This window comes from Variovorax sp. GW821-FHT09B05 (assembly GCF_059418265.1).
The window spans coordinates 1-55,891 of sequence record NZ_JBWKPN010000014.1 but is presented as its reverse complement, the minus strand read 5'-3'; the positions used below and the strand labels follow the sequence as shown (position 1 = coordinate 55,891).

The window sequence follows — 55,891 nt, the reverse complement described above, 5'->3', positions numbered from 1 at the left end:
CTTGGCCATCGGCTTGCTGATCAGCAGCGAGATGATCGCGCCGCCGAAGCCCATGATCAGCGCGAAGCCGAGCAGGGCCGTGAGGTTCAGCCCGTTGGCCGTGAGGAAGCGATTGACGCCGAGCAGGCTGGCGACCACGCCGAGCACCGCGACGACCATCACATTGGTCAGGACGAACAGAAGGATACGTTTCAAGTTGAATTCTCCGTGGGGGAACGCTGCCGACCAGATGAGGGCCTTGCGGCCCGCTTCAAGCCGTTCCTGCCGCGTTCGCCTCCCTGCCTGGGTTGTTGTTGGTTCTGGAAGAAGGCGTCGCGCGCGGCCGTGCGGCGGCAGGCGGGTAGACAGATGATAGGAGCAAAAGTTCTAGCCACCCGCTATCCGGGCCCCGCCGCGGGGGATTCGGCGGCGCTCCGCGCGGGGCGGAAGACCTGGGCGTCGGCATAGAAATCGGGCGCCTCGTTGCCGGCCCACCAGCCCGGCACGCCGAGCACCGGCAGCGGCACGAAGGGCTTGGTGGCGAGCCAGGCGGGGTCGAGGCGACGCGCGAGCGCCTCGTCGTCCAGCCCGTCGATGCCTTCGGTCAGCAGCACATGCGCCGTGGCGGCCTTGCGCGGCGCCACCAGCTTCTCGAGCAGCGCATGGCCGAACACGCGCAGCCGCGCCTGCGCCCACAGCCCGCGCCGCGCGCCGAACAGCGCCGGCCAGTCGCGCGCGATCAGCGCGCGCCACAGTTCGGGCGGCGCCTCGAGCAGCGCGCCGTTCTCGTCGAACAGCGTGAGCGCGTCGCGCAGCGGCCCGCGCGTGGCGCCGACGCCGGCGCGCTCGATCTCCGTGGCCTGCAGTTCGTTGAGACGGCGCTTGGCCCGCGGAAAGGCACGCCACACGAGGCCGTTGAAGAAGTCGTGCAGGTTGTCGCGCGTGGGCACGGTGCCGGTCTCGAAGACGTGGGCCTCGTAGGCCCGGCCCGCGGGCAGCGCGTGCTGCGGCACGAAGGCCGGCGGCCCCGCGCCCCGAAGCGCCTGCGCCACCGGCAGGCCCTGCGCGATGGCGCCGGCCGCCGCCTCGCCCTGCGCGCGGTAGGGCGCGAGCCAGGGGCGGGTCCAGTCGATCGCGGCCGTGCCCGCCATCACCGGCAGGATCAGGCGGCGTCCGCGCCCGTCCAGCGGATGCGGTCGGGATGCTGCGTGAGCTTGAACTCGGCCGTGAGCTTGTCGAACAGCTTGAGCGAGCTGCCGTTCTTGCCGAGCAGGCCCGCGGCGCGCAGCGCCTTCGCCACCTCGTTGAGCGGCACGTCGGTGCCGGCGCGCAGCGCGGGCGCGGCACGCAGCACGAATTCGGCGGCCTCGGAGGTCTCGGGCGCGCGCGCCGGTGCGGGCGCGGGCGCGGGCGGCACCGGCACGGCGGCCGCGACCGCGGGCGCCGCGGCCTTCGCCACCTTCTTGGCGGCGGTCTTCCTCGCGGTCTTGGCAGCGGCCTTCTTCGCCGGCGCCTTCTTGGCCGGCGCGGTCTTCGCGGCAGCCTTCTTCGCCGCCGTCTTCTTCGCGGGCACCGTGCGCGCGGCCGGCGCCACGCCGTGGTGCGCGAGGTCCATGAAGCTGTCGTAGATGCCGACCGTCTCCTCGCCCGTCTTGCCCTGCTGGCCGATGCCGCAGACGCGGCAGCCCTTCTCGCGCAACCGGATCACCAGCGGCGCGAAGTCGGAATCGGAGGACACCAGCACCACCACGTCGGGCCGCTCGGCGATCGCGAGGTCGATCGCGTCGACCGACAGCGCGATGTCGGTGCTGTTCTTCCCGGCCGAGAGATTGACCATCGGCCGCACCGACAGCCGCTTGAACAGCGCCTGCCGGTTCACGGCCATCTCGGCATTGCAGTAGGCGCGGCGCACGTGGATGGCGCCGTATTCGTCCATCGTGCGCTGCACGGCCTGCTCGATCACATCGGCCGAGACATTGTCGGCGTCGATCAGCAGCATCACGCGAGGCATTGGTTCTCCCCCAGGCTACGCGCACTTCGTGTCGCTTCGCCAACCCCCTCACCGGGGGCAACACCAACGGCCCGGCAAAGCCGGTTCCGTGGTGTTTCTGGACTGGATCGCGCCAACTGATCGAGTGATGGAGCCATCATGAAAGTTTCCAGTTCAGGGTTTCGCCGCCGCGCAGCGGCTTGAGCGTGGCATCGCCATAAGGCACGGTCTCGGGCACGGTCCAGCTCTCGCGCTTGAGCGTGACGGTGTCGGCATGGCGCGGCAGGCCGTAGAAGTCGGGGCCGTGGAAGCTCGCGAAGCCCTCGAGCTTGTCGAGCGCGTTGGCGTTGTCGAAGGCCTCGGCATAGAGCTCGATGGCGGTCAGCGCGGTGTAGCAGCCGGCGCAGCCCAGCGCGTGTTCCTTCAGGTGCGCGGGATGCGGCGCGCTGTCGGTGCCGAGGAAGAAGCGGTCGCTGCCGCTGGTGGCGGCCTCGACCAGCGCCACGCGATGGGTCTCGCGCTTGAGCACCGGCAGGCAGTAGTAATGCGGGCGGATGCCGCCGGTGAAGATGGCGTTGCGGTTGTACAGCAGGTGGTGCGCGGTGATGGTGGCGGCCGTGAAGCGGTCGGCGTCGCGCACGTAGTGGGCGCCCTCCTTCGTGGTCAGGTGCTCGAACACCACCTTGAGCTCGGGGAAGTCGCGGCGCAGCGGGATCATCACGCGGTCGACGAACACGGCCTCGCGGTCGAACAGGTCGATCGCGGGATCGGTGACCTCGCCGTGCACCAGCAGCAAGAGGCCGTGCTTCTGCATCGCCTCGAGCGTCTTGTAGGTCTTGCGGATGTCGGTCACGCCGGCATCGCTGTTGGTGGTGGCGCCGGCCGGGTAGAGCTTGAGCGCGCGCACGCCGGCCTCGGCCGCCAGCGCGATTTCCTCGGGCGGCAGCTTGTCGGTCAGGTAGAGCGACATCACGGGCTCGAAGGCGCTGCCCGCGGGCACGGCGGCGCGGATGCGGTCGCGGTAGGCCACGGCCTGGGCGGCGGTGGTCACGGGGGGACGCAGGTTCGGCATGATCAGCGCGCGGCCGAACTGGCGCGCGCTGTGGGGCACGACGGCTTCGAGGGCGGCGCCATCGCGCACGTGCAGGTGCCAGTCGTCGGGGCGGGTGATCGTGAGGGTGTCAGTCATGGCGCGGCGATTGTCGCACCCGCCCTCGCGGCCACCGCGCGACCGCCGCCGGGCATGACTTTGGGCACTTACGGCGACGCGGGGCTGCCGCCTAGGATGCGGCGATGAGCCGCTCGGTCCGCGAAACCGGGACGGAGGAACCACCTCGCGGGGAGAGACAGGCCGATGAACGACACGACGCCGGGACCGCTGGCGCAGGACGGCACGCTCGCGCTGCGCGTGCTGCGCGAGCACCTGGCCTCGGTCTACGCCGGCCACACCACGGCGATCGCGGCGCACGGCGTCTTCGCGCTCGCGATCGGCGTGTTCGGCTACTTCAACGTGCTGCCCGGGCACCGCGCGCTGGTGCTGGGCATCGTCACGACCATCGTGCTGATGGACCTGTACGTGCTGCTGTCCAAGCGCTGGACGCCCGCGGTGCCGCTGGCCGACAGCCCGCGCTGGGCGCGCCGCTACACCATCCACGTCACGCTGGTCAGCGCGATGACCGCGCCGTGCAGCCTGTTCCTGGTGGCGCTGCAGAGCCCCGCGATGACCACCTTCGTGACGGTCGTGATCATGGGCAGCTGGACCCGCGCGGTGCAGGCGCGCTGGCCGCTCAAGGGCGCGATGTTCGGCTACGGCATCCCGATGATGAGCGGGCTGATCGTCGCGCTGGCCTGGTACGGCAGCATGCTGAACTGGTTCCTCGCCGGCTTCGCGCTGCTCAACCTGGTGCTCACGCTGCGCGAGGGCGTGAAGCAGAACGAGCGCCTGACGGCCTCGCTGATGCTGCAGTTCGAGAACGAGGCGCTGGCCGCCCAGCTGCGCGAGCAGGTCGCGGCCACCGAGCGCGCGAGCGCCGAGAAGACCCGCTTCCTGGCCGCCGCCAGCCACGACCTGCGCCAGCCCATGCATGCGATCGCGCTGTTCGGCGCGGCGCTGGGCAGCACGCTGCGCCGGCGGCCCGAGATCCAGAACGTGGAGCGGCTGATGCGCGCGGTCGATGCGCTGGGCGCCTCGCTCGACACCATGCTCGACATCTCGCGCCTCGACGCGGGCGTGGTCCAGGCGGCGCCGCGCGCGCTGTCGCTCGATGCCCTGCTGATCCCGCTGCACCACACCTTCTCGGCGCAGGCCGAGCGCAAGCGGCTGCAGCTGCGCGTGCGCGCCAGCGGCCTGTGGATCCACAGCGATCCGCAGCTGCTCTACCGCATGCTGTCGAACCTGGTCGACAACGCGCTCAAGTACACGACGCAGGGCGGCGTCACGGTGATCGCGCGCCCGCGCGGCGACCAGGCATGGATCGAGGTGCGCGACACCGGCATCGGCATCGCGCCCGAGCAGCGCGACCGCATCTTCGAGGAGTTCTACCAGGTCGACAACCTCGGGCGCGACCGCTCGCGCGGCCTGGGCATCGGCCTGTCGATCGTGCAGCGGCTCTCGCGCCTGCTCGGCCACCGCATCGAGCTGCGCTCGCACATCGGGCGCGGCACGCGCTTTCGGGTCGTGCTGCCGCTGGCCGAAGCCTCGGAAGCCTCGGCGGGCGCCTTCAGTCCGCTGGACCTCGAGCTGCCGGTGCGCCAGCGCTTCGAGGTGCCGGCGCTGCGCGGCCGCGTGCTGCTGATCGACGACGAGGAGGAGATCCGCAAGGCCATGACCGAGCTCATGAGCGCCTACGGCATCGAGGTCGCGGCGGTGGCCGACGAGGCCGAGGCGGTGGCGCTGCTGACCGGGCCCGAGGCGCAGGACCCGCCGGTCGCGCTGCTGCTGTGCGACTACCGGCTGTCGAGCGGCGTCGACGGGCTCGAGCTCGGCCTGCGCCTGCGCGAACGCTTCCGGCTCGACGCGCCGATGCTGCTGATCACCGGCGAGACCGCGCCCGAGCGGCTGCAGCGCGTGCGCGCCTCGGGCGTGCCGGTGCTGTTCAAGCCCGTGACCGCGGCCATGCTGATGCAGGCCATGGCCGAGCTGGTGCCGGCCGAGCGCCGCGCGGAAGCTTCCGGCGCCTGATCCCCTTCAGGCCACGGGTGCCGTGTCGCGCGCGCGAGCCAACTCATCGCGCCAGCGCGCATGGGCCGACTCGCGCTCCTCGTCGGGCAGCCGCAGCAGCGCCGACGGATGCAGCGTCACGAACACCGGCCGCCCGTCCGCGCGCTCGTGCAGCCAGGCGCCGCGCTCGGCCTGCACCGCCACCGGCCGGCCCAGCAGCGCGCGCGCCGCCGTGGCGCCGAGCGCGACCAGCGACTGCGGCCGCACCAGCGCGATCTCGGCATCGAGCCAATGCGCGCAGGCCTCGGCCTCGCGCTGACCCGGCGTCTTGTGGATGCGCCGCTTGCCGCGCAGCTCGTACTTGAAGTGCTTCACCGCATTGGCGAGGTAGACGCCCTTGCGCGCCCAGCCGAGCTGCGCCATCGCGCGCTCGAGCAGCTGACCGGCTGGGCCGACGAAGGGCCGGCCCGCGAGGTCCTCCTGGTCGCCCGGCTGCTCGCCGACCAGCATGTGGCGCGGCGCGAGCGGCCCCTCGCCGCACACGGCCTGGGTGGCCTGCGCGCCGATCGGGCAGGCGCGGCAGGCATGGGCGGCCGCGCGCAGTTCGCCGAGGTCGGCCGGCGCCACGCCCTCGGCAGGCCGCGCGTGCAGTGCCACCGGCGCGCGGATGCGCCGCGCGGGCGTGGCCGGCGCCTCGATCATCGACTGGCTGCGCACGTCGGCCGCGTCGGCCAGCGGCTGGATCAGCGCGGCCTCGGGCAGGTTGTGCCAGTAGCGGCGCGGCATCTCGCGCTGCATGGTCGCGAACTTGAGCCGCGCGGGATTGAAGATGTGGGCGTAGTAGGTGAGCCAGAGCTGCTCGCCCGCATCGGGCGGCGGCTTCTCGCGGCGGTCGGCGCCCGCGCGGAACGACAGCGCATGGCCGTCCCATTCGACGCAGCGCTCGGGCGTGAGGATGGCCCAGCGCATCTGCGCGAAGCGGCGCGCGAAGAAGTCGGCATTGGCCTCGACGATGCGGTGCTCGGGCTCGAACCACGCGACATGGCGCTCGAGCCCGTCGTCGTCCGTGACCTGCGTGAAGCGCACGAAGGCGCGCATCTTGTGGATGTCGCGGTGCACGGCCTTGGCCATGCGCTGCGCCCGCATCATGTCGGCGTCGAGCGGATCGTGGCGCAGCGCGGGTTCGTGCGCGAGGCGCCAGAGCAGGCGGTAGAGCAGCGCGAAGCGCTGGGGATCGCGGTGCAGGATCACGTCGGCGCACAGCGCGACGAAGGCCGCGGGCACGGGCTGCAGCGCCGCGGTCGACGGCGCGATCGCCTGCTCGGGCGCATCGCCGAACAGGCCTTCCCCGCCATCGGGCCGCGCCACGCCCCACTCGACCCGCTCGGGCGGCACGCCATCGGCCAGCAGTTGCCGCGCGCGGCGACGGAAACCGTCGAGGTCGACCGCGTCGTCGAGCCGCACCTGCATCGCGATGGCTCAGAACAGCGAGGCCTGCTGCGCCGGCTCGGCGCGCGCGGAAGCCGCCATCGCACCGGCCGCGGGCCGGTGCCCGTCGGCCACCACGAAGGGCAGCACCTTGCGCGCGGGCACGTGCAGCCGCCGCAGGTCGTCGGCGCGCACGCGGCGCACGCGCCGCGCCTGCAGCAGCCGCTCGACCGCCTTCACGCCCAGGCCCGGCACGCGCAGCAGCAGCTCGCGCGGCGCATGGTTGAGGTCGACCGGGAAGCGCTCCGCATGCGCGAGCGCCCAGGCCATCTTGGGATCGACGTCGAGCCGCAGCAGGCCGTCGCGCTCGGCCACGATCTCGCCGTGCTCGAAGCCGTAGAAGCGCATCAGCCAGTCGGCCTGGTAGAGCCGGTGCTCGCGCAGCAGCGGCGGCGCGGCCAGCGGCAGCGCGCGCGCCGCGTCGGGGATCGGGCTGAAGGCCGAGTAGTAGACGCGGCGCAGCCGGTAGGCGCCGTAGAGCGTGGCGCTGGTCGCGAGGATGGCGCGGTCGTCGGTGGCGTCGGCGCCCACGATCATCTGCGTGCTCTGGCCCGCGGGCGCGAACGGCGGCGGCTTGGCGGCCACGGGCGTCGCGCCCGGCAGCGCGCGGATCGGCACCACGCGGCGCGCCTCCTCGCGCGTGTCGTCGATCTGCAAACGCAGCCGCGCCATCGAGCGGCGGATCGCGCTCTCGTCCTTCTCGGGCGCCAGCGCCTGCAAGCCCTCGGTGGTCGGCATCTCGACGTTGATGCTGAGCCGGTCGGCATAGCGGCCGGCGCGCGCGATCAGCTCGTCGCTGGCATCGGGAATGGTCTTGAGATGGATGTAGCCGCGGAAGTCGTGGTCCTCGCGCAGCGAGCGCGCGACCTCGACCACCTGCTCCATCGTGTGGTCGGGCGACTTGACGATGCCGCTCGAGAGGAACAGCCCCTCGATGCAGTTGCGGCGGTAGAAGTCGAGCGTGAGCTGCACCACCTCCTCGGCGCGGAAACGCGCGCGCGGCACGTTGCTCGAGGCGCGGTTCACGCAGTAGAGGCAGTCGTACTGGCAGTGGTTGGTCAGCAGCACCTTGAGCAGCGAGATGCAGCGGCCGTCGGGCGCATAGCTGTGGCAGATGCCCATGCCCTCGGTCGAGCCGATGCCGCGCCCGCCCACCGAGTCGCGCGGCTGCGAGCCGCTCGACGCGCAGGAGGCGTCGTACTTGGCGGCATCGGCCAGGATGGCGAGCTTGTGCTGGAGGTCCATGGGGTGGGCGGAGAACACTGTACGTTTATACAGATGTTAACCGTCCCGTCGCCCCGATGGCCCTGCGGCCATGCGCGCGGGTCGGGCATTGCCCGCCGCGCCCTTTCAGTCGATGTAGCGCAGCCCCGCCGCCGCCAGCGCCGGCCGCATGTCGTACATGTCGAGCCCGAGCACGCCGCTCGCGAGCTTCTCGCGCTTGGCGCTTTCCAGCGACTCGCGCTGGCGCGCCTTCTCGAGCGTGGCCGCGGCCATCGCGCGCGGCACGCAGACCACGCCGTCGTCGTCGGCCACGATCGCGTCGCCGGGCTGCACCGACATGCCGGCGCAGACCACGGGGATGTTGACCGAGCCCAGCGTGGCCTTCACGCAGCCCTTGCTGCTGATGGCCTTGCTCCAGACCGCAAAGCCCATCTGCTGCAGGGTGCGCACGTCGCGCACGCCGCCGTCGATCACCAGCGCGCGCGCGCCGCGGGCCTGGAAGCTGGTGGCCAGCAGGTCGCCGAAGAAGCCGTCGCTGCTCGGCGCGGTGACGGCCGCCACCACGATGTCGCCGGGGCGGATCTGCTCGGCCGCGACGTGCAGCATCCAGTTGTCGCCCGGATGCAGCAGCACGGTGACGGCGCTGCCGCTGACCTGCGCGCCCGGGTAGATCGGCCGCATGTACGGCGCGAGCAGGCCGACCCGGCCCATGGCCTCGTGCACCGTGGCCGAGCCCAGGGCCGCGAGGGCGTCGACGACCTGCGCGTCGGCGCGTTCGATGTGGCGATGGACGACGCCGAGTTCATGCATGGCGGGCTCCTTGCGTGGCATGTGATTGGGGATCGAACCGCTGGCCGCGCGCGTTCAGCTGTGCATCGAGCCGCGGAAAGACGCGGCGCGCATTGCCTTCGTAGACCTGCGCGCGCTGCTCGGCGCTCAGCGCGGCGGCTTCGATGTAGCGCCGCGTGTCGTCGTAGAAGTGGCCGGTCTCGGGATCGATGCCGCGCACGGCGCCGATCATCTCGGAGGCGAACAGGATGTTCTCGGCCGGGATCACGCGCGCGAGCAGGTCGATGCCCGGCTGGTGGTAGACGCAGGTGTCGAAGAACAGGTTCTTCAGCAGGTGCTGCGCGAGCGGCGGCTTCTTCATCTCCTGCGCCAGCCCGCGAAAGCGCCCCCAGTGGTAGGGCGCGGCGCCGCCGCCGTGCGGAATCACGAAGCGCAAGGTGGGGAAGTCGGCGAACAGATCGCCCTGGATGCACTGCATCACGGCCGTGGTGTCGGCATTGAGGTAGTGCGCGCCCGTGGTGTGGAAGCAGGCGTTGCAGCTGGTGCTCACGTGGATCATGGCCGGCACGTCGAGCTCGACCATCTTCTCGTAGAGCGGATACCAGTGGCGGTCGGTCAGCGGCGGGCTGTTCCAGAAGCCGCCCGAGGGATCGGGGTTGAGGTTGACGCCGACGAAGCCGTAGTCGCGCACGCAGCGCTCGAGCTCGGCGATGCACGAGGCGACCGGCACGCCCGGCGATTGCGGCAGCATGGCCGCGCCCGCGAAGCGCTCGGGAAACATCGCGCTCACGCGGTGGCACAGCTCGTTGCAGATCGCGGCCCAGGTCGAGGACACGGCGAAGTCGCCGACGTGGTGGGCCATGAAGCTCGCGCGCGGGCTGAAGATGGTGAGGTCGATGCCGCGCTCGTCCATCAGCCGCAGCTGGTTGCCTTCGATGGATTCGCGCAGTTCGTCGTCGCCGATGCGCAGCTCGGACGCGGCCGGCGCGGGCCGCCCCGCGCCGAAGGCCTCGACCTGGCGCCGGCGCCAGGCCTCGAGCGCGGCCGGCGCGGTGGTGTAGTGGCCGTGGCAGTCGATGATCATGAAGTCGACGCCGTGCTCAGTCGGCCTTGATGTCGGCCGCGCGGATCACCTGTTCCCACTTGGCCGATTCGCTCTTGAGGAAGGCCGCGGCCTCCTGCGGGCTCGAGGGCGTGATGACCGCGCCGAGCGCACCCAGCTTCTCGCGCGTGCCGGCATCGGCCAGCGCCTTGCGCGTTTCGGCATTGAGCTTGGCGACCACCTCGGGCGCGGTGCCGGCCGGCGCGAGCAGCGTCCACCAGACGCTGGCGTCGAAGTTCGGCAGGCCGGCCTCGGCCATGGTGGGCACGTTCGGCAGCATCGGCGCGCGCTGGGCGCCGCTGACCGCCAGCGCGCGCAGCCGGCCCGACTGGATATGCGGCAGCACCTCGAGTGGGTTCAGCAGCATGAACGAGGTGCGCCCGGCGATCAGGTCGACCAGCGCGGGCGAGCCGCCCTTGTAGGCCACGTGCAGCGCATCGAACTTGCCGACCGAGGCCAGCAGCGCGCCGGCCAGGTGGCCCGAGCTGCCGTTGCCGGCCGAGCCGTAGCTCATGTCGCCGGGCTTGGCGCGCGCGGCCGCGAGCAGCTCGGGCACGCTCTTGTAGGGCGCGCTGGCCGGCACCACCAGCACCAGCGGCGCATAGCCCAGGCGCGCCACCGCGACGAAGTCGCGCAGGCCGTTGAACGACAGCTTGGGATAGAGCGTGTTGTTGGTCACCACGCCGTTGGCCGCCACCAGCAGCGAGTAGCCATCGGGCGCCGAGCGCGCGACGTTCTCGGTGCCGATGTTGGCGTTGGCGCCGGGCCGGTTGTCGACGATCACCGGCTGGCCCATCTGCGTCGACAGCCGCTCGCCGACCACGCGGCCCACGGTGTCGACCGCGCCGCCGGCCGCGAAGGGCACGACCAGGCGGATCGGCTTGCTCGGATACGGCGCCTGCGCGAGCGCCAGCGAGGGCGCGGCGAGGCAGGCCAGGAAGAGCGCGCCAAGGCGGCGGCGCAGCGGGGCGGTGGATGTCATGAGCGGGTCTCCTGCGGATGTTCGAAGCGATGGGGCCCAGCGCCCCGGGAAAGCCGCGAGCCTAGGATTCGCATCGCGGCCGCACAATGCCGTTCCACTCCGCGAAACGATGGCCTCCTCCGCACGCGCTCCCACCCGCACCGCCAAGCCCGTGCCGCGCGCCGAGGGCGTGACCGCGGTGGCGCGTTCGCTCGCCATCCTCGATGCCTTCGGCACCGCCGACGCGCAGCTCGCGCTGGCCGAGATCGCGCGCCGCACCGCGCTCGCCAAGCCCACCGCGCTGCGGCTCGCGCGCACGCTGGCCGCGGCCGGCTACCTGGTGGCGCTCGAGGGCGGCGCCTGGCGCCTGGGCCCGGCGGCCGCGCGGCTGGGCGCGCGCTACCAGCGCGCCTTCGACCTGCGCAACGTGATCGAACCGGCCCTGCAGCAACTGGCCGAGCAAACCGGCCACAGCGCTTCCTTCTTCGCGCTCGAGGAAGGCCAGCGCGTGCGCCTGCTGCGCGTGCGCGGCGCCGACGGCTTCGTGAGCCCGAGCCGCGTCGGCGAGCCGCTGCCGCTCGAGCGCGGCGCGGCCGGCCAGGTGATCCTCGCGTTCTCGGGCGCGCCGGGCGCCGCGCTCGACGCGATCCGCCAGCGCGGTCATCACCTGACCGTGGGCGAGGCCGACGCGGCCGCCGCGAGCGTGGCCGCGCCGGTGTTCGCCGCGCGCGGCACGGTGCTGGGCGCGCTCAGCGTGGCGGTGCCGGCCGATGCGGCCGCGGCCGACGAGCTCGCGCGCCATGCGGCCACGCTGATGGAAGCGGCGCGCAGGTTGTCGGATGCGCTCGCGGCCACGCGCTACGAGCCGCTGGAAGGCCGGGCGCGCAGCCAGTGGCACCCTTAACTAGTCAGCCTTCACGCCCGCGGCCTTCACCACCGGCGCCCACTTCACGATCTCGCTGCGGATCGTCGCCTCGAACTCGGACGCGCTCGAGCCCACGGGCTCGACGCTGAGTTCGGCCAGGCGCTGGCGCACCTCGGGCAGCTGGATCACCTTGACGATGTCGCCCGAGAGCTTGGCCGCGATCGGCGCGGGCAGGCCGCGCGGCGCGACGAAGCCGAACAGGCTCTCGAGCGAATAGCCGGGGATGGTCTCGCCGACGGTCGGATAGTCGGGATAGATGCGGCTGCGCTTCGCATTGGTCACGGCCAGCACCTTGAGCTTGCCGGCCTTCACGTGCGGCAGCGCCGAGTCGAGCAGCACGAAGCCCACCTGCACGCGGCCGCTCAGCAGGTCGTTGTACGCGGGCGCGCTGCCGTTGTAGGGGATGTGGACCATGCCGGTCTCGGCGCGCACGTTCATCATCTCGCCCGCCAGGTGGGTGGCGGTGCCGATGCCCAGCGAGGCGTAGCTGACCGACCCCGGCTTGGCGCGCGCCTTCGCGATCAGCCCGGCCACGTCGTTGGCGGGGAACGAGGGAATGGCGACCAGCGCGATCACCGGGAAGCCCAGCAGGCTCAGCGGCGTGAAGTCCCTGGTGGCGTCGTAGGGCAGGTCGTTGCGCAGCGAGGGATTGATGGTGAAGGCGCTGATGACGATGCCGAAGGTGTAGCCGTCGGCCGGCGCCCGCGCGATGGCCTGGGTGCCGACGATGGTGCCGGCGCCGGGCTTGTTGTCGACGATCACGCTCTGGCGCCAGAGCTCGCCGAGCTTCTGCCCGAGCAGGCGGCCGATGACGTCGGTGGCGCCGCCCGGCGGCAGCGGGATCACCATCTTCACGGGATGCGAGGGGAAGGCGGAAGCGGGCTCCTGCGCCAGCGCGCGCAGCGGCAGCGCGCCGCTGGCGGCGAGGGCGGCGCCGGCGCGCAGCAGGCCGCGGCGGGTGGCCCGAGCGGCCACGGGCGGCAGGCGCGGGGGTTGTTCGGACGTCACGGTGTCTCCTTATGGGTATGGGGGGCGGGGTCGTTGGTGAGGCTCGGGCGCCGGGCGCCGTCGAGGTGCAGCCAGGGATGCAGCGCCCTGTCGCGGCGCTGGAAGGCGTCGATCTCGGCGCTGCGCGCGAGCGTGAGCTCGAGGTCGTCGAGGCCGCGCAGCAGCCCCTCGCGGCGCCGCGGCGGCAGGGCGAAGGGCAGCGTCGGCAGGCCCTCGCGCCGCACGGTGCAGGCCTGCAGGTCGACCGTGAGCACGGCATCGGCGCCCTCGGCCACGGCGCGCGCGAGCACCTCCACCTGCGCGCGCGGCAGGCGCACCGGCAGCAGGCCGTTCTGGAAGCAGTTGCCCTGGAAGATGTCGCCGAAGCTCGGCGCGACGATGCAGCGGATGCCCAGCGCCATCAGCGCCCACACCGCGCCTTCGCGCGAGCTGCCGCAGCCGAAGTTGTCGCCCGCCAGCAGGATGCCCGCGCCGCGGTAGCGCGGCTGGTTTAGCACGCAGGCCGGGTCCTCGCTGCCGTCGGCGCGAAAGCGCAGCGCGGCCAGCGCATGGGGGCCGAGCTCCTCGCGCGGCACGCCGCCGAACAGCGGCTCGACGCGCACGATCAGGTCGGTGTCGATGTTGTCGCGCCAGAGCGGCGCGGCGGTGGCGGTGAGCACGCCGAACGGGGTCATGGCCGGGCCTTCATTTCGCGCGGATCGACCAGGCAGCCCGCGATGGCCGAAGCGGCCGCGAGCTGCGGGCTCGCGAGATGGGTGCGCGCGCCCGGGCCCTGGCGGCCGACGAAGTTGCGGTTCGAGGTCGACACCACGCGCAGGCCCGGCGGCACGGCCTCGCCGTTGGCCGCCACGCACAGCGAGCAGCCCGACTCGCGCCATTCGAAGCCGGCGTCGAGGAACACCTGCGCCAGCCCTTCGGCCTCGGCCTCGCGCTTGACCAGCTCCGAGCCCGGCACGATCCAGGCGCGCACGCCGCTCGCCACGCGCCGGCCGCGCACGGTCTCGGCCGCGAGCCGCAGGTCGGAGATGCGCGCGTTGGTGCACGAGCCGATGAACACCCAGTCCACCGGCGTGCCCGCGATCGCATCGCCGGCGCGCAGGCCCATGTAGTCGAGCGCGGCCTGCCGCGCGGCGCGCTGCGCCGGATCGCTGGCCGCGGCCGGATCGGGAATGCGCGCGTCGATGCCGATGGTGTCCTGCGGGCTCGTGCCCCAGGTGACCTGCGGCACGACCTCCGACACGTCGATGCAGACCTCGCGGTCGAACACGGCGTCGTCGTCGCTGCGCAAGGTGGCCCATTGCGCCGCCGCCTGATCCCACTGCGCGCCGCTGGGCGCGAACGGGCGGCCGCGCACGTAGGCCAGCGTGCGCGCGTCGGGCGCGACGATGCCGAAGCGCCCGCCCATCTCCACCGACAGGTTGCACACCGTCATGCGCGCCTCGATGTCGAGCGCGTCGATGGCCGCTCCCGCGTACTCGACCGCGCAACCCGAGGCCCCGGTGGCACCGAGCCGGCCGATGGCATGCAGGATCAGGTCCTTCGCGCTGGTGCCCGCGGGCAGCGTGCCCTCGAAGCGGATGCGCATCTGGCGCGGGCGCTGCAGCACGATGGTCTGGGTCGCGGCCACGTGCTGGAACTCGGTGGCGCCGATGCCGAAGGCCAGCGCGCCGAGCGCGCCGTGGGTGCAGGTGTGGCTGTCGCTGCAGACCACCGAGGCGCCCGGCAGCGTGAGCCCGAGCTCGGGCCCGACCACGTGCACGATGCCCTGCCCCGGCTGGCCGACGTCGAACAGGCGGATGCCCTGCAGCCGCGTCTCGTGGCGCAGGTCGGCCAGGTAGCGGATGGCGTTGGGCGTGTGGCCCTCGCGGCCCGGCGCGGTCGACACCGTGTGGTCGGGCATCGCGAAGGTCAGCTCGGGATGGCGCACCGGCAGCCCGCGCCGACGCAGCGCGGCCAGCGCCTTGCTGCCGGGATCGCTGACCAGGTGGCGGTCGACATGCAGCAGCGAGAAGCCGCCGCCCAGGTCGGACACCACGTGGGCGTCCCATATCTTCTCGAAGAGCGTGCGGCCGGGCATGCGGGGGTCTCTGGACGTTGGCTGTCGTGGGTGTCGTTCGGTCCTATTGTATTGACATCAATACTTTTAGCCAACGCCCCGGTCCACCCCGTCATCGACCGCTAAGATTTGCCCATGGACCTCAACAGGCAGCCCGGCGTGGCACTGCATCACCAGATCTCGACGCTGATCGAGGACATGGTCGCCAGCGGGCGGCTGCGCGACGGCGACCAGCTCCCCACCGAGGAGGAGCTGCGCGCGCAGTACGGCGTCTCGCGCGTCACGGTGCGGCGCGCGCTGCAGTCGCTGGAGGAACGCGGCCTGCTCAAGCGCCAGCGCGGCCGCGGCACCTACGTGTCGGCGCCGTTGCGCTCGGCGCCGCTGCCGATGCCGATGGAGTCCTTCCTCGCCACCATGGCCGAACGCCGCTCGCGCAGCAAGCCGTCGGTCAAGGAGTTCGGCTTCGTGCCCGCGCCCGCCGACGTGGCCACCGCGCTGCGGCTGGAGGAAGGCACGCCGGTGCTCCAGGTGGTGCGGCTGCGCAGCACCGGGCGGCTGCCGATCCTGCACAGCATCGTCCACCTCATCGAGGACGTGGGCCGGCGCTTCGTGCGGGCCGATTTCTCGCGGCTGTCGTTGACCGAGCTGCTGCAGGGCCAGGGCATCCGCTACGGCCGCATCGAGATGCTCACGCGCGCCACGCTGGCCGACGCACCGCTGGCCGCGCTGCTCGGCGTGCCGATGGCCTCGGCGCTGGTCGACGTGCTGCGCATCGGCCACGACGAGGCCGACCGGCCCTTCGAGTTCCAGCGCCTGCGCGGCCCCTCGGACCGCTTCCACTCGCACGTCACGATCCGGGGCTGACCTCGCGCACGCGCTCCAGCGTGTAGTCGATGAAGGTGCGGATCGCGCGCGTGTGCTGGCGGTTCGGCATGTAGAGCATGAACATCTGGGTGCCGAAGATCGACAGCCGCCAGTCGTCGAGCGTGGTCAGCACCTCGCCGCGGCGCACGTCCTCGGCCACCACGTAGTCGGGCACCAGCCCGATGCCCAGGCCCGCGAGGATGGCCTGGCGCAGGAACAGGAAGTTCTCCGAGATCAGGGTCGGCTCGAGCACCACCTCGCGCCGGATCTCGCCCTGGTAGGCCGACACGCGCAGTTGCCGCCCGATGACCGCGGCCGTGACCACCGGCGCGCCGTGCAGCCCGTCAAGCTGCACCGGCAGCGGATGCTGCGCCGCGTAGTCGCGCGAGGCGCAGGCCACGTAGCGCACCGGGCCCATCGCGCGCGCCACCAGGTTCTGCGGCGGCTCGGGGATCACGCGGATCGCGATGTCGACCTCGTCGCGCAGCAGGTCCTCGATGCGGTTCTCGAACACCACGTCGAGCACGATGCCCGGGTAGCGGCGCTTGAAGTCGATCAGCCAGTCGGCCATGACCAGTTGCCCGTAGCCGCTGGGCACGCTCAGCCGCACCTGGCCCTGCAGCCCCTCGCCCAGCGTCGTGACCGATTCGCGCGCCGCGCGGAGCTCGCCCTGGATCGCGACGCCGTGCTGGTACAGGCGCAGGCCGATCTCGGTCGGCTCGGCGCGCCGGGTGGTGCGCCGCACCAGCTGCGCGCCGACCGAGCGCTCGAGCTGGTTCAGGTGGTAGCTGACGTTGGCCCGGGTCATCTTGAGCCGCCGCGCGGCCGCGCTCAGGTTGCCGGCATCGATGATTTCGACCAGCAGGGTCAGCGATTGGAGGTCCATGACCGGATTTTGTCAAAAATCCTTTGACAGTCTGTCAACCGACTATGCAATTGTCAAAACCGGGATGGGTGCAAAGAATGCGGGGTTCACCCCAGGACCCTCGCCGCCCGCGGAAGGGGGTTCGACCTCCCCAGAGCCTCGCGCCGCTCCGGCGCGTCACCGAGACAAGCGACACGCACATGGCCACCCCGACCTCCAGCCCCTCCACGTCCTCCGGTCCCGTCGCCTTCGAGCGCCAGGGCGACGTCTTCGTCGTGACCATCGACAACCCGCCCGTCAACGCCCTGGGCGTGGACGTGCGCCGCGGCCTCGTGGCCGCCATCGACGCGGCCGAGGCCGACGCCGCGGCCAAGGCCGTGCTGATCGTCGGCGCGGGCCGCAACTTCATCGCCGGCGCCGACATCCGCGAGTTCGGCAAGGCGCCGCAGCCGCCCTCGCTGCCCGAGGCCTGCCTGAAGATCGAGAACTGCAGCAAGCCCGTGATCGCCGCCATCCATGGCGCCGCGCTCGGCGGCGGCCTCGAGGTGGCGCTGTCGGCCCACTACCGCCTGGCCTCGCCCACCGCCAAGCTGGGCCTGCCCGAAGTCGCGCTGGGCCTGTTGCCCGGCTCGGGCGGCACGCAGCGCGCGCCGCGCCTGATCGGCGTGAAGCCCGCCATCGAGTTGATGCTCAGCGGCCGCCACGCGCTCGCGAAGGAAGCACTGTCGCTGGGCCTGGTCGACCGCCTCGGCAGCGACGCCGACGCGCGCGCCGATGGCCTGGCCTATGCCAACGAACTGATCGCCGCCAACGCCCCGGTGCGCCGCACGCGCGAGGCCGGCGCGCTGGCCGACCAGGAAGCCAGCCGCGCCGCCCTCGAGGCCGCGCGCGCCGATACCGCCAAGAAGAGCCGCGGCCTGTTCTCGCCGATGAAGATCGTCGAGGCGGTCGAGGGCGCGCTCACGCTGCCCTTCGACGAAGGCATGGCGCTCGAGCGCAAGCTGTTCCTGCAATGCATCGACAGCCCGCAGCGCGCGGGCCTGATCCACGCCTTCTTCGCCGAGCGCGAAGTGCTCAAGGCGCCCGAGACCCGCTCCGCCAGCCCGCGGCCGCTGGCGTCGGCCGGCATCGTCGGCGGCGGCACCATGGGCGCGGGCATCGCGGTGGCGATGCTCGACGCCGGCCTGCCCGTGACCATGATCGAGCGCGACGACACCCAGCTCGCGCGCGGCCGCGCCAACGTCGAGAAGGTCTACGACGGCCTGATCGCCAAGGGCCGCATCACGCCCGAGGCCAAGGCCGCCGTGATGGCGCGCTTCTCGGGCTCCACCTCGTACGACGCGCTCGCCGACGTCGACATCGTGGTCGAGGCCGTGTTCGAGGACATGGGCGTGAAGAAGGCCGTGTTCGCCGAGCTCGACCGCGTCTGCAAGCAGGGCGCGGTGCTGGCCACCAACACCTCCTACCTCGACATCGACGAGATCGCCGCCAGCATCTCGCGGCCGCAGGACGTGGTGGGCCTGCACTTCTTCTCGCCGGCCAACATCATGAAGCTGCTCGAGATCGTGGTGCCCGCCAAGGTGCGCGCCGACGTGGTCGCCACCGGCTTCGAGCTCGCGAAGAAGCTCAAGAAGGTGCCGGTGCGCGCGGGCGTGTGCGACGGCTTCATCGGCAACCGCATCCTGGCCGTGTACCGCCAGGCCGCCGATCACATGATGGAGGACGGCGCCTCGCCCTACGAGATCGACGCCGCCGTGCGCAACTTCGGCTACCCGATGGGCCCGTTCCAGGTCTCGGACCTCGCGGGCGGCGACATCGGCTGGGCCACACGCAAGCGCAAGGCCGCCACGCGCGACCCGCAGGCGCGCTACGTGCAGGTGGCCGATCGCATCTGCGAGCGCGGCTGGTTCGGCCAGAAGACGCAGCGCGGCTACTACCTCTATCCCGAAGGCGCGCGCACCGGCCAGCCCGACCCCGAGGTGCTCGCGATCATCGACGCCGAACGCGAACGCGCGGGCGTCACGCCACGCGCCTTCACCGAGGAGGAAATCATGCGCCGCTACATGGCCGCGATGATCAACGAGGGCGCCAACGTCGTGCTGCAGCGCATCGCGCTGCGCCCGCTCGACGTCGACGTGACCTTCCTCTACGGCTACGGCTTCCCGCGCCACCGCGGCGGCCCGATGAAGTACGCCGACATGGTGGGCCTGCCCAAGGTGCTGGCCGACATCCAGGAGTTCGCGAAGGAAGACCCGATCTTCTGGAAGCCGTCGCCGCTGCTGGTGCAGCTGGTCGAGCGCGGCGCCGACTTCGCGAGCCTCAACCAATCCGAGTAATCACAGAGCCAGCCTCCAGGAGACATCCCCATGCGTGAAGCCGTCATCGTTTCCACCGCCCGCACCCCGCTCACCAAGGCGCACCGCGGCGAATTCAACATCACCCCCGGCCCCACGCTGGCGGCCTTCGCGGTCAAGGCCGCGGTCGAGCGCTCGGGCCTCGACCCGGCGCTGATCGAGGACGCCATCCTCGGCTGCGGCTATCCCGAGGGCACCACGGGCCGCAACATCGCGCGCCAGGCCATCGTGCGCGCGGGCCTGCCGATCTCGATCGCCGGCACCACCGTCAACCGCTTCTGCGCCTCGGGCCTGCAGGCGATCGCGATGGCCGCGGGCCGCATCGTGGTGGACGGCGCGCCGGCCATGATCGCGGGCGGCGTGGAAAGCATCTCGCAGATCCGCAGCCGCAGCGCCACCGACAGCGGCGACAACGGCATGGACCCGTGGATCGTCGAGCACAAGCCCGCGCTCTACATGGCGATGATCGAGACCGCCGACATCGTGGCCCAGCGCTACAACATCAGCCGCGAGGCGCAGGACCGCTTCTCGGCCGAGAGCCAGCGCCGCACCGAGGAAGCGCAGCTCGCCGGCCGCTACAAGGACGAGATCGTCGCCTGCACCACTACCATGGCGGTGACCGACAAGGAGACCAAGGAGGTCACGCACCGCGAGGTCACGGCCACCGAGGACAACTGCAACCGCCGCGGCACCACCTACGAGGCGCTGGCCAAGCTCAAGCCCGTGATGGGCGACGACAAGTTCATCACCGCGGGCAATGCCTCGCAGCTCTCCGATGGCGCCTCGGCCTGCGTGCTGATGGAAGCCAAGGACGCCGAACGCGCCAACATCAAGCCGCTGGGCGCCTTCCGCGGCCTCGTGGTCGCGGGCTGCGAGCCCGACGAGATGGGCATCGGCCCGGTGTTCGCCGTGCCCAAGCTGCTCGCGCGCCACGGCCTCAAGGTCGAGGACATCGACCTGTGGGAACTCAACGAAGCCTTCGCCTCGCAGTCGATCTACTGCCAGGACCGGCTGGGCATTCCCTCGGAACGCCTCAACGTCAACGGCGGCGCGATCTCCATCGGCCACCCCTTCGGCATGACCGGCGCGCGCCTCGCGGGCCACGTGCTGATCGAAGGCAAGCGCCGCGGCGCCAAGTACGCCGTGGTCACGATGTGCATCGCCGGCGGCATGGGCGCGGCCGGCTTGTTCGAAATCTATTGAGGAGCGCGCGATGGACCTGAACTTCACCCCCGAAGAAGAAGCCTTCCGCGGCGAGGTGCGTGCCTTCCTGGCCGACAAGCTGCCCGCGCGGCTGTCGGACAAGGTGCGCGGCGGCAAGATCCTCGAGAAGGCCGACATGGAGGAATGGCATGCCATCCTCGACGCGCGCGGCTGGCTCGCCAACCACTGGCCCGAGCAGTACGGCGGGCCGGGCTGGACGGCGGTGGAGAAGTTCATCTTCGAGAACGAGTGCGCGCTGGCCTTCGCGCCGCGCATCGTGCCCTTCGGCGTGAACATGCTCGGGCCGGTGCTGATCAAGTACGGCAACGAGGCGCAGAAGCGCCACTGGCTGCCGCGCATCCTCAACGGCGCCGACTGGTGGTGCCAGGGCTACTCGGAACCCGGCGCGGGCTCCGACCTCGCGGCCGTGAAGACCTCGGCCGTACGCGGCATCGATGCCCAGGGCGACCACTACATCGTGAACGGCCAGAAGACCTGGACCACGCTGGGCCAGCACGCCAACATGATCTTCTGCCTGGTGCGCACCAACCGCGAGGCGAAGAAGCAGGAAGGCATCAGCTTCCTGCTGATCGACATGAGCTCGCCGGGCGTCGAAGTGCGCCCGATCATCACGCTCGACGGCGAGCATGAAGTCAACGAGGTGTTCTTCTCCGACGTGCGCGTGCCGGCCGAGAACCTCGTGGGCGAGGAGAACAAGGGCTGGACCTGCGCCAAGTACCTGCTGACCTACGAGCGCACCAACATCGCGGGCGTGGGCTTCTCGGTGGCCGCGCTCGAGCAGCTCAAGGGCATTGCCGCCACGCAGACCAAGAACGGCAAGCCGCTGTCGGAAGACCCGGCCTTCGCGGTGCGCATGGCGCGCGTGGAGATCGACCTCGAGAACATGAAGACCACCAACCTGCGCGTGGTCGCGGCGGTGGCCGGCGGCGGCGTGCCGGGCGCCGAGAGCTCGATGCTCAAGATCCGCGGCACCGAGATCCGCCAGGAGATCTCGTCGCTCGCGCGCCGCGCGATGGGCGTGCATGGCCGCCCCTTCATCGCCGAGGCGCTGAAGGACGGCTTCACCGGCGAGACCTTCGGCCCGGCCTACGCCTCGGCCGCCGCCTCGCGCTACTTCAACAACCGCAAGCTGTCGATCTTCGGCGGCTCGAACGAGATCCAGAAGAACATCATCAGCAAGATGATCCTGGGCCTGTAAAGGAGAGATGCAATGAACTTCGAACACAGCGAAGACCGGCGCATGCTCGCCGACAGCCTGAACCGCTTCATCAGCGAGCAGTACGCCTTCGATGCGCGCGACCGCATCGCGAAGTCGGAACACGGCTTCAGCAAGGAGATCTTCCAGCAGTTCGCCGAACTCGGCGTGATCGGCGCGCTGTTCAGCGAGGCCGATGGCGGCTTCGGCGGCGGCGGCTTCGACATCGCCGTGGTATTCGAGGCCCTGGGCCGCGGCCTCGTGGTCGAGCCGCTGCTGGGCGCGGTGATGGTCGGCGAGGCGCTCGGCGCGGCCGGCACGGGTGCGCAAAAAGAGAAGCTGGTCGACATCATCAACGGCGTGACCGTCGCGGCCTTCGCGCACGACGAGGCCGACACGCATTACGAACGCACGCGTGTCGCCACCCGCGCAGAACGCAGCGGCGACGGCTGGGTGCTGAACGGCGCCAAGGCCGTGGTGCCGCAAGGCGAGCAGGCCGACCTGTTCCTGGCCTCGGCCCGCACCTCGGGCAACGTGGACGACGAAGCCGGCATCTCGCTGTTCCTCGTGCCCGCGAAGACCGCAGGCCTCACGGTGCGCGGCTGCCCTTCGATCGACGGCGGCCGTGTCGCCGAACTCTCGTTCGACGGCATGAAGCTGAGCGCCGACGCACTGCTGGGCGCCGAGGGCCAGGGCGCCGCGACGCTCGAGCGCGCCATCGGCCGCGGCGTGCTCGCGCTGTGCGCCGAGGCCGTGGGCGCGATGGAAGCGGCCAAGACCGCGACGCTCGACTACCTGCGCACGCGCAAGCAGTTCGGCACGCTGATCGGCAGCTTCCAGGCGCTGCAGCACCGCATGGCCGACCTGCTGCTCGAGATCGAGCAGGCGCGCTCGGCGGTCATCAATGCCGCGGCCGCCATCGACGGCAGCGACCGCCTCGCGCGCGAGCGCGCGCTGTCGGCCGCCAAGTTCAGCATCGGCCGCATCGGCGCGCTGGTGGCGGAAGAAAGCATCCAGATGCACGGCGGCATCGGCATGACCTGGGAGCTGCCGCTGCCCCACTACGCCAAGCGCCTCGTGATGATCGACCACCAGCTCGGCGACGAGGACCATCATCTGCAGCGCTATATCGCACTGGGCAAGGAGGTGACGGCATGAGCGAGAACAAGACCGTGCTGATCGCGCAGGAGGGTGCCGTGCGCATCCTCACGAACAGCAACCCGGGCGCGCGCAACGCGATCACGCCCACGCTGTATGCCGAGCTCGCGGCCGCGCTGGCCGATGCGCAGGACGACCCCGAGGTCGGTGCCATCGTCTTCACCGGCGCCGGCGATTTCTTCTGCTCGGGCGGCGACCTCAACCTGCTGGCCAAGCGCCGCGAGCTGCCCGCCTCGGAACGCCGCGAGAAGCTCGAGGGCCTGCACAACCTGATCCGCGCGCTGCGCGACAGCGGCAAGCCCGTGATCGCCGCCGTCGAGGGCGGCGCCGCGGGCGCGGGCCTGTCGATGGCGCTGGCCTGCGACATGCTCGTGTCGGCACGCGATGCCTTCTACACCGTGGCCTACGTCAAGGTCGGCCTCACGCCCGATGGCGGCGCCACCGCCTTCCTGGCCGAGTTCGTCTCGCGCCAGCTGCTGACCGAGCTGTGCCTGACCGGCGACCGCCTGCCGGCCGAGCGCCTGCATGCGCTGGGCGCGGTCAACCGCCTGACCGACAAGGGCGCGGCACTCGCCGAGGCGATCGCGCTCGCGGCCAAGGTCGCGAACGGCCCGCAGCGCGCGAGCGCGCGCATCAAGTCGCTGTGCCGCCAGGCGCACCGCGCCACGCTCGAGGAACAACTCGAGGCCGAGGCCGTCTACATGGTCGAGTCGCAGGCCGATGCCGAAGCCGCCGAAGGCATCGGTGCCTTCCTCGGCAAGCGCAAGGCCGACTTCGCCGCGCTGCGGCAGCGCCGGCAGGACGCGTCCTGACGCCGGCCGCCACCGCTTCTTCCCCGGCCTCGCGCGCACCCGCGCCGAGGTCTCACGTCTTTCCGGAGCCACCATGCCCTCGCTGAATTCCTCGCTGCCGCTCGCCGGCGTGCGCGTCCTCGACCTGTCCCGCATCCTCGCGGGCCCCTGGTGCGGCATGGTGCTGGCCGACATGGGCGCCGAGGTCATCAAGGTCGAGCACCCGGGCCGCGGCGACGACACGCGCGACTGGGGCCTGCGCGTCGGCAAGACCGAGACCGCCTACTTCAACAGCGTCAACCGCAACAAGCGTTCGGTCACGCTCGACCTGCAGACGCCCGAGGGCCAGCAGCTCGCGCGCGATCTCGCGAAGCAGTGCGACGTGCTGATCCAGAACTTCAAGTTCGGCGGCATCGACAAGCTGGGCCTGGGCTACGAGCAGCTGAGCAAGGAGAACCCGCGCCTCATCTACTGCTCGATCTCGGGCTACGACCGCACCGGCCCCGAGGCCGCGCGCCCCGGCTACGACCTCGTGGTGCAGGGCGAGGCCGGCCTGATGGCGCTCAACGGCGAGGCCAACCAGCCGCCGCTGAAGTTCGGCGTGGCGGCCGTCGACCTGTTCACCGGCATGTACTCGGCGCAGGCCATCCTCGCCGCGCTCTACCAGCGCGAGAAGACCGGCCGCGGCCGGCATGTGGAGATGGCCCTGTTCGACTGCGGCCTGATGATCACCGCCTACTACGGCCTCGAGGCGCTGCTGCTGGGCGAGGACCCGCCGCGCTACGGCAACTCGCATCCCTCGATCGTGCCCTACGGCGTGTTCGACGCGGCCGACGGCCCGCTGGTCATCACCGTGGGCAACAACGCGCAGTTCGCGCGCTTCTGCACCGAGGTGATCGAGCGGCCCGACCTCGCGGCCGACGAGCGCTTCAAGACCAACATCCTGCGTTCGGCCAACCGCGCGGTGCTGCTGCCGCAACTGCATGCCGAACTCGCGAAGCGCCCGCGCGCCGCGCTGCTCGAAAAACTGAGCGCCGCCGGCATCCCCTGCGGCGAGGTGCTGGGCCTGCTCGAGGCGCTGCAATCGAAGCGCGCCACCGACGCCGGCCTGGTCACGCGCCAGCCGCATCCGGTCGCGGGCACGGTCGACGTGCTCGCGCCTCCTTACCGTTTCGATGGCGAGCGCCTGCCGGTGCGCAGCGCGCCGCCCACCCTGGGCGAAGGCACGCACGACGTGCTCCAGTCCTTGCTCGGCCTGTCGGATGAAAAGCTGGCAGCGCTGAAAAGCAGCGGCGTCGTCTGACGGCGCCACCTTGTTCCCCTGAAGCAGAAGTCATGGCCTCCCTCTCTCTCCGTCCCCTCCGCAGTCCTCTTCGCCGTGCACTCCTCGCGCTCGCCCTTCCCCTCGCCGCCGGCGCCGCCTTCGCGCAGGCCTGGCCGGCCAAGCCGATCACGCTGATCGTGCCCTTCCCGCCCGGCGGTCCCACCGACGTGGCCTCGCGCATCGTGGCGCAGAAGATGTCGGCCGCGCTGGGCCAGAACATCGTGATCGACAACCGCAGCGGCGCCTCGGGCACCGTGGGCGCGGCCGCCGCCGCGCGCGCGCCGGCCGACGGCTACACCTTCGTGATGCTGGCCACGCCCACGCTGCTGGCCTCGCACCTCTACGGCCCGACCGGCTACGACATCTTCAAGAACTTCACGCCCGTGGGCAGCGTCTACGACCTGCCGATCGTGCTGGTGGTCAATCCCAAGGCGCTGCCCGAGGTGACCGGCCTGCAGGGCCTGATCGCCAAGGCCAAGGCCGAGAACGGCAAGCTCAACTACACGACCGCGGGCGCCGGCAGCTTCGGCCACCTGACGACCGAGCAGCTCAAGAACATCGGCAAGTTCGAGATGCAGCACGTGCCCTACCGCGGCAGCGCGCCGGCCGTGACCGACCTGATCGGCGGCCAGGTGCCCGCGATGTTCTCGGACCTGGTGGCCGTGATCCCGCACATCCGCGCGGGCAAGCTGCGCGCCATCGCGGTCGGCTCGGGCCAGCGCGTGAGCCTCTTGCCCGACGTGAAGACGGTGGCCGAGCAGGGCTTCCCGGGCTTCGACGCCACCTCGTGGGGCGGCCTGCTGGCACCGGCCGGCACGCCCAAGGACGTGGTCGAGCGCATGAGCGCCGAACTCAAAAAGGCGCTGGCCGACAAGGAAGTACAGGAGAAGCTGCAGGGCGTGGGCTCGTTCGCGGCCTATCGAACCGCCGACCAGACCGCCGAGCGCATGCGCCAGGACTTCGAGCGCTGGGGCAAGGTCATCCGCGACAACCACATCACGAACCAGTAAAACAGCCGGGCCGACACGGCGACGATTTCAAGGGAACAAGGAGACAGGCCATGACCGACAGGAACGACCGGCACGACAACGACTACGCGACGCCCGTGGGCGCGCCGTTCCGGCCCGCGCGCCCCGTGCGCAGCCTCGCCGACATCCAGGCGCTCGAGCAGACCCCGCTCGCGCAGGCGCTCACGGTGCGCAGCACCTACGAAATCTTCCGCAACGCGGGCCATGCCTTCGGCGACAAGACGGCGCTGACCTTCCTGCGCACCGGCAACCCCGACGATGCGCCGATCCGCTGGTCGTATGCCGAGCTGCTTGCGCGCATCCACCAGACCGCGAACCTGCTGCATGGCCTGGGCGTGGGACCGAACGACGCGGTGGCGGTGCTGCTGCCGGGCTGCCTCGAATACCACCTCGCGCTCTGGGGCGGCGAGGCGGCCGGCATCGTGCAGCCGCTCAATCCGCTGCTCACCGACGAGAAGCTGGTCGCGCTGATGACCGCGGCCCGCGCCAAGGTGCTGATCGCCTATGGCTCGGACGCCGAGTCGGGCATGTGGTCGAAGGCGCGGCGGCTGCGCGGCCAGGTGCCGGGCCTGACCACCCTGCTGCGCGTGGCGCCGCACGACGAGGCACCGGGCGCGGCGGGCGCGCTGCCCGAGGGCGTGGTCGACTTCGAGGCGCTGCGCACCGCGCAACCCGATGACCGCCTCGTGAGCGGCCGCGACATCGCCTCGAGCGACATCGCCGCCTACTTCCACACCGGCGGCACCACCGGCGCGCCCAAGCTCGCGCGCCACAGCCATGGCGCGCAGGTGTTCACCGCCTGGGCCAGCGTGCAGGTCGCGGGCATGAACGAGCACGGCATCTCGATCAACGGCTATCCGCTGTTCCACGTCGCGGGCGTGCTGCCGGCCTCGCTGGCTTCGCTCTCGGCAGGCGTGGAGGTGGTGATTCCCACGCCCTCGCTGCTGCGCAACAAGCAGGTGCTGGCCAACTACTGGAAGCTGGTCGCCAGGTACCGCCCGACCTCGCTGTCGGCCGTGCCCACGGTGCTGGCCGCGCTGGCCAACGTGCCGCTCGACGGCGCCGACATCTCCTCGATCACCTACTGCCGCACCGGCGCGGCCGTGCTCTCGCCCGAACTCGCCGCGCGCTTCGAGCGCCTGTTCGGCCTGCACGTGCACGAGAGCCTGGGCATGACCGAGATGGCCGGCATCTCGACCATCACGCCGCCCGGCGTCGACGGCCCCGCGGGCTGCGTCGGCTTTCGCCTGCCCTACATGCAGATGCGCGTGGTGGCGCTCGACGAGCACGGCAACGCGAGCGATCGCGAGGTGGCGCGCGGCGAGACCGGCATGGTGCTGTTCAAGTCGCCCAACGTGTTCTCGGGCTTCGTCGATCCGGCCGACAACGCCAAGGCCTTCACGGCCGACGGCTGGCTCGCGACCGGCGACCTCGGCTGGATCGACAGCGAGGAGCGGCTCAACCTCACGGGCCGCTCGAAGGACCTGATCATCCGCAGCGGCCACAACATCGATCCCAAGGTGATCGAGGACGCACTCAGCGCCCACCCGGCGGTGCAGGTCTGCGCCGCGGTCGGCGCGCCCGATGCCTACGCGGGCGAACTGCCCGTGGTGTTCGCGACGCTGGTGCCCGGCGGCGCCGCCACCGAAGACGAGCTGCTGGCCTTCACCGCCGCGCGCGTCGACGAGGCTCCCGCCAAGCCCAAGTGGGTGGCGCTGGTCGATGCGCTGCCGATGACCAACGTCGGCAAGATCTACAAGCCCGAGCTGCGCGCCATGGCTGCGAGCCGCGTGGTGGCCGCGACCGTGGCCGAGCTGTGCGCCGAACTCGGCCTGCCCGAGGCCGCGCGCCCACGCGTGGCGCACGAGGGCGAGAGCCTGGTGCGCGTGACGATCGACCCCGCCGCCGCGGGCGCGCAGGCCGCGGCGCTCGCCGAGCGGCTGCGCAAGGCACTCGAGCCACTGCCTTTCAAGACCCGCGTCGCGACGGCCTGAAGCCGCCGCACGGCGGGCCGCAGCGCACGGCCCGCCGCCTTTCGTTTCTCCGCCCCCCAAGAACCATCAGGGACACCATGACCATCACCCGACACCCGACCCGTCGCGCGCTGCTGCGCGCCACCACCGCAACCGCCGCCGCGCTGCTCGCGCTGGCCCATGCGCCGGCCCAGGCCCAGGCGCCTTATCCGAACAAGCCGATCCGCATGGTCGTGCCCTTCCAGGCCGGCGGCGCCACCGACGTGCTCGCGCGCGTGCTGGGCCAGAAGATGGCGGCCGGCCTCGGCCAGCCCGTGGTGATCGACAACAAGCCCGGCGCGGCCGGCATCATCGGCACCGACATGGTCGCCAAGGCAGCGCCCGATGGCTACACCATCGTCTTCTCGCTGAGCAATTCGCTGCTGACCAACGAGTTCCTCTACGAGAAGCTGCCCTACGACACGCAGCGCGACCTCACGCTGGTCTACCAGGTGGCGATGGGGCCGCTGGTGCTGGTGGTGCATCCCAGCGTGCCCGCCAAGACCGCGCCCGAACTGCTGAAGTACGTGGCCGCGAACAAGGGCAAGGTCGCCTATGGCTCCTACGGCGTGGGCGCCTACCCGCACCTGGCGGGCGCGCACATGAGCCTCACGCAGCAGGCCGACATGAACCACGTCGCCTACAAGGGCGAGGCGCCGATGATGCAGGACCTGATCGGCGGCCAGATCCAGATGGCCTATGCGAGCGCGCTGGTCGCCAAGCCGCACATCGACGCGGGCAAGGTGCGGGCCATCGGCGTGAGCGGCGAACGCCGCATGGCCGCGCTGCCCACCGTGCCGACGATGGCCGAGCAGGGCTTGAAGGACGAGGCCTACCGCGTGACCGGCTGGCTCGCCTTCGCCGTGCCCGCCAAGACGCCCAAGCCCATCGTGGACCGCATCGCCGAGGAAGTGCGCAAGGCCTCGCAGCAGCCCGACGTGCGCGAGCGCATCGCGGCCATGGGCTTCGAGCTCAAGGACAGCTCGCCCGAACTCTTCGCCGCCGCCTGGAAGGCCGAGCGGCCGATCTGGGAGCGCCTCATCAAGCAGTCGGGCGCGAAGCTCGAGTGAACCCCCTCCGTTTTCATTGAAGGACCAGCCATGAAGATTCTCGTGCCCGTCAAACGGGTCGTCGACTACAACGTGAAGGTGCGCGTCAAGAGCGACGGCACGGGCGTGGACATCGCCAACGTCAAGATGAGCATGAACCCCTTCGACGAGATCGCCGTCGAAGAGGCCGTGCGCCTGAAGGAGAAGGGCGTGGTGACCGAGGTCATCGCCGTCTCGTGCGGCGACGCCAAGTCGCAGGAGACCCTGCGCACCGCGATGGCCATCGGCGCCGACCGCGGCATCCTGGTCGAGACCTCGGAAGAGCTGCAGCCGCTGGCCGTGGCCAAGCTGCTCAAGGCACTGGTCGACAAGGAACAGCCGCAGCTGATCATCCTCGGCAAGCAGGCCATCGACGACGACGCCAACCAGACCGGCCAGATGCTGGCTGCCTTGGCCGACCTGCCGCAAGCCACCTTCGCGAGCAAGGTCGAAGTCGCCGGCGACAAGGCCAACGTGACCCGCGAAGTCGACGGCGGCCTCGAGACCGTCTCGCTCACGTTGCCGGCGGTCATCACGACCGACCTGCGCCTGAACGAGCCGCGCTATGTGACCTTGCCCAACATCATGAAGGCCAAGAAGAAGCAGCTCGACACCTTCAAGCCCGAGGACCTCGGCGTGGACGTCAAGCCGCGGCTGAAGACGCTGAAGGTCTCGGAACCGCCGAAGCGCGGCGCCGGCATCAAGGTGCCCGACGTGGCGACCCTGGTGGACAAGCTGAAGAACGAAGCCAAAGTGATCTGAGGAAGACAACGAACATGACCGCACTCGTCATTGCCGAACACGACCACGCCAGCATCAAGCCGGCCACCCTCAACACCGTGACCGCCGCGCTTGCCTGCGGTGGCGACGTCCACGTGCTCGTGGCTGGCGCCAACGCGGCTGAAGCCGCCAAGGCCGCGGCCCAGATCGCTGGCGTCACCAAGGTCATCGCAGCCGACAGCCCGAGCCTCGCCGAGAACCTAGCGGAGAACGTCGCCGCCCAGGTGCTGGCCATCGCCAGCAACTACAGCCACATCCTGTTCCCCTCGACCGCCAACGGCAAGAACGTCGCGCCGCGCGTGGCCGCCAAGCTCGATGTCGCGCAGATCAGCGACATCACCAAGGTCGACAGCCCCGATACCTTCGAGCGTCCGATCTACGCGGGCAATGCGATCGCCACCGTGCAGAGCAGCGATGCGACCAAGGTCATCACCGTTCGCACCACCGGCTTCGACGCAGCCGCCGCCACCGGTGGCAGCGCAACGGTCGAAACGGCCGAAGGCGTGGCCGACAGCGGCAAGAGCAGCTTCGTCGGCCGAGAAGTCACGAAGAGCGAACGTCCCGAACTGACGGCCGCCAAGATCATCGTTTCGGGTGGCCGCGCACTGGGCAGCGCCGAGAAGTTCACCGAAGTGATGGCACCGCTGGCCGACAAGCTCAACGCGGGCCTGGGCGCCAGCCGCGCAGCCGTCGACGCGGGCTACGCCCCGAACGACTGGCAAGTGGGCCAGACCGGCAAGATCGTCGCGCCGCAGCTGTACATCGCAGCGGGCATCTCGGGCGCGATCCAGCATCTGGCCGGCATGAAGGACTCCAAGGTGATCGTGGCGATCAACAAGGACGAGGAAGCGCCGATCTTCTCGGTGGCCGACTACGGCCTCGTGGCCGACCTGTTCACGGCCGTGCCCGAGCTGGTGAAGACGCTGTAAGAGGAAGCGCCCGCATGAAGACCCGCATCACCGAGCTGCTCGGCATCCGCTACCCGATCGTGCAGGGCGGCATGCAGTGGGTGGGCCGCGCCGAACTGGCCGCGGCCGTCTCCAACGCCGGCGGCCTGGGCATCGTGACCGCGCTCACGCAGCCCACGCCCGACCACCTGCGCCGCGAGGTCGAGCGCACCCGCGCGCTGACCGACAAGCCCTTCGGCGTGAACCTCACGATCCTGCCGGCCGTGAAGCCGCCGCCCTATGCCGAGTACGTGCAGGCGATCATCGACAGCGGCGTGAAGATCGTGGAGACCGCGGGCAACAGCCCGAAGGACTTCATCGAGGCGCTCAAGCGCCACGACGTCAAGATCGTCCACAAGTGCACCTCGGTGCGCCACGCGCTGTCGGCCGAACGCAATGGCGTCGACGCCGTGTCGGTCGACGGCTTCGAGTGCGCGGGCCATCCGGGCGAGGACGACGTGCCGGGCCTGATCCTGTTGCCGATTGCGGCGCGCAAGCTGCGCATCCCCATCATCGCCTCGGGCGGCATCGCCGACGGCCGCGGCATGGCGGCCGCGCTCGCGCTCGGCGCCGAGGGCGTGAACATGGGCACGCGCTTCTGCGTGACCCAGGAAGCGCCGATCCACGACAACATCAAGCAGGCGCTGGTGGACGCGAGCGAGCGCGACACCAAGCTGATGTTCCGCACCATGCGCAACACCGCGCGCGTGTTCCGCAACGCGATCTCCGAAGAGGTGGTGGCCACGGAGAACCGTCCGGGCGGCTGCGAGTTCGAGGAGATCCGCCCGCTGGTTGCAGGCGCGCGCGGCCGCGCGGCGCTGGAATCGGGCGCGGTGCAAGACGGTGTTGTCTCCGCCGGCCAATGCATCGGGCTGATCGAAGACATCCCGACTTGCGCGGAACTGCTGGAGCGCATGGTGCGCGAGTGCCGCGAGCATCTGGACCGGGCGCGGGCCTGGATGGACTGAGTCTTTTCTTGCTTGCTCGCGTCCGGGGGCGATCACGCCGACGGGGTACCTTGCTCCGCGAATGTCCCCCGGCCTGCGGCCTCCTCCTTGATTTCGCTGCGCAAGCCACCCCATCGACGTGATCGTTGGGAGCCACTGCGGGCCGACACGACACGGGTCCCGAGCGGCTCGCGCACAGCGCATCGCGGAAGCTGCATTTAGTCGCGGTTGCCTCGACTTCATGCCGAACGGCACGGCAGCTTGCCGGCTTCTTCTCTAGAGTGAATGCCCCTCTCACTCGATACCCCAACTAGGGGAGAAGAAAGGCGCAACACACCAAACCACACCGAGATGTTCGAAGGCTGCTTGCCTCGCGGCAGGTTGTCGGTGCGAAAGCAGCGATGCGGATGCGAGGTATCAAAAGGCGACGGCCAGGATGTAGCGAGCACCCCAGCCGTCTAACCAAGTTCGTGCACAACCTTGGAAGGAACGCACAAAAATGGCTACCAAGACTATAGCCCGGCGTCGCACGCCGGTATCTCCCGGAGAAACCGCCCATGGTCCGGCGGATCTTCTCGAAAACGCCCTCTCCCAACTCGAAGCGCTGCTGTGGGTCTGCCACGGGAAAGACATCGATTGGTGCAGCGGTGATGGGCCTCGACAACTGGACAACGTGCTCTGGCTTGCGTCTGAACTTGCTCGCGAGGCCGGGGAGTTGTATCAGATGAGCGAGATGACGCGATATGGGGGGCTTGAGGCTGGCGGGTAGGGGCTGGTCTGCGGGCTGCGGGGTTCGCGGCCCGCTTGAGGGACAGGCCCTTTGGGGAACGATGGCTAAAGCCTTCGTGATGGGGGAATTCGGTTCGGTTGAGATTTGCGGGGTAGAACGAAAATGGCCCCAAGCCTCTCTAGGCACTCCGGCGGCTCAACCTACCTCATGCGAGCATCGCTTCCAGAGTCCCCTCATCGATGATGTCCTCTGGCGGAAAGATGCCGGCCGCCTCGACCCGCGCACGGGCGACGGCAACGTCGGGCACGAACATGACAACTGCAAGATCGCGCGTTGCGCGTGAGCAGCACACATAGAACAAGCGCCGGGTGCGGTCTATGACGTTGTCTTCGCCAGCTGCGATGTTCTCTTGGTCCGTTTCCGACAACGGCGCCATACCGAAATACTTTCCGTAGGAAAACTGCCGCTGATTTTGCCCCTCCTCGTCGTCAATCAGGACCACCACGCGCTCGAACTCAGCGCCTTTCACACCCTGCTGGGTCGCGAACGGGGACAAATCTTCCAGGTAATGACGGTAGCCCTTCAACTCGGCAACACGGCAGTCCAGGAACGCAGACACGGACACAGCCTCTGGATCTTCGCCGTCCATACCCTCTCCTCCTTCGGCCGCGAGATGCCTGGACCACGCTTCGTCGAGTTGCAGCATCTCAGCTTCGGCCGCGAAAAGGAGTATGTCCCGAAGCGATGTATCGTTTGAACGCATGCGCCGTGCGAGCTCGTTGGTGGAAGCCTGCAGCGTGGCTAGAGTCACGTTGGCGCCTTCGCCTCCCAGTCGTGCGGGTGCCAACAGCGGACACTGGCCACGCAGCAGGCTCATCACGTCGAACGCGCGGTCCTCATCCACTGCCATAGCCAAGGGAACCAAGTACGTCAGGAATGCCCGAAGCGGCCAAGAGCTTCCGTCCTTGAGGCCCTCCTTGATACTGGAAGGAGCGTTGTCGTTCAAGGCTGAGTACAAGTTCGGGAAACCCAGCCGTGTTGCCGCCATGCGGTGCACAACCACCAAAACCCGGACATCGGCCGCGCGATCCTCACTCACCCAATGATCATCCTGGTTGGTGCGCCTAAGCCACTCGCGAACCTTACCGAGCTTTGCCGACCGGAGTTGGTCGGCCGCAAGCAGGAAAACTCTGGCCGAGCCTTCAACCGGAACCAGCACGTCGTCGGCCCAAGCCATCCGACCGCGCGTCTGAACCAAGCCATCCCCCGGATGGCGGACCGCATTCACGACGCGCAGAACCCGTTGCGGACACCTGAAGTTCTCCGGCTTGGCGATGAGCCTCCACCCCTCCGGCACCTCGATAGCGCCGGCGCCATCCGTGTAGATTTTTTGCATCGGGTCCCCAAAGAATCCCAGGCAAAACTGCACGGGCGTGGTCTCGGCGATGCTGCGGAACGCCGCGACGATCTCGGGTCGGGTGTCTTGGCTTTCGTCGATAAACACCACCGGATACCGGCTCGCGATGACATCGCGAAGCAACTGACTTTGGTCGATCAGGTCCACCGCTGCGGTGATGACGTCGGAATGACCAAGGACACCCCTGCCCAAGTCACTGCCCGCTCCATAGCTGAAATGGGCACGCTGTTCTAGATCCAAGAGCTGCTGGTGATACCGGGCGATATCGGCCACCAAACGCTCGCGTGTTGCCTGGCGAGTTCTCGGCCTGTCATGGTGCGCCTGAGCCTCGTTAATCTTTTCCTGGACCCGGGCGATCACCCAGGCTTTCAGATTGATCTGGAACGGACGCACTACCGTCCACAAGAAGCTGTGAATCGTCGAAACATGGAACAGCGGATCGTTCCCCACATCACCCCAGATCTCATTGACCGCTATCTCGGTGTATGTGATGCAAGCAATGCGCTGTCCGCGAGTGTGAAGATCCCGTCGCCGCGTCTGCGCAATGTGCGCCAGCGCCTTCACCAGCGAAGTCGTCTTGCCAGAACCCGCGCCAGCGACCATGACAAAGCTTCTCTGGGGCCGCTCATCGAGGCACGCGCGCAGTTCCAAGTCTGCCTGAGTATCTGGCTGTCCAACGCGACGCGTCATGCTGCAACGTCCGGGAGTTGTACGAGTGCCGCGACCGGCGGAGGTGGAGCGACCTGCTCCTCAAGCCAGCGCAGGCCGTCTTGGATGTAGTGCGGTACCGTCCACACTGCCGGATCCTGTGCCAGTAGCGCCAACGCAAAGTCGGTCTTGTGAAAGCTCGCCTTCTTGACCTTGCGGTACAGGCTCTCGGCCAGTTCCCCGACGCCCAACTTGTTGCAGCCCTTGATGCGTAGACCAAGATCTTTGCGATCGGCATCCTGGCACCAAGCGAGGTTCTGCAGCGCGAACGCCTCCTCCAGAGTTCGACCTACTCTGACCTCCGTCATGCCGCGCCAACTCACGTCCACCTGCGTCTGGTACGAAACCCGCACATGCGCGCCGCCCGGCGCTGCTCGTGCTTGGGTGCGTTGTTCTGGTGTGGCCGCCAGCAACTCGGCAATGGTGCTGCATGCGGGAAGCCACTTGACCAGGGTCTGGTTCGACGTAAGTGCCCCGTTCTCGTGGACCATGCAAGCCTTACGCCCGCGCCGCGCCGCAGCCACCTCCTCGGCATCTTCGTCGGCATCCGGATCCGCGTCGGCGTCGTCCTCGTCGTGCAGCACCGCTTCGTCACCAGCCGCATCGACGACTGGTGGCAAAACACTGTCAATGTCCGTCACGATCAGGGAAGTTAAGCCGAGGAACTCAATCAGTCCCTTGAAGCGATGCCCGAACGCCCCGCCGATCTCCAAAATGCTGACGTAGTTGGACTGCAAGCGCGGCGCAACCTTGGCGATCATCTGCGGCATCAGCAGCCGCTCGACGTTACCCTCCACTAGGATGGCGGCGTCGGCGAAGAAGATGTCGCAGTGCGTGAGCCTCAAGTACCGCTCCAAGAAATCCCTGGTGCGGTCGGCGGGATCCGCCGGATCGTTGGCCGTCTCGTAGAACTTGGCCATGCTGAGTACTTGGGAACGCTGAACGCCCCTGTCCGCCGTGCGACGGAAATAACGAATGGGCCGGAATCCGCGTTCAAACAGTACATGCGGCGAATGCGTCGAAACGACGAGTTGGCTAGTGCAGTACGGCGCGTCCCCATCGGGGACCGTCAAGATGTCCAAGACCTTGCGGATGAACACCTGCTGCAGCTGGGCATGCAAGTGCGCTTCCGGCTCCTCGATGAAGATGAGATGCAACGGCGGCCGGTTCTCCTCGATGTCAAGCCATCTGGCGTGTACATCCAGCAGCTCAACGACCATGTAGATGAGGTTCTTGAAGCCAAGGCCGTTATAACGGTCCGGCAGGGTCGCAGACAACTCCGCGCCGACAGCTCCCACCGCGTAGTGGACACGCGCACCTTCATGACTGCTGAGGATCGTGGCCGGGTTAAGGGCCGTCTTGATCAGGAGGCGCGGATTGTTGACACCTGGGTAGCCGAGGTGCGCCAAACGTTCGAGCGTCGGGCCGAAGACGCGCTCAAGATGCTCGTTCAGCAAGGACTCCGACTGTGAGAGCGCATGCCTGGCGTCGTGGTCCTCTTCGTGCTTCTCTAGGTTTCTCTCATAGAAGCGACTTAGGCAGCGCGATAGGTCCTCAGACCGGGCTCCACCATTGGCATCTGACAGGTGACGCTGCGCGTGGAGGAAGTCCACCTTAACGAGGCTCGTCAGAACATCCTTGCCACTGCGGCCCTTGTCGGGCATAAGGCGCAGGGGGGTATACCCCTCGACGGGTTGCAAGACATCGTCGAACTTGGCGCGGTCGAGGACGTAGTAGCGCAGCTCGAAGTCCCGCCGTACGCGGTCGCCAGCGACATCCGCTAGGTAATCACTAAGCGTGCGCGGCTGCGGGTCATATCCGGCCACGACCTGAGCAACTTGGCCGTCCGCTGCCCCTTGCTGCACGCGTGCGCGCCGGGCCCTCACGCGAGCCTCCTGGAACGCGGACCTCAACGCTGCCGGATCCGTCGGGGCTAGCTCGACTCGGATCCCGACTTGGTTGCCCTGCCAAGCGAGGCTGGGAAGGAGATCCACTACGCGGTGCAGGTCCGCCGGCTTCACGGTGAACCAGATGTCGATGGAGATGGTCGGGAGCTCGCTGCCCTCGGCGCCCTCACCGTAGGCATTGATGGCGTCCCAGCATTCCGAGCTGAAGTCGTGGAGCGAGAACCTATCTCTGGACGCGGAGGTGAACAGCTGCAGGGCGTGCGCGGCAGAAGTCTTTCCACTGTTGTTGGCGCCGACGAAGAGCGAGATGTCGGGTGCAAGATCGATGCGAGTGTCCTTGATGCGCCGAAAATTGCGAATCCAGATGGTCTCTATGTGCATAGTCTTCTCTCCTGCTGGAAATGGTACGTGACCAACGTTCATGTGAGGCGTTCCCTCGACCATTCCTAGCGATAGCAATAACCGCGTTTGACAAGAAAGCGCCCACGCATCTCTATCTGCAATTCGCCGCAGCAGTTGCCCTCAACCTCACAACCACACTCTCCATGCACAGGGCACCGGGTGCTTCCCGCAGCGAAATAAAGGAGGAGGCCGAAGGCCGGGGGACATTCGCGGAGGGAAGCACCCGGTGTCCTGTGCACGCCCCGGACGCCCCAGGCAACCGCCCATAGCCGCCAAAACGCAGAAAACCCACCCCTTCCAGCGCCCCAAAAGCCCAGGCAGCAGCTAAGGAAACCCCCGATATATCAGTGGACATTGACGGCCCAGAATCGACGGCTGCTTCCCTGTCGAGGTGTACGGATCGCGTCCCGGCGACCGCCCGGTGACATGGCGCCTGCCCCAGTTGCCCGTTTTCTCCGATGACCACTCCTCCTGAGTCCGGCCCCACGCTGGACGCCGCCAGCCCCCTCCCCCCCGACATCGAAGCCGCCGACGAGCCCACCAAGGTGCCCCTGGGCATCGAGGACTGGCTCACCGTGCTCATCATGGGCGCACTCGCGCTCATCACCTTCGCCAACGTCCTGGTGCGCTACTTCACCGACTCCTCCTTCGCCTGGACCGAGGAGTTCTCCGTGTTCCTGATGATCATGCTGGCGCTGGTCGCCGGCTCGGCCGCGGTCGCGCGCGACCGCCACATCCGCATCGAGTACTTCGCCGAAAGCGGCTCGATGGCCCGGCGCCGCCGGCTGGCGCAGTTCGGCGCGCTGATGATCGCCGCGCTGTTCGGCCTGATCGCCGCGCTCAGCGTGCGCATGGTCTGGGACGACTACCGCTTCGAGGAGACCTCGCCGGGCATCGGCGTGCCGGCCTGGTGGTATTCGATCTGGCTGCCGATCGTGTCGCTGGCCATCGCGCTGCGCGCCATCGGACTGTTCGTGCGGCGCGGCCGCAAGCACAAGAACAACGACCAGCAGGACGCCGCCGAATGATCGCCACGCTCCTGTTCGTCGCCTTCCTGCTGATGATGCTGGTGGGCGTGCCCATCGGCGCCGCGCTCGGCCTGGCCGGCGCGGCCTGCATCGCGCTCGCCAACACCGACGCCCAGTGGTTCGGCCTGCTCGCGGTGCCGCAGAACTTCTATGCCGGCCTCGGCAAGTACCCGCTGCTCGCCATTCCGATGTTCGTGCTGGTGGGCTCGATCTTCGACCGCTCGGGCGTGGCGCTGCGCCTCGTGAACTTCGCCATCGCCATCGTGGGCCGCGGCTCCGGCATGCTGCCGCTGGTGGCGATCGCGGTCGCGATGTTCCTCGGCGGCATCTCGGGTTCGGGCCCGGCCAATGCCGCCGCCGTGGGCGCGGTGATGATCGCCGCGATGTCGCGCGCCGGCTATCCGGCCGCCTACTCGGCCAGCGTGGTCGGCGCCGCCGCGGCCACCGACATCCTGATCCCGCCCTCGGTGGCCTTCATCGTCTATTCGGTGCTGGTGCCCGGCGCCTCGGTGCCGGCGCTGTTCGCCGCCGGCATGGTGCCCGGCGTGCTGGCCGGCCTGGCGCTGATGATTCCGGCCGTGTGGCTGGCGCGCAAGCACAAGATGGGCGCGCTCGAATCCACCCTGCCGCGCCCGCCGTTCTGGAAGAGCTTCCGCGAAGCCACCTGGGGCCTGGCGGCGCCGGTGCTGATCCTCGGCGGCATGCGCGCGGGCTGGTTCACGCCCACCGAGGCCGCCGTGGTCGCCGTGTTCTACGGCCTCTTCGTCGGCATGTGCATCCACCGCACCATCAAGGTTCGCGACCTGTTCGTCATCCTGCGCGAATCGGGCGAGCTCTCGGCGGTGATCCTGCTGGTGGTCTCGCTCGCGGGCATCTTCGCCTACTCGCTGTCGACGCTCGGCGTGATCGATCCGGTGACGCGCGCCATCGTCAACTCGGGCCTGGGCGAATACGGCGTACTCGCGCTGCTGATCCTGCTGCTCATCACCGTCGGCATGTTCCTCGACGGTGTCTCGATCTTCCTGATCTTCGTGCCGCTCTTGCTGCCGATCGTGCAGTACTACAAGTGGGACCCGGTCTGGTTCGGCGTGATCCTCACGCTCAAGGTCGCGCTCGGCCAGTTCACGCCGCCGCTGGCCGTCAACCTGATGGTGTCGTGCCGCATCGCCAAGGTGCGCATGGAGGAGACCGTGCGCTGGGTCGGCTGGATGCTGTTCTCGATGTTCGTGGTGATGGTGCTGGTGATCGCCTTCCCCGAACTCGCGCTGTGGCTGCCGCGCAAGCTCGGCTACTGATGAACGTGCCCGCGGCCGCCCGACTTTTTTCAACGAGGAGATAGATCAGATGAAATTCCGCCGCACCCTGCTCGGCCTCGCCGCCGTCGCGACCGCCCTGGGCATGTTCTCGTCGGGCGCCATGGCGCAGGCCAGCTACAAGGCCGAGTACAAGATGTCGCTGGTGCTGGGCCCGCCCACGCCCTGGGGCCAGGCCGGGAAGATCTGGGCCGACCTCGTGAAGGAGCGCACCCAGGGCCGCATCAACATCAAGCTGTACCCGGGCGTGTCGCTCATTCAAGGCGACCAGACGCGCGAGTTCAGCGCGCTGCGCCAGGGCGTGATCGACATGGCCGTGGGCTCGACCATCAACTGGTCGCCGCAGGTCAAGCAGCTCAACCTGTTCTCGATGCCCTTCCTGATGCCCGACTACGCGGCCATCGACGCCCTCACGCAGGGCGAGGTCGGCCAGGAGATCTTCAAGACCCTCGACAAGGCCGGCGTGGTGCCGCTGGCCTGGGGCGAGAACGGCTTCCGCGAGATCACCAACTCGAAGCGCCCGATCAAGACGCCGGCCGACGTCAAGGGCATGAAGATCCGCGTCGTCGGTTCGCCGATCTACTCCGACATGCTGACCGCGCTGGGCGCCAACCCGACGCAGATGAGCTGGGCCGATGCACAGCCCGCGCTCGCGAGCGGCGCCGTCGACGGCCAGGAGAACCCGCTGTTCCTGTTCACCGTGCTCAAGATGCACACGGTGGGCCAGAAGTTCGTGACCACCTGGGGCTATGTGGCCGACCCGCTGGTGTTCGTGGTCAACAAGGAGATCTGGGCCTCGTGGACGCCGGCCGACCAGGCCATCGTGCGCCAGGCCGCGCTCGACGCCGGCAAGCAGGAGATCGAGATCGCGCGCAAGGGCCTGGTGGAAGCCGACAAGCCCGTGCTCAAGGACATCGCGGCCATGGGCGTGACGGTCACCAGCCTCACGCCCGCGGAACGCGACGCCTTCGTGAAGGCCACGCGCCCGGTGTACGAGAAGTGGAAGCCGACGGTCGGCGCCGACCTCGTGGCACGCGCCGAGAAGGCGATCGCGGCGCGCAAGAAGTAAGAAGCGCCGCGCGGGCCGGCGCGCCTCAGTTGCGATAGCGGCTGGGGTTCGCGCCCGCCACCTTCTTCATCAAGCGCCGCAGCGCGGTGGCGTCCTGATACCCGACGGCGCCGGCCACCTGGTCGACCGTCATGCGGCTGGACTCCAGCAGCGCCCGCGCGCGCCGCAGCCGCACCCCCTGCAGCAGCGCCTGCGTGCTCTTGCCGGTGGCCTTCATCACATGGCGCGCGAGCGTGCGCTCCGACATGCAGAACTCGCGCGCCAGCTCGCTCACCGAGGGTGGCGCGGGCAGCGCCGCTTCCACGCGCGCCGCGAGCCGCGCCACCAGGTCGTTGCCGTTGGCCAGCAGCTCGGGAACGATGAATGGCGCCTGCGCCTGGCGCCCGTCGATCAACAGCAGCCGCGACACCAGGTCGGTGAGCGCGCTGCCGCAGCGTTCGCGCAGCAGGTGCAGCATCAGGTCGGTCTGCGCGAAGGCCGCGCCGGCCGTGACCACCGGGCCGTCGGCGCAGACCATGCGGTCGACGTCGACCGTGCAATCGGGCGCCATGCGCTTGAGCAGCGCGGCATACCACCACGAGGTGGTCGCGCGGCGGCCCTGCAGCAGGCCTGCCGCATTGAGCAGGAACACCGCCGAGCACGAGGCCGCGACCTGGCCGCCGGCGCGCGCATGGCGTGCGAGGCCGTCGATGGCGCGCGCGGCGTCCTCGCTCTCGAGGCAGTGGCGGATCTGCTCGGGCGTGTCGAGTCCGAGCCCGGGCACCACCCAGGTCGAGCGGTCGTCGCGCGCGCGAGTCGGCAGGCGCACGGTGTCGATGTGCATGCCCGAACGCAGCGCGACCATGCCGCCGGCCGGCGAGCACAGCCGCCAGCGCGGCGGCGCCGCGCCGGCGCGCGCGGCCACCGAGCGCGCGGCACCGAGGATGTCGGCCGTGGCGGCGACGCTGGAGGCGAAGGCACCGGGCAGCACCAGGATCGTGAAGTCGCGCATAGGAGGGCTTTGTCCGATTTGGCCCTGAAACCGTCAAACAGGACACTGCCATTCTGAACGGCCGGTGGGCCCAATACAAGCTTCATCCACCCCGTTGCCCAACCACCGCCCACGCCATGACCCACGCACCCACCACCCGCCCGCTCGACCGCGACGACCCGCTCGACGACTTCTCCTCGCGCGAGATCGAACTCGACGGCGTCGCCAAGAAGGTCTACCTGATGGGCAGCGGCCCCGCCGTGATCGTGATGACCGAGATGCCCGGCATCAGCCCCCAGGTGGCGCGCTTCGCGCGCTGGGTGCGCGATGCGGGCTTCACCGTCTACATGCCCTCGCTGTTCGGCCGCGACGGGGCCGTGCCGCAGGCCGAGGAAGGCGCGGCCGTGTTTAAGCGCGCCTGCGTGAGCGCCGAGTTCCGCGCCTTCGCGTCGAATGCATCGAGCCCCGTCACGCAGTGGCTGCGCGCGCTCGCGCGGCTCGCGCACGCCGAATGCGGCGGCCCCGGCGTGGGCGCGATCGGCATGTGCTTCACCGGCAACTTCGCGCTGTCGATGATGCTCGAGCGCGCCGTGCTCGCGCCCGTGGTGTGCCAGCCCTCGCTGCCGCTCGACGACGCGGCCGGCACCAACGTGGCGGCCGACGAGCTGGCCGCCGTGCGCGAGCGGCTGGAACGCGAGGACCTGACGGTGATGGCCTACCGCTTCGAGGGCGACAGGTTCTGCAAGGCCGAGCGCTTCGCCGCCTTCTCGCAGGCGCTCGGCGACCGCTTCGTGGCGCGCGTGCTGCCCGACAGCGCGGCCAACCCCGTCACGCCGCCCTTCTTCGCGCAGGTAGTCGCGAGCCCGCACAGCGTGGTCACCGCGCACCTGATCGACGAGGCCGGGCAGCCGACCATCGCGGCGCGCGACGAGATCCTGGCCTTCTTCGCCAGGCGGCTCCTGGGCTGAAGCTCTGGCAGACTGGCTCCCCGCAGGCGCGCGCTCCGTCGCGCCTGCATGGAGCCCGCATGCCGACGAACACGCCCCCGCTTTCCGACGACACCACCGTCCACACGCTGATCATCGACACCGACCCCGGTGCCGACGACGTGATCGCGCTGCTGCTCGCCATGGCCTCGCCCGAGCGCCTGAAGATCCAGGCGCTGACCACGGTGGCCGGCAACGTGCCGCTCGCCAAGACCTCGCGCAACGCGCGGCTGGCGCGCGAGTGGGGGCAACGGCCCGACATTCCCGTCCACGGCGGCGCGCAGCGCCCTCTGCTGCGCGCGCCGATCTACGCGGCCGACATTCACGGCAGCGAGGGCATCACCGGCGTGCAGGTGCACGAGCCCGCGCAGCCGCTGGCCGAGGGGCATGCGGTCGACTACCTGATCGACACCCTGCGCGCCGCGCCAGAGAAGAGCGTGACGCTCGCGATGCTCGGCCCGCAGACCAACCTCGCGCTGGCGCTCGCGCAAGCGCCCGACATCGTGCGCGGCCTGCGCGAGCTGGTGCTCATGGCCGGCGCGCATTTCAATGGCGGCAACATCACGCCGACGGCCGAGTTCAACGTCTTCGCCGATCCGCATGCGGCCGAGATCGTGCTCGGAAGCGGCGTGCCGATCACCATGCTGCCGCTGGACCTCACGCACAAGGTGCTGGCCACCCCCGAGCGCATCGCGCGGCTGCGCGGCCTCGGCAACCAGGCGGGCCGGATCGTGGCCGACATCCTCGATGCCTATGTGCGGCACGACATGCAGTACTACGGCCTGCCCGGCGGGCCGGTGCACGACGCGACCGTGATCGGCTACCTGCTGCAGCCCTCGCTGTTCAGCGGCCGATGGGTCAACGTGGCGATCGACAGCCGCGAAGGGCTGGGGTTCGGGCAGACGGTGGTGGACTGGTATGGGGGGTTGAAGAAGCCGGCGAACGTGCACTGGATCGCGGAGGGGGATGCGCAGGGGTTCTTCGACTTGCTGACGCAGGGGATCGGGCGCTTGCCTTGAGTTGCACTGCTTGAATGACGGCGCTTTTTCGTCATTTCTCTCGAGAGCGTCCAATGGACTCGAGCACCTCGACGGCTTTCCGCAGCTCCGTCCACTCCAGAGGCAACTCGTGAACCCACTCGAGGCTGCAGCCATTGAACCCCGATCGAATGATCAACCGGTACGTCGTGGGATGGATGTAGGCCAGGTCTCCCAGGGCTGCGACACCGACTCTTGCCGTTCGGATCGAGCTCAGCAGATCCGCCGCCAAGCCCTGCTGCAATTGAAATGGAAGCCCCTGTCGGCTCTTCTGGATCGGCAGGTCCTGCATCCAATCCATGCCCACGAACTCCGTTTTCCAACAGCGGGTGATGCAGGTGTCCGGGGCGATCTCATCGATCTCGACCCAGACGGCAACACCCACCTGATTCGGCCGCTCGAACGGAGGAGACGCGACGAACTGGACGGTCCAGGTATTCATTGCCGATCGCTATTGCTGGGTAACGTTCGGACCACCGCCCGCCGCAACGCAGGAAAGAAACATCCTGCGGCTCAATCCATTGAACTGATCGACGCCCGAGCTTGCGTAGACGTCGTCAATGATCGAGCCCAGAATCCTGCCGGTGGATGGGGAGTTCGCCGCGAGCAATGTCGCCCTGGCTTGATCGATCGTCTTCCCTTGCTCCTTGAGCCCGTAGACATAGCGCGGCACCTTCAGCACTCCAAAGCAGGACTGAGAAATCGCCTGGTGTCTGGCTTCAACGGGAAGGTGGAGTACCTTGGCGCATCGCATGAAGCGTTCGCCAGCCAGTGCCTCCGGCGTGATCGACTCGCGAGAGAACTGGTCCAAGTCCAGCAGGTCTTCCTCTATCGCCTGGCTGCCAAGAGAAGCCTTCGTGACGTCCCGCGCCTTCTGAGGCGTGATCTGGTTCTCTCGCAGAAGACTGGTCAGTTCCCACAAGCGCTTCGAGTAGTGAAAGCAATACTCCAATTCCGGCCCGCCCCCGGAACCAGCAGGAACAGGGTAGTCCGCCAGGCTGCCAAATCCCGGTGGCTTCGCTTGCGGGGCATTCGGCGGGCTCGAGCAACCCGCGGCAAGGGCGATCAGCAAAGAGAGAACGATGCGATTCGTGATCATTGTTGGGTGCTTTTTGGTTGAGCCACGAAGGTGCATGGAGAGAATGAAGGCAACCCGGTCGAGCGAACGCGTCAGCCCGCGGCCCTGGCCTTCAGCCACAGCCCGAATTCCATCATCACGCTGACGACAGGCTTCAGGCGCTCGCCGTCCGGCGTGAGCTGGTACACGACCTTGACCGGAACCGTGGCATGGACGGTTCGCTGCACGAGCCCGGCCTCTTCGAGCGCGCGCAGGTCCAGGGTCAGCGAGCGCTGGGAAATGCCGGGCACGTCGCGGCGCAGCTCGTTGAATCGCTTGGGTCCATCTACCAGATAGGACACCAGCAACAGCCGCCAGCGGCCGCCCAGCAAGCGCATAGCTTCCTCGACGGAGCAACCCGAGACGTTCGATTTCATAGCACGCGAGTGAGAAGAGGGCCGCAGGTATATTTTTTTAACCTAGCGGCAGTTTATGTGCCTTCTTCCAAATCCACGCCCGGTTCCTAACATGGCCCGAGGCGCTCCCCAGCGCCATGCCCCTCGACCATCGAAGAACCCATGAAGCTCTACTACATCCCCGGCGCCTGCTCGCTCTCGCCCCATATCGTGCTGAACGAACTCGGCCTCGACTTCAACCTCGTCAAGGTCGACCACAAGACGCACAGAACGCAGGACGGCCGCGACTTCCGCGAACTCAGCCCCTTCGGCTATGTCCCGCTGCTCGAGCTCGACGACGGCACATTTCTGCGCGAAGGCCCCGCCATCGTTCAGCACCTGGCCGACCTGAAGCCGGCGTCGCGCATGGCGCCGGAGAACGGCAGCCTCGAGCGCTATCGCCTGCAGGAATGGCTGAGCTTCCTGACCTCGGAAATCCACAAGGGCTTCATTCCCCTGCTCTATGCCGTGCTCGCCGGAAAGTACGGTGTCGAGACCGCGAAGCCCAAGCTCGAGCAGCGCTATGCCTGGATCGACGAGCAGCTTGCCGACCGCGACTACCTGATGGGCGACACCTTCACGGCCGCCGACGCGTACCTCTATGCGCTGACCCAATGGGGCCAGGCCGCGTGGCTCGCGTCCGTCTACAGGGCCGACATCCATTTCGATGGGCTGGACAACCTGCGGGACTGGTATCAACGCGTGCGGGCGCGGCCCGCGGTGCGCAAGGCGCTCGATACCGAAGGGCTCAGGTAAGACGCGTCATCAGGACTCCGGCACGGCAGGCGGCGCATCTTTGTAGAGCCGAAGAAACTTGAACATCTTCGGCCACTCTTCCCGAGGCTTGAAGACGATCGCCACCTCCCGGTTCTCCAAGGCGGATTCGGTCAAGACCAGATGGTCCGCGACTTGTTTCGCATTCTCGAACTCCTTGGCATTTGCCTTGCAGACCGCCTTGAAGAAAGGACCGGCCAGCCATTGCCGTGTTTCGGGCTCATCCTGAAACTTGAGATAGCCGGCCAGCGAGGCATGGGCGACCGCGACCATCGCAAAGCCCAACGGAATGTCGTCTCGAACCAGGATGTACATCTTCATGCGATTGCGCACGCCACGGGCGTGTCCTTCCTCGGTTGGCACCGATCAACGCGCTCCGGCACACACGTTCTTGAACACGATCCCGCTCACCGTCGTCGGCCCGCCCACCGCCTTCCACTCGCTGCGCCGGCTCAGGTCGATGTCGTGCGCTTCCAGCGGCCCGTTGTGGCTCACGACGCGGCGCATCTTCTCGCGCGCGCCCTTGCAGTCGTAGTCGTAGAGGTAGCGCGAAGTGCGGTACGGGGTCTTGCCGACATCGGTCTGCAGTTCGTCGTAGCGGTAGAGCGTCCAGGCCTCGACGGCATCGCCGTGCGGGCGGATCGAATCGCGCTGCAGCAGCACCTTCTTGCGCGCAGTTGACGCGATCTCGGTCCAGTCCTCGCCGGCTTGCGCCGGCTTCAGCGTCATCAGCGCGGCCGCCGTGCAGACCGCCACCGCGCAGTATCTGGATGGATGGAAGCCCATTCTTTTCACCCCCGTGCCAATACGACAGCGGGAGATGGTCGCACGAAATCCGCGGCGCGAAGACCGCGACCGCTCCCGTCGCTTGGCGCCGCCTTTCGCGCACTTCATCGCATTCGCCTGGCCGCCGCGCCTTCCCGCGGCAACCATGCGCACTCCACCGACCCCGCCATGGAGACCCCGATGCGCGCCACTGCCCTCCTCTCTCGCCACGCCCTGCTGCTCGCCTCGGGCCTGCTGCTGTCCTGCCAGTTGCTGGCTGCCGAGGCCGGCTGGCGGCAGGTCCGCATTCCGGGCGCCACGCCCGACGCCGCGCCGACCGTGGTCGCGCTCTACTACCCGACGCAGGCCACGCCTCGCACGACGGCCATGGGGCCGTTCACCGTGCGCGCCGCGATCCAGGCGCCGCCAGACGAGAAGTTCAAGGGATTGATCCTGCTGAGCCACGGCCTCGCCGGCACCGAGCTGGGCCACGGCAGCCTGGCCGAGGCGCTCGCGCGCGCGGGCTACCTGGTGGCGGCGCTGCGCCATCCGGGCGACAACTGGCAGGACGGCTCGCTGCTGAAGCAGGGCGGAGCCGCCTACTTCGGCGAACGGCCGCGGCAGGCTTCGCACGTGATCGACGCCCTGCTGCAAGACCCGCAATGGAAGGACCGTATCGCGCGCGACGACCAGGGCCCGCGCATCGGCGCCGTGGGCCACTCGGCCGGCGGCTACACGGTGCTCGCGCTCGCGGGCGCGCAGGCCGACCTGTCCCGCATCGCCGCGCATTGCGCGAGCGAGCGCGCCGCCGATCCGATCTTCTGCGGCGTGGGCCGCGATGGCGGGACGGCCGCGGCGCCCACCGCCCCCACCGCCCCGGCCGCATCGCTGCTGCCTTCGCTGCGCGACCCGCGCGTGCGCGCGGTCGTGGCCATGGCCCCGGCCGGCGTGCCCTTCACGGCCGCGTCGCTGGCGCAGGTGCGGGTGCCCACGCGGATCTACGAAGCCGAGCAGGACCGCTTCCTGGTGCCGCGCTTCCATGCAGAATGGATCGCGCGCAACATGCCGGCCGCCGAGCTGCAGCGCATCCCGAATGCCTGGCACTTCGCGTTCATGGACACACCGTCCATGCCCATTCAGACGCCCGATGGCGACATCGCCGCCGATCCGCCGGGCTTCGACCGGCAGGCGCTGCTGGCACGCCTGGGGCGGGAGATTCCGGCCTTCTTCGACGAGGCACTGCCGAAGTCCCCGGCGCCATGAAAAAGGGCCATGCCGTCGCCGGCATGGCCCTTATCGTTTGTCGCAAGGCGCAGCGTTCAGTGCTGCAGGATCTTGTTGAGGAAGTCCTTGGTACGCGGCTGGCGGTTCTCGGGCTGGCCGAAGAACTCGTCCTTCGAGCAATCCTCGAGGATGCGGCCGCCGACGTCGATGAAGATCACGCGGCTCGCGACCTTGCGGGCGAAGCCCATTTCGTGCGTGACCACCATCATGGTCATGCCTTCCTTGGCCAGGCTCACCATCACGTCGAGCACTTCGCCGACCATCTCGGGGTCGAGCGCCGAGGTGGGTTCGTCGAACAGCATCACGATCGGGTCCATGCTCAGTGCGCGGGCGATCGCCACGCGTTGCTGCTGGCCACCCGAGAGCTGGCCCGGGAACTTGTCCTTGTGCGCCATCAGGCCCACGCGGTCGAGCATCTTGAGGCCGCGGGTCTTGGCCTCGTCGGGCGTGCGGCCCAGCACCTTGATCTGCGCGATCGTGAGGTTCTCGGTCACCGACAGGTGCGGGAACAGCTCGAAGTGCTGGAACACCATGCCGACCTTGGAGCGCAGCTTCGGCAGGTTGGTCTTGGGGTCGTGCAGCGGGATGCCGTTGACGGTGATCTCGCCCTTCTGGAAGGGTTCGAGCGCGTTCACGGTCTTGATGAGCGTGGACTTGCCCGAGCCCGAGGGACCGCAGACCACGACCACGTCGCCCTTGGCGATGCTGACGGAGCAGTCGTTGAGCACCTGCACGGGGCCGTACCACTTGGAGACGTTCTTGATTTCGATCATTTTTTCGGACATTTCTTTCTCTCCGGTTCAGTGCTCTGTCAGCGGATGATGGCGATTTTCTTGTGCAGGCGCTTCACCAGGTACGACAGCGCATAGCACATCACGAAGTACACGACGGCGGCGAGCAGGTAGGCCTCGATCGGGCGGCCGAAGTTCTTGCCCGCGGTCTCGAAGCCCTTGAGCATGTCGTAGGCGCCGATGGCGTAGACCAGCGAGGTGTCCTGGAACAGGATGATGGTCTGCGTGAGCAGCACCGGCAGCATGTTGCGGAAGGCCTGCGGCAGCACCACGAGGCGCATGTTCTGGCCGTAGGTCATGCCCACCGCCTGGCCCGCGTTCACCTGGCCGCGCGGGATCGACTGGATGCCCGCGCGCATGATCTCGCTGAAGTAGGCGGCCTCGAACGCGACGAAGGTGATCACGGCCGAGATCTCGGAGCGGTAGTTGGAACCCACCGAGCCGAACAGCGAATAGAACGAGGCCGGCACCAGCAGGAAGAACCACAGGATCACCATCACCAGCGGGATGCTGCGCATGCCGTTGACGTAGAGCGCCGCGGGCGCATCGAGCCACTTCTTGCCCGACAGGCGCATGAGCGCGAGGATCGTGCCGAAGATCACGCCGCCGATCGTGGCCACCACCGTCAGCATGATGCTGAAGTAGAAGCCCTTGATCACGAAGTTGCTGATGACGTCCCAGTTGTAGAAGGACAGGTCGAGATTCATCATGTCAGTGTCCTCCGCCGCCGCTGGCCGAGACGATGAAACCCGGTACGCGGGTCTTCTTCTCGATGAAGGCCATGAGCCGGTTGATGGCCAGGGCCGACACCACGTAGCACGCCGTCACCGCGAGGTAGACCTCGATGCCGCGCGAGGTTTCTTCCTGCGCCTGCATGGCGAACATGGTGAGTTCGGTGACCGACACGGCGAACGCGACGGACGAATTCTTGAAGATGTTCATCGTCTCGCTCGTGAGCGGCGGGATGATGATGCGGTAGGCCATCGGCAGGATCACGTAGCGGTAGTACTGCGCCGTGGTGAAGCCCACCGCCATGCCCGCATAGCGCTGGCCCTTGGGCAGCGCCTGGATGCCCGAGCGCACCTGCTCGGCGATACGCGCCGAAGTGAAGAAGCCCAGCGCCAGCACCACCAGGATGAAGCTCGGCACGCCCTTCATGACCGGGACCAGCGCCGGAATGACGTGGTACCAGAGGAAGATCTGCACCAGCAGCGGAATGTTGCGGAACAGCTCGACCCAGGCATTGCCCAGCCTCACCAGCCACGGGCTGTCGGGCAGGGTGCGGATGATCCCCACCAGCGAGCCCAGCACCAACGCGACGATCAACGCCAACAGTGCCACGGACACCGTCCAGCCCCAGGCCGACAGCATCCATTGCAGATAGGTCGGATATTCCCCCCCGGGGTCCTGCAGGAAGACCTGCCAATCCCAGTTGCCCATTTTTCTTACTCCTTCGCCTTCTTCCGAAAATCAGTCCCTGAAAAGAAACGCCCACCGCGAAAGGTGGGCGTCATTCACGCAGCGACGCGACGCTTATTCCTTGGTCACGTACTCTTCAGCGGGCTTGTCGTTCGGGTTGGCCCATGCGTTCTTGGTGGCTTCGCCCAGCGGCAGGTTGATGGTGACGTTTGCCGGGGGGATCGGCTTCAGGAACCACTTGTCGTAGAGCTTGGCGAGTTCGCCCGACTTGGCCTGGGCCTTGATGCTGTCGTCCACGGCCTTCTTGAAGGCGGGGTCGTCCTTGCGGATCATGATGGCGATGGGCTCGACGGCGAGCACGTCGTTCAGGATCTTGTAGTCCTTCGGCGACTTGGACTTGGCGGCCAGCGCGGCCAGGATCGAGCCGTCCATCACGAAGGCGTCGGCACGGCCGGTCTCGAGCAGCAGGAAGCTGTCGGAGTGGTCCTTGCCGTAGACCTCCTTGAAGGTCAGGTTCTCGGCGCGCTTTTGCTTGCGCACGGTCTGCAGCGGCGTGGTGCCGGTGGTGGTGGCGACGGTCTTGTCCTTCAGGTCGGCCAGCGAGTTGATGCCCGAGTTCGCCTTCACGACGATCTTGGTTTCCTCGACGTAGGTGGTCACGCCGAAGGCCACGTCCTTCTGGCGGGTGGCGTTGTTGGTGGTGGAGCCGCACTCGATGTCGACGGTGCCGTTCTGCACCAGCGGGATGCGGTTCTGCGAGGTCACGGGCTGGTACTTGACTTCGAGCTTCTTGCCGGCGGCCTTCTCGAGGTCCTTGATGATGTTGGCGCAGACGTCGTAGTGGAAGCCGGTGTATTGGCCGTTGCCCAGCGTGTACGACAGACCCGAGGATTCACGCACACCTTCGGTGATGACGCCCGATGCCTTGATCTTGGCCAGCGTGTCATTGGCCTGCGCCATCGCGCCGCCGGCGGCCAGCGCCGCGATTGCCAATGCCAGTACTTGCTTTTTCATACGGAAAACTCCTGAGGGTGACGGAAATGAGAGATACAACGAAATTCTAGACATGATGTCTCGGGGGAATACCCGGACCAACCCGGTGCATTTTCCCCGAGCCGCGCACCGGCCGGGCGCATAAGGCGCCTGGCTGGTGCGGACACAGGATTTGGCATTGTCCGGCTTTCACAAAGCAGCCTTTGTGCCCGACGGTTCCGCGGCCGGCGGCACCGGCACGGACAGCCGCACGGGCTGGGTCAGGTTCTCCGGAACCAGCAGCGCGTCCATCTCGGCGCGCGTCATGATGCCCAGCGATTCGGCGACCAGGTCGATCGGCCCGCCCGTGGCCAGCGCGGTCTTGGCGATCAGCGCGGCCTTCTCGTAGCCGATCAGCGGATTGAGCGCGGTGACCAGCGTGACCGACTCGCGCACCCGCCTGGCGAGGAACTCGCGGTTGGCCTCGATGCCGTCGACGCAGTTCAGCTGCAGCGTGTTGCAGGCGTTGCCCAGGTGCTTGATGCTCTTGAACAGGCTCCAGCCCATGATCGGCTCGAAGGCGTTGAGCTGCAGCTGGCCGGCTTCGGACGCCATGGTCACGGTGATGTCGTTGCCGATCACCTCGAAGGCCACCTGGTTCATCACCTCCGGGATCACCGGGTTGACCTTGCCGGGCATGATCGACGAGCCGGCCTGCCGCGCGGGCAGCCGGATCTCGCCGAAGCCGGCCTGCGGGCCGCTCGAGAGCAGGCGCAGGTCGTTGCAGGTCTTGCTGAGCTTGGTGGCCACGCGCTTGAGCACGCCCGACAGCTGCACGAAGGCGCCGGTGTCCTGCGTGGCCTCGATCAGGTTGGCGGCCTGCTTGAGCGGCACGCCGGTCTGCTCGGCCAGGTACTGGCAGGCCAGGTTGGCATAGCCGTGCGGCGCGTTGATGCCGGTGCCGATGGCGGTGGCGCCGAGGTTGATCTCCTCGATCAGCGCGCGCGCCTCGCCGAGGCGGGCCTCGTCCTCGCCGATCATGATGGCGTAGGTCAGGAACTCCTGGCCCAGGGTCATCGGCACCGCGTCCTGCAGCTGGGTGCGGCCGATCTTGAGCACGTCCTTGAACTCGAGCGCCTTGGCCTCGAAGCTGCGGCGCAGCGCCGCCATGGCCTCGAGCAGCTTGCCGATCGCGAACCACAGCGCCAGCCGCACGGCCGTCGGGTAGACGTCGTTGGTGCTCTGCGAGGCGTTGACGTGGTCGTTGGGATGCAGCACGTCGTAGCGGCCCTTCTCGTGGCCCAGCTTCTCGAGCGCGAGGTTGCAGATGACCTCGTTGGCGTTCATGTTGGTCGAGGTGCCGGCGCCGCCCTGGATCACGTCGACCACGAACTCGTCGAGCAGCTTGCCCTCGATCAGGTCGTCGCAGGCCAGGATGATCGCGGCCGCGCGGTCGCGGTCGATCGCGCCGAGGTCGGCATTGGCGCGCGTGGCGGCCTTCTTCACGAAGGCCAGCGCGCGCACCAGGTCGGGCATGGCCGACACGCGGGTGCCGGAGATCGCGAAGTTCTCGACCGCCCGGGCCGTGTGCACGCCCCAATAGGCGACGGCGGGAATCTGCTTCTCGCCGAGGAAGTCGTGTTCGGTTCTGAAGTTGGAGCCCATACCCACCTCTCGGCTGAAAAAAAGCACGCGAGAACGCGTGCCATGGAGTTGCGGTCGTTCGACCCGTGGCCGAAAAACTGCCCGGACTGTAGGGGCGTCATGGCACGGACGCCAATGCTGTTTACGGGAACACTTATGCCTGACTTTTATAGATTGTGCAGTGCACAAACCCGGCCCCAAAGGCTATACCCAAACGCCCGGCCCGACCAGCGGCGCTCTCCCTACGAGGCCCCGGAATCAGCGCGGCGGCTGGGTGCCGACGAGGTACGACCACAGCGCGTCGGCCGAGCTCTTGGGCTGCAGCGACTCGAGCCCGGCGGCCTTGGCGGCGGCCCGGCCGCCCGCGCGCGTCTGCAGCGGCGCCTGCGGGCGCTCGCGGTAGGCGCGGATCTCCATCGTGGCCTCGAGCCGGTCGATCTCGGGCGGCAGCGCGCTCACCAGCTTGCGCATGCGCACCTCCTTGCGCACCGCGCTCTGCGGCAGGAAGGCGATGCCGTGGCCCTCGAGCGCCATCACCTTCAGGCCCTCGGCCATGTCGGTCTCGTAGACCCGGTCGAGGTGGATCGCGGTGCCCGATTCCTTGAGCAACTGGTCGACCACGCGGCCCAGGTAGGCGCCCGGCGCATAGCCCAGGTAGGGCAGCGGCTGGCCGGCGCGGCCCGGCAGCCGGTAGCGCGGCGCGCCCTCGGCGTCGGCCTTGACCCAGGGCGCCACGGTCTCCTCGCCCAGGCTCACCATCTCGTACTTGTTGGCGTCGAGCTGCAGCGGCTGCGAGGGGTGGTGGTAGGCGATCAGCAGGTCGCAGCTGCCCTCGACCAGCCGCAGCACGGCGTCGTGCACGTTGAGCGCGATCAGCCGGCTCTTGATCGGGCCGAAGTGCTCGCGCAGGCTGGTGACCCACGAGGGGAAGAAGGTGAAGGCCAGCGTGTGCGGTATCGCGAACTCGATCACGTCCTGCCCGGCGGCCGAATGGCCGCGCAGCATGGCGCGCGTGCTCTGCAGCGCCTGCAGCATCTCGATGGCCTGGCTGTAGAGCGTCTGGCCCGCGGGCGTGAGCCGCGTGGGATAGGAGCTGCGGTCGACGAGGTCGGTGCCGGCCCAGCCCTCCAGCGCCTGGATGCGGCGCGAGAACGCCGGCTGGGTCACGTGCCGCAACTGGGCGGAGCGGCTGAAGCTGCGCGTCTCGGCCAGGCTGATGAAGTCTTCGAGCCACTTGGTTTCCATGGCGGGCGATTATGTGCCGCCGCGCGCGGGGCCGCGCCGGCCGGTGCTCGGGGACAACCCGCCCCCGGTCCGGCCCCGGGCGGCGCCGCGCTGTCACATACTGGCGCCTCGTCCTTCTCCGACCCCACGCCATGCCCACCGACGACCTCCTCGCCCTCAGCGCCACCGCCCTGTCGCGCCGCCTCGCCGAACGCAGCCTCTCGTGCCGCGAGCTGATGCAGGCCACGCTCGCGCGCATCGAGGCCCTGAACCCGCGCTTCAACGCCATCGTCTCGCTGCGGGACCCCGGCGCGCTGCTGGCCGAGGCCGACCAGCGCGACGCCGAGCTGGCGCGCGGCGAGCGCCGCGGCTGGATGCACGGCTTTCCGCTCGCGGTGAAGGACCTGAGCCATGCGGCCGGCCTGCCGACCTCGAAGGGCTCGCCCTTGCCGCCGCGCACGCCCGCGCGCACCGACAGCCTCCACGTGGCGCGCATGCGCGCGGCCGGCGCGATCGTCATCGGCAAGACCAACACGCCCGAGTTCGGCCTCGGCTCGCACACCTACAACACGGTGTTCGGCACCACGCGCAACGCCTACGCGCCCGAGCGCAGCGCGGGCGGCAGCAGCGGCGGCGCGGCCGTGGCCCTGGCGCTCGGCATGCTGCCGGTGGCCGACGGCAGCGACATGATGGGTTCGCTGCGCAACCCGGCGGCCTTCAACAACGTGATCGGCATGCGGCCCTCGCGCGGGCGCGTGCCCGGCGATCCCGACGAGGAGCTGTTCTTCCAGCAGCTCGGTTGCGAAGGCCCGATGGCGCGCACGGTGGAGGACACCGCGCGGCTGCTCTCGGTGCAGGCCGGTTTCGACGGCCGCGTGCCGCTGTCCTCGCCGCATGCCCTGCCCGCGCCCGACGCCTTGCAGATCGAGGGCGAGGTGCGCGGCCTGCGCATCGGCTGGCTCGGCAGCATCTGGAGCGACCTGCCGCTCGAGCCCGGCGTGCTCGCGCTCGGCGAGAGCGCGCTCGCCACCTTCCGCGCGCTGGGCTGCGAGGTCGAGCCCTGCACCCTCGACGTGCCGCGCGCCCACAACTGGAGCGCCTGGCTGCGGCTGCGCCAGCTGCTGGTGGGCGGCAAGCTCGGTGCCTACATGAACACGCCCGCGCTGGTCGAGCAGCTCAAGCCCGAGGCGCGCTGGGAGATCGAGCAGAGCCGGCACCTCGATGCCGCCTCGCTGTTCCAGGCCTCGGTGTGGCGCTCGAACGTCTACCGCGCCTTCCTGTCGCTGTTCGAGCGCTTCGACTTCGTGCTGGCGCCGACCGCGCAGGTCTTTCCCTTCGACGCCGAGCTGCACTGGCCCGCGCAGGTGGCCGGCGTGCCGAGCGACACCTACCACCGCTGGATGGAGATCGTCACGCCGTTCACGCTGGCGGGACTGCCCACGCTCAACGTGCGCGCGGGCTTCGGCGAGGCGGGCCTGCCGATGGGACTGCAGCTCGCGGGGCCGATCCATGCGGACCTCGAGGTGCTGCGGCTCGGGCATGCGTACGACGAGGCCTGCGGGTGGGGCGACCGCAAGCCGCCCGTGCTGGGCTGAGTTCGCTCAGACCGGCGTGAGCACGCCGCGCCCCGCGAAGTGCCCCTCGGCATTCGCGATGAAATGGTCCACCGACTTCTGCGTCGCCTCGGGCGACCAGCCCGCCAGATGCGGCGTCAGCAGCACGTTGTCGAGACCGATCAGCTGTTGCGGCGGCTTCGGCTCGCTCTCGTAGACGTCGAGGGCCGCGCCCGCGATGCGGTTCTCGCGCAGCGCCGCGGCCAGTGCCTCGGTGTCGACCACGCTGCCGCGGCCGATGTTCACCAGGTAGCCCCGGGGGCCGATCGCATCGAGCACCTCGGCATTCACCAGGTGGCGCGTGGCGGCGCCGCCGGGCGCGGCCAGCATCAGCACGTCGGCCCAGGCGGCCAGCGACTTCAGGTCGCCGAAGTAGCGGTGCGACACGCCCTCGCGCGGCGAACGGTTGTGATAGCCGATCTCCATGTCGAAGCCCGCCGCGCGCTTGGCGATCTTCTGGCCGATGGTGCCCAGGCCGAGGATGCCGAGCTTCTTGCCCGACACGTTGGGCGGCTGCGGGATCGCCTCGCGCCACACGCCTTCGCGGCACTGGCGGTCGAGGGTGCGGAAGCCGCGCACGATGGCGATCAGCAGGCCGAAGGCATGGTCGGCCACGCAATCGTCGTTGGTGCCGGCGCCGTTGGCGGTGACGATGCCGCGCGCGCGGGTCACCTCCAGCGGCACGCCCTCGAAGCCCGCGCCCAGGCAGCAGATGAGCTCCACCTTGGGCATGGCCTCGATCTCGGCCGGCGTGATGCCGATCACGCCGATGGTCAGCACCGCGCGGAATTCATGGCCGCGCGCGGCGATCGCGGCCGCGCGGGCTTCGTCGCCCGGCGCATAGGCCACGTCGTAGACCTCGGCAATCTGGGCCTGGTGGGCGCTCGAGAGGCTGTTGAGCACCAGCAGGGGAATCTTGGTCGACACGTCTGAACTCCTGGAATCGTCGATGAGGAAGGGAAATGATCGGGCTAGGGCCTGTTAACACTATGCAAGGGGTCGCGTTGCCCCGCAAAGGGGCTGGATGCAAGGCGCCCGCGCGCAGCAAGGCGTCCGCCTTGCAAGCG

51 protein-coding genes (1 of these 51 cut by a window edge) are annotated in these 55,891 nt (G+C 69.0%); 23 read left to right on the top strand and 28 right to left on the bottom strand.

Annotation, left to right across the window (positions count from 1 at the left end; genetic code table 11):
• The 4 genes from htpX to pyrC form a co-directional block, all read right to left on the bottom strand.
• A protein-coding gene (gene htpX, locus AC07RM_RS30100; RefSeq protein ID WP_093355574.1) for a protease HtpX crosses the window boundary here: on the bottom strand, positions 1-195 show its beginning. The gene continues 678 nt to the left of window position 1, outside the view; 195 of the gene's 873 nt are visible here — the first part of the coding sequence; the start codon lies at positions 193-195; its stop codon lies off the left edge, out of view.
• Between the two features lie 182 nt (positions 196-377).
• Complete coding sequence (locus AC07RM_RS30095) at positions 378-1,130, bottom strand: DUF3025 domain-containing protein (RefSeq protein ID WP_495336847.1); 753 nt, start codon at positions 1,128-1,130, stop codon at positions 378-380.
• An 11-nt stretch (positions 1,131-1,141) separates the two neighbouring features.
• Positions 1,142-1,990 (bottom strand): NYN domain-containing protein, encoded by an 849-nt coding sequence (locus AC07RM_RS30090; RefSeq protein WP_495336846.1) that lies wholly within the window; start codon positions 1,988-1,990, stop codon positions 1,142-1,144.
• 136 nt (positions 1,991-2,126) lie between these two features.
• On the bottom strand, positions 2,127-3,158 hold the full coding sequence (pyrC, locus tag AC07RM_RS30085; RefSeq protein WP_495336845.1) for a dihydroorotase: 1,032 nt from the start codon (positions 3,156-3,158) through the stop codon (positions 2,127-2,129).
• Between the two features lie 165 nt (positions 3,159-3,323).
• Here pyrC and AC07RM_RS30080 point away from each other — a divergent pair, with 165 nt between their 5' ends.
• Positions 3,324-5,150, top strand: a complete 1,827-nt coding sequence (locus AC07RM_RS30080; protein ID WP_495336844.1) for an ATP-binding response regulator — start codon at positions 3,324-3,326, stop codon at positions 5,148-5,150.
• Between the two features lie 6 nt (positions 5,151-5,156).
• Here the strand turns inward: AC07RM_RS30080 and AC07RM_RS30075 are convergent, their stop codons facing one another.
• From AC07RM_RS30075 to AC07RM_RS30055, 5 genes are all read right to left on the bottom strand, one after another.
• The gene (locus AC07RM_RS30075) at positions 5,157-6,599 is read right to left on the bottom strand and encodes a UdgX family uracil-DNA binding protein (RefSeq protein WP_495336843.1); all 1,443 of its coding nucleotides are present in this window, start codon (positions 6,597-6,599) and stop codon (positions 5,157-5,159) included.
• A gap of 9 nt (positions 6,600-6,608) precedes the next feature.
• Complete coding sequence (locus AC07RM_RS30070) at positions 6,609-7,862, bottom strand: putative DNA modification/repair radical SAM protein (protein ID WP_495336842.1); 1,254 nt, start codon at positions 7,860-7,862, stop codon at positions 6,609-6,611.
• 105 nt (positions 7,863-7,967) lie between these two features.
• Positions 7,968-8,651, bottom strand: a complete 684-nt coding sequence (gene ligK, locus AC07RM_RS30065) for a 4-carboxy-4-hydroxy-2-oxoadipate aldolase/oxaloacetate decarboxylase (protein ID WP_495336841.1) — start codon at positions 8,649-8,651, stop codon at positions 7,968-7,970.
• Complete coding sequence (locus AC07RM_RS30060; RefSeq protein WP_495336840.1) at positions 8,644-9,714, bottom strand: amidohydrolase family protein; 1,071 nt, start codon at positions 9,712-9,714, stop codon at positions 8,644-8,646. The genes ligK and AC07RM_RS30060 overlap by 8 nt, the downstream gene beginning before the upstream one ends.
• A 16-nt stretch (positions 9,715-9,730) precedes the next feature.
• Complete coding sequence (locus AC07RM_RS30055) at positions 9,731-10,714, bottom strand: Bug family tripartite tricarboxylate transporter substrate binding protein (protein WP_093355602.1); 984 nt, start codon at positions 10,712-10,714, stop codon at positions 9,731-9,733.
• A gap of 109 nt (positions 10,715-10,823) precedes the next feature.
• Between AC07RM_RS30055 and AC07RM_RS30050 the strand changes: the two genes are divergently transcribed.
• Positions 10,824-11,597 (top strand): IclR family transcriptional regulator, encoded by a 774-nt coding sequence (locus AC07RM_RS30050; RefSeq protein WP_495336839.1) that lies wholly within the window; start codon positions 10,824-10,826, stop codon positions 11,595-11,597.
• Here the strand turns inward: AC07RM_RS30050 and AC07RM_RS30045 are convergent, their stop codons facing one another.
• From AC07RM_RS30045 to leuC, 3 genes are read right to left on the bottom strand one after another with little or no spacing between them, the layout of a single operon-like run.
• Positions 11,598-12,626, bottom strand: coding sequence for a tripartite tricarboxylate transporter substrate binding protein (locus tag AC07RM_RS30045; protein ID WP_495336838.1), 1,029 nt, complete (start codon positions 12,624-12,626; stop codon positions 11,598-11,600). It lies immediately after the preceding gene.
• Positions 12,623-13,300, bottom strand: a complete 678-nt coding sequence (leuD, locus tag AC07RM_RS30040) for a 3-isopropylmalate dehydratase small subunit (RefSeq protein ID WP_431511442.1) — start codon at positions 13,298-13,300, stop codon at positions 12,623-12,625. Before leuD ends, AC07RM_RS30045 begins: the two co-directional genes overlap by 4 nt.
• Positions 13,297-14,703 carry a 3-isopropylmalate dehydratase large subunit gene (gene leuC, locus AC07RM_RS30035; protein WP_495336837.1) on the bottom strand — a complete coding sequence of 469 codons (1,407 nt, stop codon included), beginning with the start codon at positions 14,701-14,703 and terminating at the stop codon, positions 13,297-13,299. The genes leuD and leuC overlap by 4 nt, the downstream gene beginning before the upstream one ends.
• Positions 14,704-14,817: 114 nt before the next feature.
• Here leuC and AC07RM_RS30030 point away from each other — a divergent pair, with 114 nt between their 5' ends.
• Positions 14,818-15,546 carry a GntR family transcriptional regulator gene (locus tag AC07RM_RS30030; protein ID WP_093355615.1) on the top strand — a complete coding sequence of 243 codons (729 nt, stop codon included), beginning with the start codon at positions 14,818-14,820 and terminating at the stop codon, positions 15,544-15,546.
• Here AC07RM_RS30030 and AC07RM_RS30025 read toward each other — a convergent pair.
• Complete coding sequence (locus tag AC07RM_RS30025; protein WP_093355618.1) at positions 15,530-16,432, bottom strand: LysR family transcriptional regulator; 903 nt, start codon at positions 16,430-16,432, stop codon at positions 15,530-15,532. The two genes, AC07RM_RS30030 and AC07RM_RS30025, sit on opposite strands and share 17 nt — an antisense overlap.
• Before the next feature lie 179 nt (positions 16,433-16,611).
• Between AC07RM_RS30025 and AC07RM_RS30020 the strand changes: the two genes are divergently transcribed.
• From AC07RM_RS30020 to AC07RM_RS29965, 12 genes are all read left to right on the top strand, one after another.
• Entirely contained in the window at positions 16,612-18,747 is a 2,136-nt protein-coding gene (locus AC07RM_RS30020) for a 3-hydroxyacyl-CoA dehydrogenase NAD-binding domain-containing protein (protein ID WP_495336836.1), read from the top strand.
• Between the two features lie 30 nt (positions 18,748-18,777).
• Complete coding sequence (locus tag AC07RM_RS30015) at positions 18,778-19,968, top strand: acetyl-CoA C-acyltransferase (protein ID WP_495336835.1); 1,191 nt, start codon at positions 18,778-18,780, stop codon at positions 19,966-19,968.
• Between the two features lie 10 nt (positions 19,969-19,978).
• Positions 19,979-21,187: an acyl-CoA dehydrogenase family protein gene (locus AC07RM_RS30010; protein WP_495336834.1), complete on the top strand. Its 1,209-nt coding sequence runs from the start codon at positions 19,979-19,981 to the stop codon at positions 21,185-21,187.
• Between the two features lie 12 nt (positions 21,188-21,199).
• Positions 21,200-22,342 carry an acyl-CoA dehydrogenase family protein gene (locus tag AC07RM_RS30005; RefSeq protein ID WP_495336833.1) on the top strand — a complete coding sequence of 381 codons (1,143 nt, stop codon included), beginning with the start codon at positions 21,200-21,202 and terminating at the stop codon, positions 22,340-22,342.
• Positions 22,339-23,154 (top strand): oxepin-CoA hydrolase, alternative type, encoded by an 816-nt coding sequence (locus AC07RM_RS30000; RefSeq protein ID WP_495336832.1) that lies wholly within the window; start codon positions 22,339-22,341, stop codon positions 23,152-23,154. The genes AC07RM_RS30005 and AC07RM_RS30000 overlap by 4 nt, the downstream gene beginning before the upstream one ends.
• Before the next feature lie 73 nt (positions 23,155-23,227).
• Complete coding sequence (locus AC07RM_RS29995) at positions 23,228-24,436, top strand: CaiB/BaiF CoA transferase family protein (RefSeq protein ID WP_495336831.1); 1,209 nt, start codon at positions 23,228-23,230, stop codon at positions 24,434-24,436.
• A 32-nt stretch (positions 24,437-24,468) separates the two neighbouring features.
• Entirely contained in the window at positions 24,469-25,467 is a 999-nt protein-coding gene (locus AC07RM_RS29990) for a Bug family tripartite tricarboxylate transporter substrate binding protein (RefSeq protein WP_093355636.1), read from the top strand.
• Positions 25,468-25,517: 50 nt separating this feature from the next.
• Positions 25,518-27,479: an acyl-CoA synthetase gene (locus AC07RM_RS29985; protein ID WP_495336830.1), complete on the top strand. Its 1,962-nt coding sequence runs from the start codon at positions 25,518-25,520 to the stop codon at positions 27,477-27,479.
• A gap of 77 nt (positions 27,480-27,556) precedes the next feature.
• Positions 27,557-28,567: a Bug family tripartite tricarboxylate transporter substrate binding protein gene (locus tag AC07RM_RS29980; protein ID WP_208507728.1), complete on the top strand. Its 1,011-nt coding sequence runs from the start codon at positions 27,557-27,559 to the stop codon at positions 28,565-28,567.
• Positions 28,568-28,597: 30 nt separating this feature from the next.
• Entirely contained in the window at positions 28,598-29,347 is a 750-nt protein-coding gene (locus AC07RM_RS29975; protein WP_057595490.1) for an electron transfer flavoprotein subunit beta/FixA family protein, read from the top strand.
• Between the two features lie 14 nt (positions 29,348-29,361).
• Entirely contained in the window at positions 29,362-30,294 is a 933-nt protein-coding gene (locus tag AC07RM_RS29970) for an electron transfer flavoprotein subunit alpha/FixB family protein (RefSeq protein WP_495336829.1), read from the top strand.
• A gap of 14 nt (positions 30,295-30,308) precedes the next feature.
• Positions 30,309-31,280, top strand: coding sequence for an NAD(P)H-dependent flavin oxidoreductase (locus AC07RM_RS29965; RefSeq protein ID WP_495336828.1), 972 nt, complete (start codon positions 30,309-30,311; stop codon positions 31,278-31,280).
• A 914-nt stretch (positions 31,281-32,194) separates the two neighbouring features.
• Here AC07RM_RS29965 and AC07RM_RS29960 read toward each other — a convergent pair.
• Together AC07RM_RS29960 and AC07RM_RS29955 are read right to left on the bottom strand one after the other, a co-directional pair.
• Positions 32,195-34,096 carry a UvrD-helicase domain-containing protein gene (locus AC07RM_RS29960; protein ID WP_495336827.1) on the bottom strand — a complete coding sequence of 634 codons (1,902 nt, stop codon included), beginning with the start codon at positions 34,094-34,096 and terminating at the stop codon, positions 32,195-32,197.
• The gene (locus AC07RM_RS29955) at positions 34,093-36,402 is read right to left on the bottom strand and encodes an ATP-dependent nuclease (RefSeq protein WP_495336826.1); all 2,310 of its coding nucleotides are present in this window, start codon (positions 36,400-36,402) and stop codon (positions 34,093-34,095) included. The genes AC07RM_RS29960 and AC07RM_RS29955 overlap by 4 nt, the downstream gene beginning before the upstream one ends.
• 479 nt (positions 36,403-36,881) lie before the next feature.
• Here AC07RM_RS29955 and AC07RM_RS29950 point away from each other — a divergent pair, with 479 nt between their 5' ends.
• Genes AC07RM_RS29950 through AC07RM_RS29940 form a run of 3 tightly spaced genes read left to right on the top strand, consistent with a single transcriptional unit; the run spans position 36,882 to position 39,833 of the window.
• Positions 36,882-37,451, top strand: a complete 570-nt coding sequence (locus tag AC07RM_RS29950; protein ID WP_057598344.1) for a TRAP transporter small permease — start codon at positions 36,882-36,884, stop codon at positions 37,449-37,451.
• Positions 37,448-38,746, top strand: coding sequence for a TRAP transporter large permease (locus AC07RM_RS29945; protein WP_057590991.1), 1,299 nt, complete (start codon positions 37,448-37,450; stop codon positions 38,744-38,746). The genes AC07RM_RS29950 and AC07RM_RS29945 overlap by 4 nt, the downstream gene beginning before the upstream one ends.
• Before the next feature lie 49 nt (positions 38,747-38,795).
• Complete coding sequence (locus AC07RM_RS29940; protein ID WP_495336825.1) at positions 38,796-39,833, top strand: DctP family TRAP transporter solute-binding subunit; 1,038 nt, start codon at positions 38,796-38,798, stop codon at positions 39,831-39,833.
• 25 nt (positions 39,834-39,858) lie between these two features.
• On the opposite strand, the gene AC07RM_RS29935 is transcribed toward AC07RM_RS29940, so the two are convergent.
• Positions 39,859-40,824 (bottom strand): GlxA family transcriptional regulator, encoded by a 966-nt coding sequence (locus tag AC07RM_RS29935; RefSeq protein WP_495336824.1) that lies wholly within the window; start codon positions 40,822-40,824, stop codon positions 39,859-39,861.
• 116 nt (positions 40,825-40,940) lie between these two features.
• Here AC07RM_RS29935 and AC07RM_RS29930 point away from each other — a divergent pair, with 116 nt between their 5' ends.
• Both AC07RM_RS29930 and AC07RM_RS29925 read left to right on the top strand, forming a co-directional pair.
• Positions 40,941-41,771 carry a dienelactone hydrolase family protein gene (locus AC07RM_RS29930; RefSeq protein ID WP_296801676.1) on the top strand — a complete coding sequence of 277 codons (831 nt, stop codon included), beginning with the start codon at positions 40,941-40,943 and terminating at the stop codon, positions 41,769-41,771.
• A gap of 59 nt (positions 41,772-41,830) precedes the next feature.
• Positions 41,831-42,808 carry a nucleoside hydrolase gene (locus AC07RM_RS29925; protein WP_495336823.1) on the top strand — a complete coding sequence of 326 codons (978 nt, stop codon included), beginning with the start codon at positions 41,831-41,833 and terminating at the stop codon, positions 42,806-42,808.
• Between the two features lie 31 nt (positions 42,809-42,839).
• On the opposite strand, the gene AC07RM_RS29920 is transcribed toward AC07RM_RS29925, so the two are convergent.
• Genes AC07RM_RS29920 through AC07RM_RS29910 form a run of 3 tightly spaced genes read right to left on the bottom strand, consistent with a single transcriptional unit; the run spans position 42,840 to position 44,320 of the window.
• Positions 42,840-43,268, bottom strand: a complete 429-nt coding sequence (locus AC07RM_RS29920; RefSeq protein WP_495336822.1) for a hypothetical protein — start codon at positions 43,266-43,268, stop codon at positions 42,840-42,842.
• A gap of 9 nt (positions 43,269-43,277) precedes the next feature.
• Positions 43,278-44,024: a hypothetical protein gene (locus AC07RM_RS29915; RefSeq protein ID WP_495336821.1), complete on the bottom strand. Its 747-nt coding sequence runs from the start codon at positions 44,022-44,024 to the stop codon at positions 43,278-43,280.
• Positions 43,997-44,320 carry a winged helix-turn-helix transcriptional regulator gene (locus AC07RM_RS29910; RefSeq protein WP_093354062.1) on the bottom strand — a complete coding sequence of 108 codons (324 nt, stop codon included), beginning with the start codon at positions 44,318-44,320 and terminating at the stop codon, positions 43,997-43,999. Before AC07RM_RS29910 ends, AC07RM_RS29915 begins: the two co-directional genes overlap by 28 nt.
• A 141-nt stretch (positions 44,321-44,461) precedes the next feature.
• Here AC07RM_RS29910 and gstA point away from each other — a divergent pair, with 141 nt between their 5' ends.
• Positions 44,462-45,094 carry a glutathione transferase GstA gene (gstA, locus tag AC07RM_RS29905; RefSeq protein WP_495336820.1) on the top strand — a complete coding sequence of 211 codons (633 nt, stop codon included), beginning with the start codon at positions 44,462-44,464 and terminating at the stop codon, positions 45,092-45,094.
• A 9-nt stretch (positions 45,095-45,103) separates the two neighbouring features.
• Here the strand turns inward: gstA and AC07RM_RS29900 are convergent, their stop codons facing one another.
• Entirely contained in the window at positions 45,104-45,433 is a 330-nt protein-coding gene (locus AC07RM_RS29900; RefSeq protein WP_208509857.1) for a peptidyl-tRNA hydrolase, read from the bottom strand.
• Between the two features lie 45 nt (positions 45,434-45,478).
• A complete protein-coding gene (locus AC07RM_RS29895; protein ID WP_495336819.1) occupies positions 45,479-45,898 on the bottom strand; it encodes a surface-adhesin E family protein in 420 nt (139 codons plus the stop codon).
• 180 nt (positions 45,899-46,078) lie between these two features.
• Between AC07RM_RS29895 and AC07RM_RS29890 the strand changes: the two genes are divergently transcribed.
• Positions 46,079-47,140 carry an alpha/beta hydrolase family protein gene (locus tag AC07RM_RS29890; RefSeq protein ID WP_495336818.1) on the top strand — a complete coding sequence of 354 codons (1,062 nt, stop codon included), beginning with the start codon at positions 46,079-46,081 and terminating at the stop codon, positions 47,138-47,140.
• Between the two features lie 56 nt (positions 47,141-47,196).
• On the opposite strand, the gene AC07RM_RS29885 is transcribed toward AC07RM_RS29890, so the two are convergent.
• The 6 genes from AC07RM_RS29885 to AC07RM_RS29860 all read right to left on the bottom strand — a co-directional run bounded on the left by AC07RM_RS29885 (position 47,197) and on the right by AC07RM_RS29860 (position 53,232).
• Positions 47,197-47,934: an amino acid ABC transporter ATP-binding protein gene (locus AC07RM_RS29885; protein WP_093354121.1), complete on the bottom strand. Its 738-nt coding sequence runs from the start codon at positions 47,932-47,934 to the stop codon at positions 47,197-47,199.
• 38 nt (positions 47,935-47,972) lie between these two features.
• Positions 47,973-48,662 (bottom strand): amino acid ABC transporter permease, encoded by a 690-nt coding sequence (locus tag AC07RM_RS29880; protein ID WP_057590982.1) that lies wholly within the window; start codon positions 48,660-48,662, stop codon positions 47,973-47,975.
• A gap of 1 nt (position 48,663) precedes the next feature.
• The gene (locus AC07RM_RS29875) at positions 48,664-49,392 is read right to left on the bottom strand and encodes an amino acid ABC transporter permease (RefSeq protein WP_093354052.1); all 729 of its coding nucleotides are present in this window, start codon (positions 49,390-49,392) and stop codon (positions 48,664-48,666) included.
• A gap of 93 nt (positions 49,393-49,485) precedes the next feature.
• A complete protein-coding gene (locus tag AC07RM_RS29870; RefSeq protein WP_093354050.1) occupies positions 49,486-50,385 on the bottom strand; it encodes an amino acid ABC transporter substrate-binding protein in 900 nt (299 codons plus the stop codon).
• Between the two features lie 168 nt (positions 50,386-50,553).
• Positions 50,554-52,008 (bottom strand): aspartate ammonia-lyase, encoded by a 1,455-nt coding sequence (locus AC07RM_RS29865; protein WP_296776841.1) that lies wholly within the window; start codon positions 52,006-52,008, stop codon positions 50,554-50,556.
• A gap of 237 nt (positions 52,009-52,245) precedes the next feature.
• Entirely contained in the window at positions 52,246-53,232 is a 987-nt protein-coding gene (locus AC07RM_RS29860; RefSeq protein WP_093354046.1) for a LysR substrate-binding domain-containing protein, read from the bottom strand.
• Positions 53,233-53,363: 131 nt separating this feature from the next.
• On the opposite strand from AC07RM_RS29860, the gene AC07RM_RS29855 reads away from it, so the two are divergent.
• Complete coding sequence (locus AC07RM_RS29855; RefSeq protein ID WP_495336817.1) at positions 53,364-54,806, top strand: amidase; 1,443 nt, start codon at positions 53,364-53,366, stop codon at positions 54,804-54,806.
• A gap of 6 nt (positions 54,807-54,812) precedes the next feature.
• On the opposite strand, the gene AC07RM_RS29850 is transcribed toward AC07RM_RS29855, so the two are convergent.
• The gene (locus tag AC07RM_RS29850; protein ID WP_495336816.1) at positions 54,813-55,751 is read right to left on the bottom strand and encodes a 2-hydroxyacid dehydrogenase; all 939 of its coding nucleotides are present in this window, start codon (positions 55,749-55,751) and stop codon (positions 54,813-54,815) included.
• Positions 55,752-55,891 lie beyond the last annotated feature (140 nt).

Coding starts and splice junctions, on each gene's coding strand:
- AC07RM_RS29950 (WP_057598344.1), top strand. CDS start 36,882: ATGACCACTCCTCCTGAGTCCGGCCCCACGCTGGACGCCGCCAGCCCC.
- AC07RM_RS29985 (WP_495336830.1), top strand. CDS start 25,518: ATGACCGACAGGAACGACCGGCACGACAACGACTACGCGACGCCCGTG.
- AC07RM_RS29995 (WP_495336831.1), top strand. CDS start 23,228: ATGCCCTCGCTGAATTCCTCGCTGCCGCTCGCCGGCGTGCGCGTCCTC.
- AC07RM_RS29965 (WP_495336828.1), top strand. CDS start 30,309: ATGAAGACCCGCATCACCGAGCTGCTCGGCATCCGCTACCCGATCGTG.
- AC07RM_RS29930 (WP_296801676.1), top strand. CDS start 40,941: ATGACCCACGCACCCACCACCCGCCCGCTCGACCGCGACGACCCGCTC.
- gstA (WP_495336820.1), top strand. CDS start 44,462: ATGAAGCTCTACTACATCCCCGGCGCCTGCTCGCTCTCGCCCCATATC.
- AC07RM_RS29855 (WP_495336817.1), top strand. CDS start 53,364: ATGCCCACCGACGACCTCCTCGCCCTCAGCGCCACCGCCCTGTCGCGC.
- AC07RM_RS29875 (WP_093354052.1), bottom strand. CDS start 49,392: ATGGGCAACTGGGATTGGCAGGTCTTCCTGCAGGACCCCGGGGGGGAA.
- AC07RM_RS29880 (WP_057590982.1), bottom strand. CDS start 48,662: ATGATGAATCTCGACCTGTCCTTCTACAACTGGGACGTCATCAGCAAC.
- AC07RM_RS30090 (WP_495336846.1), bottom strand. CDS start 1,990: ATGCCTCGCGTGATGCTGCTGATCGACGCCGACAATGTCTCGGCCGAT.
- AC07RM_RS30075 (WP_495336843.1), bottom strand. CDS start 6,599: ATGCAGGTGCGGCTCGACGACGCGGTCGACCTCGACGGTTTCCGTCGC.
- pyrC (WP_495336845.1), bottom strand. CDS start 3,158: ATGACTGACACCCTCACGATCACCCGCCCCGACGACTGGCACCTGCAC.
- ligK (WP_495336841.1), bottom strand. CDS start 8,651: ATGCATGAACTCGGCGTCGTCCATCGCCACATCGAACGCGCCGACGCG.
- AC07RM_RS30070 (WP_495336842.1), bottom strand. CDS start 7,862: ATGGACCTCCAGCACAAGCTCGCCATCCTGGCCGATGCCGCCAAGTAC.
- AC07RM_RS30060 (WP_495336840.1), bottom strand. CDS start 9,714: ATGATCATCGACTGCCACGGCCACTACACCACCGCGCCGGCCGCGCTC.
- leuD (WP_431511442.1), bottom strand. CDS start 13,300: ATGACCCCGTTCGGCGTGCTCACCGCCACCGCCGCGCCGCTCTGGCGC.
- AC07RM_RS30010 (WP_495336834.1), top strand. CDS start 19,979: ATGGACCTGAACTTCACCCCCGAAGAAGAAGCCTTCCGCGGCGAGGTG.
- AC07RM_RS29980 (WP_208507728.1), top strand. CDS start 27,557: ATGACCATCACCCGACACCCGACCCGTCGCGCGCTGCTGCGCGCCACC.
- AC07RM_RS29860 (WP_093354046.1), bottom strand. CDS start 53,232: ATGGAAACCAAGTGGCTCGAAGACTTCATCAGCCTGGCCGAGACGCGC.
- AC07RM_RS30050 (WP_495336839.1), top strand. CDS start 10,824: ATGGCCTCCTCCGCACGCGCTCCCACCCGCACCGCCAAGCCCGTGCCG.
- AC07RM_RS29865 (WP_296776841.1), bottom strand. CDS start 52,008: ATGGGCTCCAACTTCAGAACCGAACACGACTTCCTCGGCGAGAAGCAG.
- AC07RM_RS29870 (WP_093354050.1), bottom strand. CDS start 50,385: ATGAAAAAGCAAGTACTGGCATTGGCAATCGCGGCGCTGGCCGCCGGC.
- AC07RM_RS29990 (WP_093355636.1), top strand. CDS start 24,469: ATGGCCTCCCTCTCTCTCCGTCCCCTCCGCAGTCCTCTTCGCCGTGCA.
- AC07RM_RS29925 (WP_495336823.1), top strand. CDS start 41,831: ATGCCGACGAACACGCCCCCGCTTTCCGACGACACCACCGTCCACACG.
- AC07RM_RS29900 (WP_208509857.1), bottom strand. CDS start 45,433: ATGAAGATGTACATCCTGGTTCGAGACGACATTCCGTTGGGCTTTGCG.
- AC07RM_RS29885 (WP_093354121.1), bottom strand. CDS start 47,934: ATGATCGAAATCAAGAACGTCTCCAAGTGGTACGGCCCCGTGCAGGTG.
- AC07RM_RS29890 (WP_495336818.1), top strand. CDS start 46,079: ATGCGCGCCACTGCCCTCCTCTCTCGCCACGCCCTGCTGCTCGCCTCG.
- AC07RM_RS30080 (WP_495336844.1), top strand. CDS start 3,324: ATGAACGACACGACGCCGGGACCGCTGGCGCAGGACGGCACGCTCGCG.
- AC07RM_RS29920 (WP_495336822.1), bottom strand. CDS start 43,268: ATGAATACCTGGACCGTCCAGTTCGTCGCGTCTCCTCCGTTCGAGCGG.
- AC07RM_RS30095 (WP_495336847.1), bottom strand. CDS start 1,130: ATGGCGGGCACGGCCGCGATCGACTGGACCCGCCCCTGGCTCGCGCCC.
- AC07RM_RS29955 (WP_495336826.1), bottom strand. CDS start 36,402: ATGCACATAGAGACCATCTGGATTCGCAATTTTCGGCGCATCAAGGAC.
- AC07RM_RS30015 (WP_495336835.1), top strand. CDS start 18,778: ATGCGTGAAGCCGTCATCGTTTCCACCGCCCGCACCCCGCTCACCAAG.
- AC07RM_RS29910 (WP_093354062.1), bottom strand. CDS start 44,320: ATGAAATCGAACGTCTCGGGTTGCTCCGTCGAGGAAGCTATGCGCTTG.
- AC07RM_RS29940 (WP_495336825.1), top strand. CDS start 38,796: ATGAAATTCCGCCGCACCCTGCTCGGCCTCGCCGCCGTCGCGACCGCC.
- AC07RM_RS29895 (WP_495336819.1), bottom strand. CDS start 45,898: ATGGGCTTCCATCCATCCAGATACTGCGCGGTGGCGGTCTGCACGGCG.
- leuC (WP_495336837.1), bottom strand. CDS start 14,703: ATGCCCGGCCGCACGCTCTTCGAGAAGATATGGGACGCCCACGTGGTG.
- AC07RM_RS30030 (WP_093355615.1), top strand. CDS start 14,818: ATGGACCTCAACAGGCAGCCCGGCGTGGCACTGCATCACCAGATCTCG.
- AC07RM_RS30020 (WP_495336836.1), top strand. CDS start 16,612: ATGGCCACCCCGACCTCCAGCCCCTCCACGTCCTCCGGTCCCGTCGCC.
- AC07RM_RS29945 (WP_057590991.1), top strand. CDS start 37,448: ATGATCGCCACGCTCCTGTTCGTCGCCTTCCTGCTGATGATGCTGGTG.
- AC07RM_RS29935 (WP_495336824.1), bottom strand. CDS start 40,824: ATGCGCGACTTCACGATCCTGGTGCTGCCCGGTGCCTTCGCCTCCAGC.
- AC07RM_RS30005 (WP_495336833.1), top strand. CDS start 21,200: ATGAACTTCGAACACAGCGAAGACCGGCGCATGCTCGCCGACAGCCTG.
- AC07RM_RS30055 (WP_093355602.1), bottom strand. CDS start 10,714: ATGACATCCACCGCCCCGCTGCGCCGCCGCCTTGGCGCGCTCTTCCTG.
- AC07RM_RS30025 (WP_093355618.1), bottom strand. CDS start 16,432: ATGGACCTCCAATCGCTGACCCTGCTGGTCGAAATCATCGATGCCGGC.
- AC07RM_RS29970 (WP_495336829.1), top strand. CDS start 29,362: ATGACCGCACTCGTCATTGCCGAACACGACCACGCCAGCATCAAGCCG.
- AC07RM_RS30000 (WP_495336832.1), top strand. CDS start 22,339: ATGAGCGAGAACAAGACCGTGCTGATCGCGCAGGAGGGTGCCGTGCGC.
- AC07RM_RS29975 (WP_057595490.1), top strand. CDS start 28,598: ATGAAGATTCTCGTGCCCGTCAAACGGGTCGTCGACTACAACGTGAAG.
- AC07RM_RS29960 (WP_495336827.1), bottom strand. CDS start 34,096: ATGACGCGTCGCGTTGGACAGCCAGATACTCAGGCAGACTTGGAACTG.